The sequence below is a fragment of the Aquimarina spongiae genome (assembly GCF_900141785.1).
In the GTDB taxonomy this organism is placed as follows: domain Bacteria; phylum Bacteroidota; class Bacteroidia; order Flavobacteriales; family Flavobacteriaceae; genus Aquimarina; species Aquimarina spongiae.
In genome coordinates this window covers 1-56,606 of sequence record NZ_FQYP01000009.1, presented here as the reverse complement: position 1 = coordinate 56,606, position 56,606 = coordinate 1, and the positions used below count along the sequence as shown (strand labels likewise).

At 35.6% G+C, this 56,606-nt stretch carries 65 protein-coding genes; 9 read left to right on the top strand and 56 right to left on the bottom strand.

Annotated features, from left to right (window positions below; all coding sequences use genetic code 11):
- Nucleotides 1–439: 439 nt before the first annotated feature.
- Both BUE24_RS19200 and BUE24_RS19195 read left to right on the top strand, forming a co-directional pair.
- Nucleotides 440–1,390 (top strand): hypothetical protein, encoded by a 951-nt coding sequence (locus BUE24_RS19200; protein WP_073319791.1) that lies wholly within the window; start codon nucleotides 440–442, stop codon nucleotides 1,388–1,390.
- Nucleotides 1,391–1,398: 8 nt separating this feature from the next.
- Nucleotides 1,399–1,809, top strand: a complete 411-nt coding sequence (locus tag BUE24_RS19195; protein WP_073319788.1) for a hypothetical protein — start codon at nucleotides 1,399–1,401, stop codon at nucleotides 1,807–1,809.
- A gap of 14 nt (nucleotides 1,810–1,823) precedes the next feature.
- On the opposite strand, the gene BUE24_RS19190 is transcribed toward BUE24_RS19195, so the two are convergent.
- From BUE24_RS19190 to hemB, 11 genes are all read right to left on the bottom strand, one after another.
- A complete protein-coding gene (locus BUE24_RS19190; protein WP_073319785.1) occupies nucleotides 1,824–2,537 on the bottom strand; it encodes a 3'-5' exonuclease in 714 nt (237 codons plus the stop codon).
- Nucleotides 2,527–3,687 carry a serine hydrolase domain-containing protein gene (locus tag BUE24_RS19185; protein WP_073319782.1) on the bottom strand — a complete coding sequence of 387 codons (1,161 nt, stop codon included), beginning with the start codon at nucleotides 3,685–3,687 and terminating at the stop codon, nucleotides 2,527–2,529. Before BUE24_RS19185 ends, BUE24_RS19190 begins: the two co-directional genes overlap by 11 nt.
- A gap of 268 nt (nucleotides 3,688–3,955) precedes the next feature.
- Nucleotides 3,956–4,891, bottom strand: a complete 936-nt coding sequence (locus BUE24_RS19180) for a M57 family metalloprotease (RefSeq protein WP_073319778.1) — start codon at nucleotides 4,889–4,891, stop codon at nucleotides 3,956–3,958.
- 172 nt (nucleotides 4,892–5,063) lie between these two features.
- Nucleotides 5,064–5,822 carry a LytR/AlgR family response regulator transcription factor gene (locus BUE24_RS19175; protein ID WP_073319775.1) on the bottom strand — a complete coding sequence of 253 codons (759 nt, stop codon included), beginning with the start codon at nucleotides 5,820–5,822 and terminating at the stop codon, nucleotides 5,064–5,066.
- Nucleotides 5,819–7,765, bottom strand: a complete 1,947-nt coding sequence (locus BUE24_RS19170; protein WP_139242057.1) for a tetratricopeptide repeat protein — start codon at nucleotides 7,763–7,765, stop codon at nucleotides 5,819–5,821. The genes BUE24_RS19175 and BUE24_RS19170 overlap by 4 nt, the downstream gene beginning before the upstream one ends.
- Before the next feature lie 446 nt (nucleotides 7,766–8,211).
- Entirely contained in the window at nucleotides 8,212–8,688 is a 477-nt protein-coding gene (locus tag BUE24_RS19165) for a methylated-DNA--[protein]-cysteine S-methyltransferase (RefSeq protein WP_073319769.1), read from the bottom strand.
- On the bottom strand, nucleotides 8,688–9,776 hold the full coding sequence (locus tag BUE24_RS19160; RefSeq protein ID WP_073319766.1) for a CNNM domain-containing protein: 1,089 nt from the start codon (nucleotides 9,774–9,776) through the stop codon (nucleotides 8,688–8,690). The genes BUE24_RS19165 and BUE24_RS19160 overlap by 1 nt, the downstream gene beginning before the upstream one ends.
- Nucleotides 9,777–9,836: 60 nt before the next feature.
- Nucleotides 9,837–10,361 (bottom strand): DinB family protein, encoded by a 525-nt coding sequence (locus BUE24_RS19155; RefSeq protein ID WP_073319763.1) that lies wholly within the window; start codon nucleotides 10,359–10,361, stop codon nucleotides 9,837–9,839.
- Nucleotides 10,361–10,753: a c-type cytochrome gene (locus tag BUE24_RS19150; RefSeq protein WP_073319761.1), complete on the bottom strand. Its 393-nt coding sequence runs from the start codon at nucleotides 10,751–10,753 to the stop codon at nucleotides 10,361–10,363. Before BUE24_RS19150 ends, BUE24_RS19155 begins: the two co-directional genes overlap by 1 nt.
- 14 nt (nucleotides 10,754–10,767) lie before the next feature.
- Nucleotides 10,768–11,154, bottom strand: coding sequence for a tellurite resistance TerB family protein (locus BUE24_RS19145; protein WP_073319757.1), 387 nt, complete (start codon nucleotides 11,152–11,154; stop codon nucleotides 10,768–10,770).
- Nucleotides 11,155–11,175: 21 nt separating this feature from the next.
- Nucleotides 11,176–12,150 (bottom strand): porphobilinogen synthase, encoded by a 975-nt coding sequence (gene hemB / locus BUE24_RS19140; RefSeq protein WP_073319752.1) that lies wholly within the window; start codon nucleotides 12,148–12,150, stop codon nucleotides 11,176–11,178.
- 204 nt (nucleotides 12,151–12,354) lie between these two features.
- Between hemB and BUE24_RS19135 the strand changes: the two genes are divergently transcribed.
- The 4 genes from BUE24_RS19135 to BUE24_RS19120 all read left to right on the top strand — a co-directional run bounded on the left by BUE24_RS19135 (nucleotide 12,355) and on the right by BUE24_RS19120 (nucleotide 18,815).
- Entirely contained in the window at nucleotides 12,355–12,720 is a 366-nt protein-coding gene (locus BUE24_RS19135) for an endonuclease domain-containing protein (protein ID WP_073319749.1), read from the top strand.
- Between the two features lie 147 nt (nucleotides 12,721–12,867).
- Entirely contained in the window at nucleotides 12,868–13,755 is an 888-nt protein-coding gene (locus tag BUE24_RS19130; RefSeq protein WP_073320276.1) for an ABC transporter ATP-binding protein, read from the top strand.
- A complete protein-coding gene (locus BUE24_RS19125; RefSeq protein WP_073319746.1) occupies nucleotides 13,752–17,351 on the top strand; it encodes an ABC transporter permease/M1 family aminopeptidase in 3,600 nt (1,199 codons plus the stop codon). The genes BUE24_RS19130 and BUE24_RS19125 overlap by 4 nt, the downstream gene beginning before the upstream one ends.
- 228 nt (nucleotides 17,352–17,579) lie before the next feature.
- Nucleotides 17,580–18,815, top strand: a complete 1,236-nt coding sequence (locus BUE24_RS19120) for a phage integrase SAM-like domain-containing protein (RefSeq protein WP_073319742.1) — start codon at nucleotides 17,580–17,582, stop codon at nucleotides 18,813–18,815.
- A 458-nt stretch (nucleotides 18,816–19,273) separates the two neighbouring features.
- Here BUE24_RS19120 and BUE24_RS19115 read toward each other — a convergent pair whose 3' ends face one another.
- The 21 genes from BUE24_RS19115 to BUE24_RS19015 form a co-directional block, all read right to left on the bottom strand.
- Nucleotides 19,274–19,477 carry a hypothetical protein gene (locus BUE24_RS19115; RefSeq protein WP_073319739.1) on the bottom strand — a complete coding sequence of 68 codons (204 nt, stop codon included), beginning with the start codon at nucleotides 19,475–19,477 and terminating at the stop codon, nucleotides 19,274–19,276.
- Between the two features lie 2 nt (nucleotides 19,478–19,479).
- Nucleotides 19,480–20,349, bottom strand: a complete 870-nt coding sequence (locus tag BUE24_RS19110; RefSeq protein ID WP_073319736.1) for an SDH family Clp fold serine proteinase — start codon at nucleotides 20,347–20,349, stop codon at nucleotides 19,480–19,482.
- A gap of 257 nt (nucleotides 20,350–20,606) precedes the next feature.
- Nucleotides 20,607–21,191: a superinfection exclusion B family protein gene (locus BUE24_RS19105; protein WP_073319733.1), complete on the bottom strand. Its 585-nt coding sequence runs from the start codon at nucleotides 21,189–21,191 to the stop codon at nucleotides 20,607–20,609.
- A 130-nt stretch (nucleotides 21,192–21,321) separates the two neighbouring features.
- Nucleotides 21,322–22,530 (bottom strand): P-loop NTPase family protein, encoded by a 1,209-nt coding sequence (locus tag BUE24_RS19100; protein ID WP_073319730.1) that lies wholly within the window; start codon nucleotides 22,528–22,530, stop codon nucleotides 21,322–21,324.
- A 2-nt stretch (nucleotides 22,531–22,532) separates the two neighbouring features.
- A complete protein-coding gene (locus BUE24_RS19095; protein ID WP_073319727.1) occupies nucleotides 22,533–22,997 on the bottom strand; it encodes a hypothetical protein in 465 nt (154 codons plus the stop codon).
- A complete protein-coding gene (locus tag BUE24_RS19090) occupies nucleotides 22,994–23,386 on the bottom strand; it encodes a hypothetical protein (protein ID WP_073319723.1) in 393 nt (130 codons plus the stop codon). The genes BUE24_RS19095 and BUE24_RS19090 overlap by 4 nt, the downstream gene beginning before the upstream one ends.
- Before the next feature lie 5 nt (nucleotides 23,387–23,391).
- Complete coding sequence (locus BUE24_RS19085; protein ID WP_073319718.1) at nucleotides 23,392–23,679, bottom strand: hypothetical protein; 288 nt, start codon at nucleotides 23,677–23,679, stop codon at nucleotides 23,392–23,394.
- Nucleotides 23,680–23,700: 21 nt separating this feature from the next.
- A complete protein-coding gene (locus BUE24_RS19080) occupies nucleotides 23,701–29,019 on the bottom strand; it encodes an autotransporter outer membrane beta-barrel domain-containing protein (RefSeq protein ID WP_073319715.1) in 5,319 nt (1,772 codons plus the stop codon).
- A 2-nt stretch (nucleotides 29,020–29,021) separates the two neighbouring features.
- Nucleotides 29,022–29,504 (bottom strand): hypothetical protein, encoded by a 483-nt coding sequence (locus tag BUE24_RS19075; protein WP_073319712.1) that lies wholly within the window; start codon nucleotides 29,502–29,504, stop codon nucleotides 29,022–29,024.
- The gene (locus BUE24_RS19070) at nucleotides 29,504–29,731 is read right to left on the bottom strand and encodes a hypothetical protein (protein WP_073319709.1); all 228 of its coding nucleotides are present in this window, start codon (nucleotides 29,729–29,731) and stop codon (nucleotides 29,504–29,506) included. Before BUE24_RS19070 ends, BUE24_RS19075 begins: the two co-directional genes overlap by 1 nt.
- A gap of 9 nt (nucleotides 29,732–29,740) precedes the next feature.
- Nucleotides 29,741–30,271: a M15 family metallopeptidase gene (locus BUE24_RS19065; protein WP_211483327.1), complete on the bottom strand. Its 531-nt coding sequence runs from the start codon at nucleotides 30,269–30,271 to the stop codon at nucleotides 29,741–29,743.
- 3 nt (nucleotides 30,272–30,274) lie between these two features.
- On the bottom strand, nucleotides 30,275–30,685 hold the full coding sequence (locus BUE24_RS19060) for a hypothetical protein (RefSeq protein WP_073319706.1): 411 nt from the start codon (nucleotides 30,683–30,685) through the stop codon (nucleotides 30,275–30,277).
- A gap of 11 nt (nucleotides 30,686–30,696) precedes the next feature.
- Nucleotides 30,697–31,290, bottom strand: coding sequence for a hypothetical protein (locus tag BUE24_RS19055; RefSeq protein ID WP_073319703.1), 594 nt, complete (start codon nucleotides 31,288–31,290; stop codon nucleotides 30,697–30,699).
- A 6-nt stretch (nucleotides 31,291–31,296) separates the two neighbouring features.
- The gene (locus tag BUE24_RS19050; protein ID WP_073319700.1) at nucleotides 31,297–31,482 is read right to left on the bottom strand and encodes a hypothetical protein; all 186 of its coding nucleotides are present in this window, start codon (nucleotides 31,480–31,482) and stop codon (nucleotides 31,297–31,299) included.
- Nucleotides 31,463–32,272 (bottom strand): hypothetical protein, encoded by an 810-nt coding sequence (locus BUE24_RS19045; protein ID WP_073319697.1) that lies wholly within the window; start codon nucleotides 32,270–32,272, stop codon nucleotides 31,463–31,465. Before BUE24_RS19045 ends, BUE24_RS19050 begins: the two co-directional genes overlap by 20 nt.
- Before the next feature lies 1 nt (nucleotide 32,273).
- The gene (locus BUE24_RS19040; RefSeq protein WP_073319694.1) at nucleotides 32,274–32,570 is read right to left on the bottom strand and encodes a hypothetical protein; all 297 of its coding nucleotides are present in this window, start codon (nucleotides 32,568–32,570) and stop codon (nucleotides 32,274–32,276) included.
- On the bottom strand, nucleotides 32,564–32,938 hold the full coding sequence (locus tag BUE24_RS19035) for a hypothetical protein (protein WP_073319691.1): 375 nt from the start codon (nucleotides 32,936–32,938) through the stop codon (nucleotides 32,564–32,566). Before BUE24_RS19035 ends, BUE24_RS19040 begins: the two co-directional genes overlap by 7 nt.
- Before the next feature lie 87 nt (nucleotides 32,939–33,025).
- On the bottom strand, nucleotides 33,026–33,628 hold the full coding sequence (locus BUE24_RS19030; protein WP_073319688.1) for a hypothetical protein: 603 nt from the start codon (nucleotides 33,626–33,628) through the stop codon (nucleotides 33,026–33,028).
- 56 nt (nucleotides 33,629–33,684) lie between these two features.
- Complete coding sequence (locus BUE24_RS19025; protein ID WP_073319685.1) at nucleotides 33,685–34,143, bottom strand: hypothetical protein; 459 nt, start codon at nucleotides 34,141–34,143, stop codon at nucleotides 33,685–33,687.
- Between the two features lie 65 nt (nucleotides 34,144–34,208).
- Nucleotides 34,209–34,958 (bottom strand): hypothetical protein, encoded by a 750-nt coding sequence (locus BUE24_RS19020; protein WP_073319682.1) that lies wholly within the window; start codon nucleotides 34,956–34,958, stop codon nucleotides 34,209–34,211.
- Nucleotides 34,958–36,568 carry a hypothetical protein gene (locus tag BUE24_RS19015; RefSeq protein ID WP_139242056.1) on the bottom strand — a complete coding sequence of 537 codons (1,611 nt, stop codon included), beginning with the start codon at nucleotides 36,566–36,568 and terminating at the stop codon, nucleotides 34,958–34,960. The genes BUE24_RS19020 and BUE24_RS19015 overlap by 1 nt, the downstream gene beginning before the upstream one ends.
- A gap of 276 nt (nucleotides 36,569–36,844) precedes the next feature.
- Here BUE24_RS19015 and BUE24_RS19010 point away from each other — a divergent pair, with 276 nt between their 5' ends.
- Nucleotides 36,845–37,168 carry a hypothetical protein gene (locus tag BUE24_RS19010; RefSeq protein ID WP_073319676.1) on the top strand — a complete coding sequence of 108 codons (324 nt, stop codon included), beginning with the start codon at nucleotides 36,845–36,847 and terminating at the stop codon, nucleotides 37,166–37,168.
- On the opposite strand, the gene BUE24_RS24050 is transcribed toward BUE24_RS19010, so the two are convergent.
- The 15 genes from BUE24_RS24050 to BUE24_RS18940 all read right to left on the bottom strand — a co-directional run bounded on the left by BUE24_RS24050 (nucleotide 37,155) and on the right by BUE24_RS18940 (nucleotide 47,193).
- Nucleotides 37,155–37,316, bottom strand: coding sequence for a hypothetical protein (locus tag BUE24_RS24050; protein ID WP_170864636.1), 162 nt, complete (start codon nucleotides 37,314–37,316; stop codon nucleotides 37,155–37,157). The genes BUE24_RS19010 and BUE24_RS24050 overlap by 14 nt on opposite strands.
- Nucleotides 37,309–38,085, bottom strand: a complete 777-nt coding sequence (locus BUE24_RS19005; RefSeq protein ID WP_073319673.1) for an SOS response-associated peptidase — start codon at nucleotides 38,083–38,085, stop codon at nucleotides 37,309–37,311. Before BUE24_RS19005 ends, BUE24_RS24050 begins: the two co-directional genes overlap by 8 nt.
- Before the next feature lie 4 nt (nucleotides 38,086–38,089).
- Nucleotides 38,090–38,314 (bottom strand): hypothetical protein, encoded by a 225-nt coding sequence (locus BUE24_RS19000; protein ID WP_073319670.1) that lies wholly within the window; start codon nucleotides 38,312–38,314, stop codon nucleotides 38,090–38,092.
- Nucleotides 38,315–39,084: 770 nt separating this feature from the next.
- On the bottom strand, nucleotides 39,085–40,179 hold the full coding sequence (locus BUE24_RS18990; RefSeq protein WP_170864635.1) for a DNA cytosine methyltransferase: 1,095 nt from the start codon (nucleotides 40,177–40,179) through the stop codon (nucleotides 39,085–39,087).
- A 1-nt stretch (nucleotide 40,180) separates the two neighbouring features.
- Entirely contained in the window at nucleotides 40,181–40,510 is a 330-nt protein-coding gene (locus BUE24_RS18985; protein WP_139242055.1) for a hypothetical protein, read from the bottom strand.
- Nucleotides 40,511–40,520: 10 nt separating this feature from the next.
- Complete coding sequence (locus BUE24_RS18980; RefSeq protein ID WP_073319658.1) at nucleotides 40,521–41,387, bottom strand: DNA adenine methylase; 867 nt, start codon at nucleotides 41,385–41,387, stop codon at nucleotides 40,521–40,523.
- The gene (locus BUE24_RS24045) at nucleotides 41,384–41,539 is read right to left on the bottom strand and encodes a hypothetical protein (RefSeq protein WP_170864634.1); all 156 of its coding nucleotides are present in this window, start codon (nucleotides 41,537–41,539) and stop codon (nucleotides 41,384–41,386) included. Before BUE24_RS24045 ends, BUE24_RS18980 begins: the two co-directional genes overlap by 4 nt.
- A 28-nt stretch (nucleotides 41,540–41,567) precedes the next feature.
- The gene (locus BUE24_RS18975) at nucleotides 41,568–42,245 is read right to left on the bottom strand and encodes a PspA/IM30 family protein (protein ID WP_170864633.1); all 678 of its coding nucleotides are present in this window, start codon (nucleotides 42,243–42,245) and stop codon (nucleotides 41,568–41,570) included.
- Nucleotides 42,246–42,390: 145 nt separating this feature from the next.
- The gene (locus BUE24_RS18970; RefSeq protein ID WP_073319652.1) at nucleotides 42,391–42,645 is read right to left on the bottom strand and encodes a hypothetical protein; all 255 of its coding nucleotides are present in this window, start codon (nucleotides 42,643–42,645) and stop codon (nucleotides 42,391–42,393) included.
- Nucleotides 42,632–42,925 (bottom strand): hypothetical protein, encoded by a 294-nt coding sequence (locus tag BUE24_RS18965; RefSeq protein ID WP_073319649.1) that lies wholly within the window; start codon nucleotides 42,923–42,925, stop codon nucleotides 42,632–42,634. The genes BUE24_RS18970 and BUE24_RS18965 overlap by 14 nt, the downstream gene beginning before the upstream one ends.
- Before the next feature lie 11 nt (nucleotides 42,926–42,936).
- Nucleotides 42,937–45,828, bottom strand: coding sequence for a primase-helicase family protein (locus tag BUE24_RS18960; protein WP_073319646.1), 2,892 nt, complete (start codon nucleotides 45,826–45,828; stop codon nucleotides 42,937–42,939).
- A gap of 247 nt (nucleotides 45,829–46,075) precedes the next feature.
- The gene (locus tag BUE24_RS18950) at nucleotides 46,076–46,273 is read right to left on the bottom strand and encodes a hypothetical protein (protein ID WP_073319640.1); all 198 of its coding nucleotides are present in this window, start codon (nucleotides 46,271–46,273) and stop codon (nucleotides 46,076–46,078) included.
- 154 nt (nucleotides 46,274–46,427) lie between these two features.
- Nucleotides 46,428–46,667, bottom strand: coding sequence for a hypothetical protein (locus BUE24_RS23755; RefSeq protein ID WP_139242054.1), 240 nt, complete (start codon nucleotides 46,665–46,667; stop codon nucleotides 46,428–46,430).
- 10 nt (nucleotides 46,668–46,677) lie between these two features.
- Nucleotides 46,678–46,956 carry a hypothetical protein gene (locus BUE24_RS18945; protein WP_073319637.1) on the bottom strand — a complete coding sequence of 93 codons (279 nt, stop codon included), beginning with the start codon at nucleotides 46,954–46,956 and terminating at the stop codon, nucleotides 46,678–46,680.
- Between the two features lie 3 nt (nucleotides 46,957–46,959).
- Nucleotides 46,960–47,193, bottom strand: a complete 234-nt coding sequence (locus BUE24_RS18940; protein ID WP_073319634.1) for a hypothetical protein — start codon at nucleotides 47,191–47,193, stop codon at nucleotides 46,960–46,962.
- A 228-nt stretch (nucleotides 47,194–47,421) separates the two neighbouring features.
- On the opposite strand from BUE24_RS18940, the gene BUE24_RS18935 reads away from it, so the two are divergent.
- A complete protein-coding gene (locus BUE24_RS18935) occupies nucleotides 47,422–47,775 on the top strand; it encodes a helix-turn-helix domain-containing protein (RefSeq protein ID WP_073319631.1) in 354 nt (117 codons plus the stop codon).
- On the opposite strand, the gene BUE24_RS18930 is transcribed toward BUE24_RS18935, so the two are convergent.
- From BUE24_RS18930 to BUE24_RS24035, 5 genes are all read right to left on the bottom strand, one after another.
- Complete coding sequence (locus BUE24_RS18930) at nucleotides 47,772–48,011, bottom strand: hypothetical protein (protein ID WP_073319628.1); 240 nt, start codon at nucleotides 48,009–48,011, stop codon at nucleotides 47,772–47,774. The two genes, BUE24_RS18935 and BUE24_RS18930, sit on opposite strands and share 4 nt — an antisense overlap.
- Before the next feature lie 8 nt (nucleotides 48,012–48,019).
- Complete coding sequence (locus BUE24_RS18925; protein ID WP_073319625.1) at nucleotides 48,020–48,706, bottom strand: hypothetical protein; 687 nt, start codon at nucleotides 48,704–48,706, stop codon at nucleotides 48,020–48,022.
- Between the two features lie 22 nt (nucleotides 48,707–48,728).
- The gene (locus BUE24_RS24040) at nucleotides 48,729–48,905 is read right to left on the bottom strand and encodes a hypothetical protein (RefSeq protein ID WP_170864632.1); all 177 of its coding nucleotides are present in this window, start codon (nucleotides 48,903–48,905) and stop codon (nucleotides 48,729–48,731) included.
- A gap of 383 nt (nucleotides 48,906–49,288) precedes the next feature.
- Nucleotides 49,289–50,101, bottom strand: a complete 813-nt coding sequence (locus BUE24_RS18920) for a hypothetical protein (protein WP_073319622.1) — start codon at nucleotides 50,099–50,101, stop codon at nucleotides 49,289–49,291.
- A gap of 53 nt (nucleotides 50,102–50,154) precedes the next feature.
- Nucleotides 50,155–50,322 carry a hypothetical protein gene (locus BUE24_RS24035; RefSeq protein WP_170864631.1) on the bottom strand — a complete coding sequence of 56 codons (168 nt, stop codon included), beginning with the start codon at nucleotides 50,320–50,322 and terminating at the stop codon, nucleotides 50,155–50,157.
- Between the two features lie 607 nt (nucleotides 50,323–50,929).
- On the opposite strand from BUE24_RS24035, the gene BUE24_RS18915 reads away from it, so the two are divergent.
- On the top strand, nucleotides 50,930–51,586 hold the full coding sequence (locus BUE24_RS18915; RefSeq protein WP_073319619.1) for a DUF6090 family protein: 657 nt from the start codon (nucleotides 50,930–50,932) through the stop codon (nucleotides 51,584–51,586).
- On the opposite strand, the gene BUE24_RS23750 is transcribed toward BUE24_RS18915, so the two are convergent.
- From BUE24_RS23750 to BUE24_RS24030, 4 genes are all read right to left on the bottom strand, one after another.
- On the bottom strand, nucleotides 51,555–52,058 hold the full coding sequence (locus tag BUE24_RS23750) for a hypothetical protein (RefSeq protein ID WP_139242053.1): 504 nt from the start codon (nucleotides 52,056–52,058) through the stop codon (nucleotides 51,555–51,557). The two genes, BUE24_RS18915 and BUE24_RS23750, sit on opposite strands and share 32 nt — an antisense overlap.
- Nucleotides 52,059–52,123: 65 nt before the next feature.
- A complete protein-coding gene (locus tag BUE24_RS23745; RefSeq protein WP_139242052.1) occupies nucleotides 52,124–52,408 on the bottom strand; it encodes a hypothetical protein in 285 nt (94 codons plus the stop codon).
- A 1,122-nt stretch (nucleotides 52,409–53,530) separates the two neighbouring features.
- Nucleotides 53,531–53,950 (bottom strand): hypothetical protein, encoded by a 420-nt coding sequence (locus BUE24_RS18895; RefSeq protein ID WP_073319610.1) that lies wholly within the window; start codon nucleotides 53,948–53,950, stop codon nucleotides 53,531–53,533.
- A gap of 5 nt (nucleotides 53,951–53,955) precedes the next feature.
- Nucleotides 53,956–56,606 (bottom strand): RHS repeat domain-containing protein (locus BUE24_RS24030; protein ID WP_425290170.1); only part of this gene is annotated, 2,651 nt, incomplete at its 5' end.

Here is a 56,606-nt window from a genome sequence, read left to right as displayed (position 1 = left end):
AAGAAACGTTAACAAAAATACCCATATGTTAAAATAAATCTTTATATTCGCAATCGAAATATCTTCACACTCAATAACATAATTATATTTCGGGCTAACTTCAGAATGAAACTTCATTGTTGAACTATGTATTTGTAGGGCAACGAAACAGATTTCATGTTCTGACTCTTTATGTTAACGTACAATACCAACCATATTTGAAGGCGCAGAACCATGTTCTGCCCTGCTTGCTGGTAATTATATCGAAGGACTTACTCGAATCTACCTGTTTACGAACAAAAGAAACAATAATTCGAGTCTGTTGGGGGGACACAACGGACATATAATTACCGAATTCCCCCTCCTGCTGGAGGGGGTTATTTATCTTAATTCGTTAAAGCACTGTTTGATAACGAAATAAAACGTTATTTTTGATAAGATAGCGCCCTAAAAAAAATTTATGAAATATCTCTTAATTGCCATCCTTTTGTTTACTGTGCTCCCAACAACTGGTCAGACTTCATCAAAGGATAACCTAATTATTTCTAATCAAAAAACAGCAAAACACGTTAATATACCTGGCACAAAACTTTTTATGATCCCTCCAGAAGATTTTTCAGTTGCTACGGCATTTACGGGACTAGAAAAAGGGCAAAATGCCTTGATTCAGGTATATGATCTGGTAGGCGGTAATTTCTATTCAAATGCTGGTAAATTTTCTAAAGAGCGTTTTCAACAAAGCGGAGCTACCGTTTTTGATTATCAGGAAATGACAATTAATGGATTCCCGGCCAAATATATTCATATGCAAGCAGATCCAGACAAAAAAGCATACAGTCTGGTTTTTGGAGATGAATCATTTTCGGTGATGATCATGGCCTTATATACGCAAAAAGATGACCGTACCGAAGAACAGATTAAAAAATCACTGCTATCTGCTACCTATCAAAAAGATTTACCTATAGACCCTTTTGCTGCAGCTGCTTTTGAACTTGATGATTCGAATACCAAGTTTAAGTTTGCCAAATCGGCCGCCAATATGTTTATCTATTCTGTAAATGGAATCGACAACCCAGATACCAATCGGGATTCTATTATGTTGGTGCTTCCGGTGCCTACAGATTCGTCCATGACCGCCAAAAGTATTTCTGAACAAATGGTAGGATCACTAAAAAGCAATGGGTTGAGTGATGCCAAAATCATAAGCACTTCAGACGATACGCTAAACAATTACTCTGCCTATCAAATTAAAATTGAAGGTGTTATGAATGGAAACCCAAGTAAGTTATTGGTTCAAACGGTGACACATGGAAACAATGCTGTGGTATTTGAAGGGTTTTTAAAGGAAAAATCAAGCGCTGTGATCGAGGATTTTGAAGCATTAATTGCTACCTTGAAGATGAAACAATAGTGTAGCTTATGGACAACCAAAAATTAGACAAAATTCTCAAGTTATTTGCAGATAAAATTGAAGGTTCTTTAGGAAACTGGCATTTTGTAATTAAGGATGTTCAATTTGTTTGTTTGTCTGATGCACTTCATAATCGCATGCGCATCATCTCCCCTATCAAAGAACATGCTGGGATGACCAAAGAAGAGTATCATCAATGTCTAGAAGCTAATTTTCATTCTGCACTGGATATCAAATATGCGATTTCTGGCGATGTAATTTGGGCCGCTTTTATTCACCCCTTACAAGAATTGTCTGTAAGTCAGGTAGAAGATGCGATACAACAGGTATATTCTGCTGTAAAAACTTTTGGTACAACCTACAGCAGTTCTAATTTGTATTTTCCTACCGATCAGGATCGAAAAAACAGAATGAATTAAATTCTACGGCTATTTTATACGGAAATCACTTCATTATCATGCAAAAGCTCTTCTTGTCGTAAACGAAGTAATATTTGAGCCACAGCTACTGTGTCTTTTTCACAGTAATCGATGATGCGATCGATATCATCTTCTTCGTAATATACATTTCTCACTTGACTTCCATCGATATCATCTTTTGGAGAAGGAATTCCCAGGATGTGTGTAAGTAATTTGAGCGAAGTGTAGTGCTTGTAATCTCCAAATTTCCATAGATCCAAAGTGTCCAGATGTGGTACCTCCCAGGGTTTTTTTCCGAATAAATTTAGCTTATACGGTAATGCAATTTGATGCACTATCATTCTTCGTGCGATATAGGGAAAATCAAACTCTTTGCCATTATGTGCGCACAACAAATGTCGAGAACTATTGTAATGGGTCTCTAGTAAATTCTTGAAGTCGATTAAAAGCTGTTTCTCTTCACCATGAAATGAGGTTGTTCTAAACATTCGTTGTTCTCCCTGAAATCGAAAATACCCTACAGATATGCAAATGATTTTACCAAACTCTGCCCAAATGCCTGCACGTTCGTAGAATTCTTCGGGAGAATATTCTTCTTTACGCTGGTACTTAGTTTTATCAGCCCATAATCCTTTCATCTCTTCATCCAATTCCTCAAAACTTTGATGTTCAGGAACGGTTTCAATATCTAGAAATAGAATATGTTCCAGATTCAGTTTATGAAGCATTCTCTAACATTTTATAAGCTTCTTCAATATAGACAAAGAAATCATGGGTAAAAGACTCTCCTGGCATAAAAGTCCCTCTCTGATGTCCTAATCTCACAATCATAATATTATCTTCAGGAATACAGATAACATACTGCCCAAGTATCCCTCTCATAGCAAAAATATGCTTATCCATATGATCTGAGATCCAAAAACCATATCCATACATATCGTCATTAGGAAATCTTGGTTTTGTGGCTAATTCGGTAAAGCTTTCTGGAAGTAATTGTTTGTTGGCGTACACTCCTTTATTTTTAAACATCATTCCAAAACGAGCAAAATCCCTTGCATTACTCGCTATACAGCAATAGGCTTTTTCCATACCACTATCTTCACTATCTAATTGCCAGATTGCTTCGTTGGCCATACCCATAGGTTTCCAAAAACTCTCACTCAGGTACGTCGATAAACTTTTTCCTGTCGCTTTTTCGATAACCATCCCTAACAATTGCGTATTTCCACTTAAATATCGAAACTCTTGCCCAGGTTCATCCACCACATCCAGGCCAAGCATCACCTCTCTTATATCCGGATCATAATATGCCCTTGCTGTGATCGAAAACGGGCTGGTATAGTGCTCTGTCCAGTTCAATCCCGAAGACATGGATGATAAATCTCCGACCGTTGTTTTTGCCGCCAGTCCTTCAGAAAACTTTGGTAAAAAATCTCCCACAGGTTGATCGAGGTTTTTTATGTATCCATCCATAATGGCTTTACCCAATAATGCGGTTACAATACTTTTGGCCATAGAGAACGAATTGGTTTTAGAGTCTTTGCCAAATCCTTCAGCATAATTTTCATACCAAATACTATCATTCTTGATAATCATATATGCCACAGTTCCTAACTCGGCATTGGTTTTATCCAAACGTTCTGTGCTTTTTGCTTTGTTATAATCATCATGAATTGCCCAGGGAGTAGTTCCATTTCCTTTTTCAATAGTTCGATTATCGAAATATTCATAATCATCAAGATATGCTGTAGTATGACCCGTCATATAAACTACCCTAACTCCTTTTAGGATGTAATCATAATCAAAAATGTATAGTAAGACTACACATAGCAAGATTAAAAACAAAAGACCTTTGAGAAATTTCTTAATGATTTTCATAGTAATATCGAATTGGTAAAAACAATGTTATTTAGTTGCTCAACATTAGCTCTACTAATGTAAGAAAATAAATGTCATCGTATGCCACATATGCATAAGTAGGAAGAATAGATTTGGAAAAGGGGGTCAACACAAATTTTATAAAAGAACAACTTTATTCTACCAATACTCATGCAATAGTAACCCAAAGGAGTTTCAAAAAATGAAACTCATAAAAAAAGGTGCCTACAAGAGACACCTTTTTACACCTAAACAAATACTAACGTATTTAAAAACCACGATACAGCGATCTTAATCCATTCTCGTCAAAAAAATTAAGTTCTCCAGTGGTGGTATCTGCGTTAAAACATGCATTCATAATAGAGTCTTCCTGTTCGATAATTCCAGGAATACTAGGTAAAGTTCCAAAAATTCTTGCAGGAGGGTTTTCTTCTACAGATGGTTCCGGCTCCAGGCCAAGATCTACACAACTTTGTCTGCTATTCCAATCAGTATGTCGAAAACCGATAGCATGCCCCAACTCGTGAGTGATCAAATGCTCGATAGCATCAGGGACACGATCTGCAAAAGTGCTAGAGTTTGGACTAATTTGCACAAAGTTCCCTGGGTTCCCATTTTCGTCTGGAAAATCGGCAAAACCTCCAAATCCTTCTAAGGATGAATTCACCACGATAAATGTTTCAAAGAAATCAGGATCAAAAGTTGTAGCTGTTGTAAACTCTGCTCTGAGAACTAAACGTGACCCCCAAACCGAATTCCAGTTCTCTACTGCATCCCTTACACCTTGCTGTGCAGCTTCAGATAATCCAGTAACAATTGGAGTATCACCATCAAAAATAGTCGGACCGGTATACACTATGATATTTACCTCTTCATGAACATCTGTGTCAATCAAAAACTCTGTTTGATACTGTTTTGCAAGACCATTATTATCGCTTGGTATTTTCAAAAATCTACTTTTTTCCATAGCGATATCGTCTGTTAATACAACCGGTATTTTGGTACCATCAGGATATACGGCATGCTTTACCTCAAAAGCTTCTGGGTTGAGATCTAGTTCTCTTACCTTGTTTAAAACATCCCTTGGAAGTGAGCTCACCTCCTGTGCAGCTTCATTGTCCACATCATCTTTGGAACAAGAAGTAGCCAATACCATTAGTGTAGTTAACACTAGCGCACTGACTTTCAAATAATTCAATTTCATAGTAAATTAATTTTGTGAGTTTATAGAGAGTTTAAAGGTAAATACTTGAGTCAGTATATCTCTCTTTGATGTTTTAACGGTGCTTTTTACTGTATAAATGACTGTTCTTCATACAATAAAGCGTAACCCAAACACCCTCATTCAAAATCAACTAGCTGTAAAATGCCTGTTTTTACAAGACATTCATTTTATCGTATAGGTCCTTTTTGCTTTTTCTGGAAATGGGCAATGATTTTCCGTTCTTCATGATTACGGAACCTCCTTGTTCTTTGATTAAAAAATCGATATGATCCAAATTCACCAAATACGATTTATGAATCCGCAAGAAATTATAGTTCTGTAGTTTGGTTTCGAAATGCTTCAGGTTTTTTGAAATCACAATTTCGGTTTCGTCTGTCATGACAAAGGTGGTGTAATTTCCATCGCTAACACAGTACAAAACATCGATCGCTTTTACTACATGCACTCCTTTTGCATCGGTAATCGAAATTTTAGGTGTTTCAGTTATTTTGGAGTACAACTCTTTAAAATCGTTGACAATACTTTCTTTGGATTTGAACTGATCCTTTAATCTAGAGGTTTTATCTACCACCTGAATCAATCGTTTTGGATCTACCGGTTTTAGCAAATAGTCGATAGCGTCATACTGATATCCTTGGATCGCATACTTATCAAATGCGGTTACAAAAACGATCTTAAAATCGAAACCACTCAATTCATTAAGCACATCAAAAACCGATATCGCTCCCAATTGAATATCCATAAACACCAAATCAGGTTTCATTTCGGTAAGTACACTTAAAACAGAAGATCTATCATTGGCCTCTCCTATGATCTCAACTTGTGGACAATACGAATCCAGGAGCATTCTAATATTCTCTCTGTCCTTTTGCTCATCATCTATTATGATGCATTTCACAGTTTCTATCATTTCCTTTGTTTTATTATGGGTAATGTGATGATGACCTCGGTACCTTTAGCTTTGCCGGCATCATCAAAAAGATCATTGATTACTACCTTGGCCTTATCATTACCAATTCGACTTAATATTCGTAATCGCTCGTTTGTATTCCTGGTTGCAATTGACAAATGTATAGTATCGTTCCCTTCTTTTTGTAATCTTTCGGCTTCGTCCCTTCCTATGCCGTTATCTCGTACTTTACATATCACCGCATTGTCTTCCTTTTTGAAAGACACCACTAATTTCCCCTTTTGATCGGCGTGCGAAAATCCATGAATCACTGCATTTTCGATATAAGGTTGTATGACCATTGAAGGAATTACCGGATTGGTGTATATCAAAGTTTCATCAATATCGTACACTACGTTAAAACTTTCACTAAAGCGTTCTTGCTCGATATTGACATAAGATTTTAAAATCTGTAGTTCTTCATTGAATGTAATATAAATACTGTCTGAACTAGACAGTACATTTCTGATCAGTCCAGAAAGCTCTGTCATATACTCGTTCGCTTTTAAGTTGTCCTTTTTCAAAATAAAATTCTGAAGCGTACTAAAAGAATTGAACAGAAAATGAGGATTCATCATCGAACGTAACGATTTTAATCGGCTTAAACTCAGCTCTTCGTTAAGTTGGTGAAAACGTACCTTATTGGTATGACCTCTATATAACAGAAAGAATAAAGACACTAGCAAAAACAACCCCAAAAAGTAGCTAAACAGTCTACTTTTGCTCATTGCTTTCCCTATTTCCAGATTTTCCTGTTCCAAATCCGAAATTTGAGCCTCTCTTAGCTTTAGTAACTTCCTGCTCTCTACTTTGGCAATCTCTTTACTGATTCTTATGTTATCCAACATAGCCATTAAGGGTTTTACCTCTCGTAAAAGCTGTAAACTTTTAGACAACTCACCTGTTTGTTCATAAGATTTAGACAGATCTTCTTTGGTGATTATCGTATTGGCGATATCATTCTTTTTAATAAAAAACTCCTCGGCTATTTTGAAATAGTTGATCGCCTTTATGTAATCACCCAATTCGTGATAAATAGAACCAAGGGTGTGCATTAACGCTGGATACAAACTATCTCGATCATTGTATTCGACATGGTCAAAGTCGATATTTTCGTTGATTATTTTTAAGGCCTCTTCTGGCATACCTTTCTTAAAATAGGACCATGCCATATTGTTATAAGCGAGATTACACGTTCTCGACGTATTGTCACTCATACAGGTCTTCAATGCACGTTGAGAATAGTAAATAGTAGAATCCGGTTGGTTATCCCAAAACGATGCCGAAATATTAATATTGGAAAGGCTTCTTCTATAAGCCGCATCTTCATCGAGATGAGCAATAGCTTTTTTAAAATCAATTTTACTTTGATCCAGATCCCCGATATCCATAAAGAATAACCCTCTGGCGGTAAGTGCTTCCCATTGGTTCGTTGGATTTTCTGCTTTTTCTGCTTGCTGCAGGGCCTCATTAAAGTACTGGAGGGCCTTCATAAATTGCGATTGCCTGTTGTGCAACTCTCCATAGCGAATCGTAGTAATCGTCACACAATCCTGATCATCTATTTTGATACAAAAATCTTTAACAAAATCAATGATGTCTTTGGACTGATTGTGTTTTCCTTCAATAGCAGATAAGAATCGTTCTAACCTTAATCCAGAAGAGATAATGAGTTTTTTATCTCCTATTTTTCTAGCTAATCGAAAGGCTTTCTTATAACTTGTCTCGGCAAGAGCAACCTCTTTGGTCCTTTGTAAACTATCCCCTCTTCTGATTAAGAGTTTTATGGAATCATTTTGAAGGGTAATCGATTTCTTTAATTCTCGATCAATAATATTTTGACTTATCACAAGATTGCATACCAATAGCATGCAACTAACCACTATGATGCGAATTTTTTTCATAGCAATTAGAACACCTCGTTTATTATCACCAAGTGCACTCCCTGTAATCAAAAGATCAATTTATGTTAATTAACTCATTTTCAGATTAAAACAAAGTTGTTTTCATCCAAAAATAGACGTTGGCCATACCTAAAACACACTGAATCGGTTTTACCCTACTTTTTTTTTCATTTTTTTTGGAAAGACACAAAAAAACTGGCTACTGCAAAAAAGCAATAACCAGCCACATATATTGAAATGATTTGTGAGAGTCTAATTCTTACTAATTCTTTAACCCATTTTTATAATTCAAAAACAAGCAAATTTTAGATCTTCACTAAAGGGGATTATGAAAACTAAAGTACCGCTAATCTCAGGAATTGCATCATTTCATTACATTAAAAGCATAAATCACTGTATAAAATGCACAAAACTATGTATAAAATGAATCTAGAAGGATAATGGGATCAAAATAGAGATTGTTGTTTTACCGGACTCTCATGTTCTAGCAACCACTTTTTGCGCCATAAGCCCCCGGCATATCCCGTAAGAGAACCATCACTACCAATCACTCTATGACAGGGTACCACAATCCACAAAGGGTTTTTGCCATTGGCACTTGCTGCCGCTCGTATGGTTTTTGGATCTCCCAACTTTTTGGCGATATCGAGATAAGACACTGTTTTCCCAAAGGGAATTCTAAGTAATTCTTTCCAAACTCTTTTTTGAAATTCGGTACCGGATGGATTTAAGTTGAGATCAAAGGTAGTACGTTTCCCCTCAAAATATTCCTGGAGTTGCTGTACGGCGTCCTTTAAGTGCAAAGGAACCTCTTCACTAAGTAAATCTTGATTTTCTTGAGTTACTGAAATGCTGGCAATACCATCTTCATCTCCTGATATAGAAGCCACTCCTAATGGGGTTTCTATATACGCGATATCCATTATTGATCCTCGGGTTTGTCTTCTAAAATACCAAGTCTTCTGGCACGCATTTCCCAATTCTTGCGAGCAAGCTCTTGCATATTGGCATCGGTATCGCTCTCGTCCATAATTTCAAGACCAAGAAGCGTTTCTATCACGTCTTCCATACTTACCAGACCACTCACCGAACCATATTCATCAACTACCAAGGCTAAGTGTTCCTTTTCTTCAACCAACTTTTCAAACAAGGTAGGAACAGGGATATTACGATCCACTACAAAAATCTTGCGATTAAGGTCTGCAAGTGTTTGATGATCTTTACCTTCGGCTACAGATTTGAATACATCATCCTTAAGTACATATCCGGTAATATTATCTGCATTAGCTTTAAAAATGGGTACTCTGGAGAAACGTAAGTTTTTATTCGCTTCAAAAAACTCTCGAATATTGGTGTCCTCTGACGCTGTTTTCATAACCGTACGGGGCGTCATGATGCTTTTGGCTGGAATAGATTTAAAATTAAGCAAGTTTCGGATCACTTTGGATTCTGACTCTTCAAAAACACCTTCTTCTTCTGCAATATCAGCCATAGCAGAAAAATCTTCTCTGCTCAGCACTGATCCATGATGTCCTTTACCCCCAATTACCTTGGTGGTTAACTGTAATAGCCATAAAATCCCTGTATACTTCAGCGGAGCTATCAATATCAACAAAGCCTTTGAAGTAAAGTTGGCTAGTTGTTTCCAAAAGGTTGCTCCAATCGTTTTTGGTATAATTTCAGAAACTACCAAAATCAATATGGTCATGATCGCAGATACAATACCTACCACATTTATACCCCATATTTCAAATTTATATGGTAACTGCTCTGCCTGCACCCCTACCAAAATAGCACCAACCGTATGCGCAATTGTATTTAAAGTAAGAATTGCAATAAGCGGTTGATCTACATCTTTCTTCAGGTTTTCTAAAGTAGTAGCATATGGCTTCCCCTCTTTCTTTTTTACATTAATGAAGGTTGGTGTTACACTTAGTAGTACCGCTTCTAGTATCGAACATAAAAACGAAAAGAAAATAGATAATACGGCGTAAATAAGTAATAAGGTCATGGTTGTTGTATAGTTATGTAGCTAAAGTACGGATTTTAGGTATTTATCGCGAATAAAAGATTACCAGCCTACGTATCTAGGCGGTTCTATCTGGTTCAGATTAAGATAAACAATTAATTGTCCTCTATGATGAGTTACATGATCCTGAAGCAGATTCAGAATTTGTAATTTCGATTTTCTTCCTGCAAAAAAATCGACTTCTCGCGTAAAATCATCTTCGTCTGTAGCTTTGATACGTTCTAAAACATAGTCAAAAGCTTCGCTTAATACTTTGATGGTTGCTGCTTTGGTTTGCGGTATATTCTCCTGAAGTGCTTTGCGATCAAATTTCTCTTCAGAAAAATGTGTGGTTCCTAACCATAGCATATTACCACGAATGTGTAGCAACTGACTTTTAAAATCCATCTCCCGCTCTGTAGGTTGAAATCCATATTGTTCTTCGGGCATGGATTCTGCAATTTCTAAAAGGTAGTTCTTGGAGTTTTCCCACTTTTCTAAAAAAGCAGTTTTGGGTGAAAATTGTTGAGCCATAGCAGCACTTGATATTAGGAGAAACATCCCCAAAAATGTAAACTGTTTGATCATTACTTCTTACTTATTTCTTGCATATACACCTTCAAAGCTTCTAACTCCTGGTCAGAGAAGTTTTTGATAATCGCAAAATTGGTTTTCATCACTGTATAGGTTTCCGGATCCACAATAGGCCCTGCCTCTTGTTTCAAAAAGGCGATCAAATCCCCATCTTGTTCTTCGTATATCTTCATGATTTCTACTACCCCAGGGCCAATAGATTTTTTATCAATCTTATGACAGGTATAGCATTTTCCTTTCCCATTAAAAATGGCTTTGCCGGTATCAAAAGGAGTTTCTTTGACAGGTTTTTTTCCGATTACAATGGTGTTTTCTTTTTCTTTTTTTTCAGATTGACAGCTTGCCAACAGCAGTAATGTGGCAAGTAGTAGCGCAATTTTTTGCATGAATTTGTGTGTGTTTATCTATATTTTTCTTTGATGTTTTCGATATCCTTAATAAATCTTTCCAGCAGATCTTTTGAAAAATTATTGATGACCTTTTCTTCCTGATGAGTTACCCCTTGACTGGCTTCAGCAATTTTGGTTAAGGCATAAATCATAAAGTCGTATTCTTGATCTGGTCCATTGTCTGAAAACACTTCGATCACCTTTTTGTACAAGGTATCGATATCACTTTGTTGTTCACTTTCGTAATCAAAAGACCATTTGATATCTTTTCCTTTGGGATGCCCTTTTAGGATATCTTCAAGGGTTTCTACTTCTTCTTTCTGAATCACCCCATCACTCATCGCAATGACATACAATAACTCACCAAAAGTTTGATACAAACGTTCTCTGCTTACCATAACTACTAATTTTAGGTTATACTAACCCAGCAGCTTTACCACATCTTTGGCAAAGTAGCTGGCAATGATATGCGCTCCTGCTCTTTTAAACGCCATGATCTGCTCGAGCATTACAGCATCGTGATCCAACCATCCCTTTTCGGCCGCAGCTTTTAACATGGCATATTCACCGCTTACCTGATATACTGCCACAGGTACGTCTACAACATCTCGTACATCTCGGACCAGATCCAAATAGGCCAATCCTGGTTTTACCATCACGATATCTGCTCCCTCTTCGATATCCATCAGGGTCTCTTTGATCGCTTCGTCCCGATTGGCAAAATCCATTTGATAGGTTTTCTTATCTCCAAATCCAGGTGCAGAATCCAAGGCATCTCTAAACGGACCGTAAAATGCCGAAGCATACTTGGCACTATAACTCATGATTCCGGTATTTTTAAAATTCTCCTGCTCCAACAACTCCCGAATTGCCAAAATACGACCGTCCATCATATCACTAGGTGCTACAAAGTCTGCTCCTGCCTGTGCATGTGACAAGGCCATATCGGCTAGTACCTTGCAGGTCTCATCATTAACGATATACCCATCTTCTACAATACCGTCATGCCCATATGAAGAATAGGGATCCAAGGCTACATCGGTCATCACCAACATCTCTGGAGTAGCCTCTTTTACGGTTTTGATTGCACGTTGCATTAGACCATCAGGGTTTACAGCTTCGGTTCCTTTATTGTCTTTGAGTGCATCGGGCACCTTTACAAACAATAGTACCGATTTCAGTCCCATAGCCCAAAGTCCTTTTACCTCGTCTACCAAGAGATCCAAACTATATCGGTAATATCCCGGCATCGAAGCTATTTCTTCTTTCACACCTTTTCCTTCTACTACAAAAAGGGGAACCAAAAAATCATGAGGAGTAATTGTATGTTCTCTAACCAACGAACGAATGGCATCATTGGTTCTTAGTCTTCTGTTTCTGCGAAGTTGTTGCATTATATGTTATCAAATTTAACGCCGTAAAGATACTCATATATCTTGGTATGGAATATAATTTTAATATATGATTAAGTCATAGAAGTTCTTACATCATATGATAAGTTATATATTGTTACTCGTTTAGTTTCTAAAAACAGTTCCTTTCCCTTGAAGGGAAAGGTGTCTACCTAAGGTAGACGGAAAGGGTAACACCACTCAAACATGAAAAGAAAAATACATAACAAGCCTGAACTAAAAGCCAATAGAAAAAACTTGCGCAAAAACCTCACTTCGGCAGAGGCATTTTTATGGAGTCATTTACAACAAAAAAAGTTAGAGGGGAGAAAATTTAGAAGACAACATAGTATTGAAAATTACATTGTTGATTTCTACTGTGCCAAAGAAAAACTGATCATCGAACTAGACGGTGAAGTACATATGAGTTTAAATGCACAAGAGAATGACCAAATTAGAAGTAAAAAACTTGAATCTTTGGGTTTTACTGTACTTCGATTTGAAAATTATATGGTTTTTGACCACCTGCCCTCGGTTCTTAAAGAAATAAAAGATCATTTTAAGCAAGAGTAAGCACCCCTTCCGCCCTGCAGAATGCAGGCCACCTTCCCCTCGCTAGGGGAAGTAGCTTTTAACAAACCCCAATGTATTTTTAAATCCCCAATCTGTAACAAAACCCCAATACTTTATACTAATCCACAAAGAATAAATTTTAATCACATGCTCAACATAAAAAATCTGAATAAAACCTATCCCAATGGTACCCAAGCATTAAATGATGTAACGCTTACACTTGATAAAGGAATGTTTGGTTTGCTAGGACCCAACGGAGCCGGAAAATCTACCCTGATGAGAACCATTGCTACCTTGCAATTGGCAGACACAGGAAGTATCGAATTTGATGGTATTGATGTTTTCAAAAATCCTGAAGAACTTCGTAAAGTGTTGGGGTATTTACCACAGGATTTTGGGGTATACCCCAAAGTATCTGCCGAGATGATGCTGAATCATATCGCAAAAGTAAAAGGCATTACCAACAAGACTGAACGCAAGGGATATGTAGCAGATCTGTTGAACAAGGTGAATTTATACAAATTTAGAAGTCGTAACCTCGGGGATTTCTCTGGAGGGATGCGCCAACGTTTTGGTATCGCACAGGCCCTGATCGGAAATCCAAAGTTGATCATAGTGGATGAGCCTACAGCCGGATTAGATCCTTTGGAACGTAACCGTTTTCATAACTTATTGAGTGAACTGGGAGAAGATGCTGTAGTGATTTTGAGTACGCATATCGTAGATGACGTGACCAACCTTTGCCAGAATATGGCGGTGTTTAACGAAGGGAAAATACTTGAGCAAGGAAATCCACAAGAGTTGTCCAGCAGATTAGACGGAAAAGTATTTAGAAAACGTATCGAAAAATCAGAACTCGAAGCCATCGAGAATGAATTTACAGTATTGTCTAATTATTTACGAGGAGGGCAATTCTATGTAAATGTTTATAATGAAACCAATCCTGGTGACGGTTTTGAGACCGTAAATAATGATCTGGAGGACTTCTATTTCTACTGTATCAACAAAAAACAAGAACAGGAGGTTGCCCTATGATGGAAATATTTTCGTTCGAACTTAAATACCGTTTAAAGCGACCTGCTACCTGGATCTATATGGCCCTAGGTATGGCAATCGCGCTTTTGGTTTCGATTTTGCAACGATCTGCTACTGCAGAGTTGGTTAACAGTCCAAGTAGTATTGCGGGTATCACTAGTGGACTATCGGTGATTTCTATTTTCTTTTATGCCGCCATTATGGGAGTGCCTATTTTTAGAGATCAAGATCATAAAACGGCACAAACCTATTTTACCTTTCCAATACCAGAGAAATCTTATGTATTAGGTCGATTTTTGGGGAGTTATACGATTGTAACTCTTGTGAATTTATCCATATTATTTGGAATCATCCTGGGGTTTGGTATTGGTGCTTTTTTGGACCGACCAGATTATGGGACTTATGACGGATTTAATTTTACTTCGTATCTCTTACCTTTTATCTTCTTACTACAAATCAACTCCCTATTAATTGGGTCCTTGTTTTTTTGTTTGATGGCGTTTTTTAAGAAAATGCCGATCGTATACCTGGGCGGGATTTGTTTGTTTATCCTTAGCGCTTTATCAGAAAATTTATTGGGTGACATTGATAATCAATGGTTGAGTATTTATCTGGATCCTTTTGGAGGTGAAGCCTTTAGCTATATCAAAAAATATTGGTCAATCAATGAGTTGAACACCTTGCAACTTCCTATATCAGGTAAATTCTTATTGAATCGTATGTTATGGTTAACCGTAGGATTGATCTTGTTTTTCGTGACACTCTTCCGATTTGATTATAAGAAATTTTTACTTTCTGGAAAAAAGGCTAAGAAAACTGATAATAGTGCATATCAACCTTCATTGGTTGGTTCGATTACACAGGTATTTACCAAAAAGACGGAAAGACAAAATTTATGGTCGTTAAGCAAGATCGAATTTTTATCCATTGTAAAAGATCCTGTATTTGCTATCCTATTGATCATAGGGATCGTGATTGCTGTATTTATCGTGTACTTGGCTAACGAGACTTATGGCACACCTAATTTACCATTAACTCGGTATATTTCATTACTAGTAGCAGGTGGTATTTCTTTATTATCTGCTGTAATCCTTGTTTTATTTTCTGGAGAAGCAGTACATCGTACCCGTAAAAACAAAACTTTTGTTTTTTATGATGCCTTACCTATTAGTAATACTAGTTTATATTTTTCTAAGATTATTGCCTTATTAGGAGTGGCTGTTATTTTGACACTTGCCAATGTAGTAGTAGGAGTAATTTACCAAACCATTAATGGGTATTTTGCTTACGAGTTGGATATGTATTTGATTTACAATTTTGGATTGGTATTTCCTGGTCTTATTACAACCATATTACTTGCATTTTTTATTCATGTGATGGTCAACAATAAGTTTTTGGGGCATTTTATTGTTATCGTACTTTATATAGGATTGCCATTATTGATTACACTAGGTTTTAAATCTACCAACCCCATGCTTATCTATGGAGGTGTCACTCCATTTTTCTTAAGTGACTTAAATGGGTTTGGGCACTACCTAACTGGGACCAGTTGGCTAAATCTGTATTGGATTTTATTTACGGCCATCCTAATGCTTGTTGGTTTGGTGTTTTGGACACGAGGATTCTTTTCTTCCGCCAAAGAAAGATTATCATTGGCCAAGCAACGATTTACCGCCAAAAACATCATGGCCTTAGTAGGTGTAGTAATTGCGTTTATCTCTGTAGGCGGGTATAGCTATTATAATCTTAATGTACTAAACAGCATGTCTACTGGTAATGAATCCGAAAAGATTCAAGCAGATGCCGAAAAGCAATATGCCAAATATATTAATGCGGCACATCCGCAGGTTACCGATCTTAAAACCTATATTGATGTATTTCCAAAAGAAAGAAGAGTTAATGCTAAAGGAGATTTTAAAATCATCAACAACTTTGATGTAACCATTGATACCTTGATGTTAGAAATGCAGTTCCCCGGTAAATATGCAAAGCTGAATAAGGTGATCTATAATGGAAGTGAATTGACTCCCGTGGTATCTGATACGGTATATCGTATGTACTTTTATAAGTTACCACAATCCATGCAACCACAGGAAACAGCAGAACTCACATTAAATGTGTCTTCAGAAACCAAAGGGTTTGCTAATGCGATGGAAACACAAGTATTGCATAATGGTACGTTTTTTAATAGTGACATTTTCCCAAGGTTTCATTACCAACAAAGTCTTTTAGATAATGGTGTACGTAAAAAGTACGACTTAGAAAAAATGGATTATTTGTTTGCCGCAAGAACTGATTCTACCGGATTAAAAAAGAGTTTATTTAATGAAGATGGTCATTATATCAACTTTGAAACCGTTATAAGTACCACCAAAGATCAAACGGCACTGGCACCTGGTAAATTGGTAAAAGAATGGGAAGAAAATGATCGAGCTTATTATCATTATACACTAGAATCAAAGACATTACTATTTTTTAATATAGTATCAGCAGAATATGATGTAGAACGATCCAGTTGGACGGCGCCTAGCGGTAAAAAGGTGGATATTGAAGTGTATCATTCACCGAAACATAAACATAATCTAGAACATTTTATTCGTGGAGCTAAAGTAGCCTTAGACTATTGTTCAAAAAACTTTATCGAATACCCTAACTCGGTATTACGTATTGTTGAATTCCCCGGACATACATCATTTGCACAATCCTTTGTTACTACAATTCCATATTCCGAAGATGTTGGTTTTGTTGCCGATTTTGACAAGGCAGAAAATTACAATTATGCCTTTACAGTTACAGCCCACGAAGTAGCTCACCAATGGTGGGGGCATATGGTTGCTCCAAGTAAAACCAGAGGCGCCAATATCATTTCTGAAACCTTGGCGGAATACACTTCGCTAATGGCAATGAAAAAACAATATGGTGAAAATGGAATCAAAAATTTCTTAAAATATTCTCTTGATCAATATCTAAGAAGCAGAGCCTTTAGTTTTAAACCAGAGCGATCTCTTATGAATGTTGAATTTGGACAGCACATTTGGTATCAGAAAGGTTCGATGATTATGTATAATTTACAAGATCTTATTGGAGAAACTAAACTTAACAATGCGTTAAAAGGGTTCTTGGAAGAGTACAAAAACTTTGAAAAAGGGGTATATCCTACTTCAGAAAATTTCTATCAGGCGATTTATGATGTAGCTCCAGATTCTTTGAAATATGCTGTAGATGATGGGTTTAAAGAAATTGTATTGTATGAGAATCGCGTTTCTGATGCTAAAACTAAAAAACTAGACAATGGATCTTATGAAACTACGTTTACTGTAGATAGTAAAAAGACCTATTATGATGATGAAGGTAAAGAGAAAAAAGTGGGAGAAAAATCCAATTATATCGAGATTGGATTATTTGGGGAGGACATTGTAGACGAACAGGAAGTTCCTTTAAAGAATCCATACTATCTGGAACGCAAGTGGTTGCAGCCGGGCGAAAATACTTTTACCATCACCACCAAAGAAAAACCTGTAAAAGCAGGAATAGACCCTTATAACAAACTTATCGACAGAAACTCTGACGATAATTTGAAAGTAGTATCTGAGTAATCTTATATTACCCAAGGGAACCAAAACACGATCAAAGAGCGCTGCTTTGATCGTGTTTTTTGTTGTATAGATTTTTGGTAGAAAAATCAACAGATATAACGGATAAGCTTTGAATTTAATACACTTAAGCACACTTAACGGATTTAGCTGATAGTATCATTTTTTATCGTTTTTTATCGCATTTTATTAAATTTGTTATCGAAAAGTTATCGAAAAACTGCTTAACTGATGATTAATGGAAATTTAGAGGTTTACACACACTACAAAAGTAAAAAAGGATACCTGGTCCGTATTAAGCTATACAGCAGCAGAAAATACCTATACATCAAGACAAACCTATATCAAAATCAGAAAAAACTTAAACTAACCGGATATGTAAGGGATAGAATAGAAAAATTAAATAAGCAACTTGAGTATTGTAATGATATAGGTATGGATCTACAACAAGCCTATGATTTTGTAAAAAGTAATTCCAGTCCTGTAAGTGATAAAGATTTAGAGATTTTTCTACTTAAAAAACGATTAGCCGAGCTAGAGAAAGAAAACACTATTGGTCTTATTGAGTTTTTTGAAATCAGAATCCAGGAATTAAAAGATCAAGGCGCATCAACACAAGCCTATACGGACACGAAAAAACAGATAAAGAACTTTCTATTAGGAAAGGATATTTCGATAAATCATGTTAATTACGAATGGTTAAATAGCTTTATCATTTATAAAAGAAAATATGGAAAGGGGAAAGGAAATGTTTCATTCCTACTTAGAACCTTAAGAGCTCTCTATAAAGAAGCGCAGCGTAGAGATTCATTAAATGTAAAAAAAGATAATCCTTTTCTTGGTTTAGTTAAAAATGAAAAAAGTAAAGAGACTCCAGATTTCTCAATTATTGAATTAAAGAAACTATTTAAGTACACTCCTAAAAAATACACGAATAATAAAAGTATATTAACTACCCAGCGACATATAGATATCTTTCTTTTGCAATTTGCTATCGGAGGACATGACTATGCAGATATTGCTAATCTAAAGTGGGAAAGTATAAAGAATGGTAGGATTGTATTTAGACGTTTTAAAAACAGAAATAAACCTAATGGAGGTGAAAAAATAGATAACTTTCTCAATCAGTTTGCCATAGCTACTATAAACAAATATGGCGACAGAAATAGTAAAAAAGTATTCTCTTACATACCTTATCCAAGTACTGATAATTACAAATATGCAAGAAACAGCGCAAACGCCTCCTTAATTCGGGTTTCGAAAATATTAGGTTTTGAAAAGGCATTGAGTTCAAAAACCTCGAGGTATCTTTTCAGATCAATTGGAGGAGAGCTATTAATTAATGACTTGGTATTAATGCAGCTTCAAGGACATAAAAAACATGGAGTAACATTTAACTATCAAAAAAAGATACCTAATGAAGTTCAAGACAGAGAACACCAAAGAATACTAGATCAATTGTTTTAGAACGTATTGCGTTGTTTTTTTATATTATCTGATTTCAAAGATTAATAGAAAATATTTTAATATAAAGTTTCATCCAATTTCTGTATTTCTGTAGTTTTTAGGCAAAACCTACTTTAACCACCTGAAAAACTAACAGTTAAACAAATACAGAAAAAACTACAGAAATTACAGATAACTAAATAAATACAGAAATTTTCTTTTTTTTTCAGTAGTTGTTACCTTTCTTTAGAGCTATCTCCAATTTTAACCAATGGGCTCTATTTGAATTAATTCAGAACCCATTGCGTTATTTTTAAGTTTAATGCATTCACTAAAAAGAACATGATAAGATCAAAAAAAAGATTCAATGTAAGAACTTGTTTTTAAACTTTCGACTTTAGTTGCTTATAATTCGTAATACGAGTAACAAAAAAAACCCATTTATTAATGGGTTTTTATGAATATTTTATTGAAATAACCTATCGATTAAACATAACAACATTAGTCCCTTTATCGATCGAAGAATAAATATTATTACCTCTTCTTTTAGCTAATCCTTTTTTGATCATTAAGTCGAACTCATTCGAAGACTCTTGGAATCGCTTAATTATTTCATCATTATCAAACTTATCACCCAAATTTTTAAGAGTTTCTTTTAACTCAATAGTCGTACTTGTTTTCATGGCTAAATAAATTTTCTTGTATGTACAAAGGTAGGATACTTGCCTTTATTTACAAAATCTGAAAGTAACTCGTAGTAAGATCTAATTAAATTTCTCATTTCAGTTTCTTCACTATAATCATCAATTTCTAATCCAAGATATCTTAATGCTTCAATATTAATAGGCCTCCCATGAGATTTCCATAAATTATTGTTACTTAGTTTATCTGCAATATCTTTTGCTCTAGCTATCTTCTCATCCTCAGTTACTTCTTGTCCCAATAAATTAGGATTTGTCCTATGAGTATTCCAATTCTTAAACTTATACTTCACAAGCCATTTTTCAAGTAAATCTATGGTTAAATTTTTGGCTTGCTCATATTCTCGTAATTCCGCAAGATCAAAATCTTTAAGAATAAGAAATTCCGCTTGTGTCATTTCGTCATTCTTTGCCTTATCAATTAATTCGTTTATCTTATCTAGGTATCCAAGTGCAGCAACCCACTTATTATCTTTGTTTTCTACTTGAGGATCTATAGGTCCTAAAACGGAAAAATAATCCATGTAAATGTTATCACCACTCATACAAAATATTGTACCCGCACTATAAGCATAATCGGGTACAATGAAGCTAATATCATCATAGTGCTTTCTTAAAATATTCACGTACCTTTCTACGACAATTGCACTGCCACCAGTAGTAGTTAACATAACACATAATTTCTCTTTTTTGTCCTTGTCATAAGCTAAATCTTCTACTACTGTCAAAAAGGAGTTTTCCCCCCCTACAAAAGGTCCATAATAGATTAAAAAATCAGCTTCAAAAAAAGTTTCCAATTCTTCTAATCTCTGATTCAACATTTTAACAATCGTACTATCTACTGATGGTTTCATTGATGTCAATTTTAAATTTTTAGAGTTTCATAGTTGCTCAACTGCAATTTGAATAAAAAAAAAATAAAAACATTACGGTTTTCCACAACAGGATCTACGAATTAAAAAAACTGGCGATTAACGGGGTTTTTGACTAACAACTCAATTGCTAAATACAACTAACAATCAAGCTAGTGGGAGAATCAACGGAATATTTTGGCTGTTGAATTTTTACGTATTACTTTATCAAGTATTTTGCATTTCGTTCATATATCTCCTTATTTATTTGCACTTGTATAAATAAAATCGTCTGCCCAATCTGGTCTATTGCTTAAGACTTCGATAATTTTTTCCTCATTCATTCCTTCCGAAATTCCTACGTGAATTTCTTCCAGATGCTTTTCTGCTAGTCTTGAAATCGCCATAGGAAAGTACATTCCGGTTCCTATGTTTGATTTTCTTATCAAAATAGATTTGTTCAAAAGCCCTGAAACCACAGGATGATCCATCGGCATGGAAACGGTTGTTCGATTAAGCACTATAAATTCACGTAAAACGGATTGTTCTGATGGGTCTAAATTTTTAATTTTTTCGTTCAGTTGTTTAATAAGTCTCTTTCTAAAAAAATAACTTTTAACTTCTTTAATCATATAATAAATGAGTGACAAAATAATGAATGAGACACACACTATAAGAACTATGCCGAAATACATCCCGTAATTCTGTTCAAACTCTTTTAGTTTAAGTTCTTCAAGAAATGATTCAGGTGCAAAAAGAAGAGTTCCACTAACTATCGTAAATAGCCAGAATATTTTTATTGGCACTTTACTGAGGTCTATTAAATCACTAAATGAAAAATTCATAAATTAATTAGGTTATACTTTCGTTATCGAGATATTCTAAATATAGAAATTTTAATTCCTTATCCCAATCAAAAATACAATCAGAATAAAACCCGGCGATTAACCGGGTTTTTGACTAACAACACAATTGCTAAATAGAACTAACAATCAAGCTAGTGGGAGAATCAACGGAATCTTTAGGCTCTTGTATTCTTTCAGTACCATTTTCATCATCTATAATTGATCGATGATACACACTGTATTTTATATTAGGTTCTTCATTGTAGCGGTTCTTTCGAGCACGAACATAGTTTTCTCGATAATCATCTGAAGGTTTCACAACTTCCAGGATTACATCACCATCGAATTCGCTATCAGAACCGCCTCGCATTGTTTTACCAGTAGTTCTTTGGAATATGAAGAAGAACAATTTACTATCAAAAGCTTTGCGAACATGTTCATCCAGCTCTATTTTTAATCCTTTGATTAATCGTTGTAGCTTCCCAAAACTGTCAGTTAAAATGACTTCGTGATTCTCTACAATTCTTTTGAACTCTTCGTAGTCTTTGATTTCATCTACTACGGTGATATTATTATAGTTCTTAGGATCTATATACTGGTCACGTTTATTCTTAAATAACTTGCTAGAGGAATGTTCCTCAAAAGTGAAGAATACGCAAGATTTACCATGATTAGCATAATCATTCATTAATTGAAAAAATAATCGGGTCTTACCAGATCCGGCTGGAGCATCCAAAGTAACGACTATAGAATGTACTGGTTTTTTCTCAAGATCCCCCAAGAACCTCCCTAAATCTGAATCTAATGTGAACGTTTCTGTGATTTGATTATTATTATCTATGTCAGCCATGGTTGTACCTCCTTTTACAGTTCTCTTAATCACTGGTTGCTTTTTTAGAATTGGAGACGATTTTTTCTGAAGTTCAAAATGTAGACAATTATCATTTGAAACTTGTTCTTTCGGTATATGATTGTGTAGTGATCTTGAATTTACATTTGTCTTAGGAACTTCCTTTCTCATATCACCATAGTTCTTGACGCAAATACTAGGAATTCCTAATCCAATAACATTAAGTTTTATTTTCTTCTTTGCCGCTACCCTCTTTTTAGGCTTAGAGATTGACTTGATAGTTACTCTTCTTTTGGTTTTTCTAGGTAACTTTTTGGTAAGAGTAATTGCAAAGGATTTGTCCTCGTTATCAGACAATAATTTCTCAATCTTGGAAACCACCTCTTTTTGTTTGGTTCTTTTGGCCCTGGACAATAGTTTCTCTAGGTATCTCCTGGATACGGTTTTGTTATGCATTCCGTTGTATTGCTCGATCACCGTTTTTTTCATGCTTAAATTGTGTATGTTCTTCCTAGTGCTGTTAGATCTGTTTTGATTTTCAATTTGTTAGGATCGAGAAACAATCCAATAGCATTGTTAAGCAATGCTCCAAAGTTCGATACTCTTACAAAGGTTGGTATATCGCGAACCGTAATTGTACTTAGTGGTCCTATTTGAATTCCGGTGATATTAGGGTTAGACTCTCCCAAGAATTGCCCTGTATCTGTGAAAAATCGAATCTTGCTTATCGTTACAACTTCTTGGGCATTTAAATTTAATGCCTGGTTAGTTGGATTGGTAACCGTAAGATTTGTATTAAATCGTACACCACCATCTGCTAATCCCAAATTACTAATCGAGCCTACCCTTATTTGCAATGATTGAATCGTTTGCCTAACAGAATCAATTTTGTTATTTCCAAAACGATAGGCGCCATAAGCTAGAGCTGCAATACCTAAAATGATAAAGTTTCTCATGATTGCTCCGGTGTTTGTTGTTTATGGGGCGTTACCAACATTTGGATAGGTATAGACACTTTCTTTCTAAAAGCAAAAAAAGTAACTGCAGCGACTATAATAGGTGTCAGCACAAAATAGAATCCTTTATTTTCTATATGAGGGATTCTCCATTTCGTTTCAAAGGTCTCCAGTACATAGTTTATTGTATTAAATGCGTCATGATCATACAAATACACAATTAATCCTAATCCTAAATTAATGACATAATCCATCCAATTATCCCTTGCGAAGTATACCCAGTCAAATTTGCCCGTAATTTTACCGATTCTTTTATTGTATTGGTATATAATCAGTTTGATTATTGTAACCAATAAAAATGCGATTGCTAATCCTTTAATTATTTCCATGATTCCTAATTTGCTAGTTCTAATACTCTAATTTTTTCCTTAATGTTAGAAACCTCGATTTTAAGTTTATCCTGGTCTCTTGTAATTTGTTGCATCAACACCACATACTCCTTTTTGGAGGTTTTAAGTTCCTTTAGGCTACTATTGATCATTGACATTTCGGTTTGCATCACAGCAATATTTTTGCTGGCATTCATTTGAAATCCCATAGTGCTAATGATAGCAGCTCCAATAAGCACCTGAATGATACTACTAATAGAACCTCTCAAACTTTTGTTGTTATCGCTTTGCATGGTTGTTTTTATCTTGGGTTATTAATTCAGTTTTATTACTAACCATTCATCTGTGGTCATGTGTACCAATATTGCAGCCTGATCATTGTTTAATACACCATCGGATGCTCCAACTAATGTTACACCAGTATCAGGTGTTAAGGTTACTGAAGTTGCATTTTCATTATTTACAAGAATCTTTGCTCCTAAAGGAAAGCTTACGCTTGAACTTGCAGGAATAGTATAAGTTAAAGTCGCTCCATTGTTGAAGTTTACCGTTCCATTGGCTTCATTAATAGTGGCTGTTCTGTTTATACCGTACTGTGCTATAGTCGGAGTACGTAAGTACGAATTGGTATCTACGGTACCATTATCTTTTAAAAATCCCGTACCACTACCACCAGCGTTTAAACCAGTTGCGAAAACTGTTCCCGATAATCTTAAATTTCTCCATCGTGTAGTTATAGAACCTCCTAAATCCACTGTAGCATCTGATACTGGATCTAGTGCACTGGCAACTATTCGCATTGATGAATTTGTGCTTGTGGTTGCATTTCTTGATCGTAAATACACGATCCCATTCAGTACATAAAAGTCACCTTGAAAACTGTTTGCTCCTACTGTATTTGAGACTCCTAATAATGGAGATAAGTTATCACCATCACTCAAGATTTTATCCGTAGTTGGATCAAAAGCACCACCACCAGCCAATGAGGTTTCGGTACCAGTATCATCCAACTGAGTCAACACCCCATTTTTATTGTATACTTTAATTACTCCGGTTCCGGGGTTTGATGGTGTCGTTGGAGTGTTCACGTAGTTCGCGGTTATTCCACTTTCTAATTGGAATCCATCAGCAAAAGTAGTCCACTTATTACTACCTCCTAAAGCTAGAGATAACTGATTTGCACCTCGACGAATTAATTCTACATCGTTAGCTGTGGTACCACCTGGCCCCATACGTAAACGAACACTTTGGGTTACCCCTACACCTGGATCTAAGTCAATACTTTCCATTCTAAAAAACGGCTCTGATTGACCATCGATAAATCCTTCGAAGTGAGACCCTACTTTTCGTCGTACACTGGCTGTCGTTCCCGAAGGTTCCACTGCAAAAATTAAGGATTCTCCTGAATTATATTCATTAGTATCACTTCCACTATCACTATAAAGTATTCTCCATGTCGGCTCGCCTATTCCGGTACCAACAATTCTACCTGTTTCAAAAACAGGATCAACATGATTTCCGGTTCCTATGGTACCTGTTCTTTTGTAAACAATGGCATTTTCATTTACCCCATCGATCAAAAGCTTACCATTATTAACTGATACAAGATCCTGGTTAGTAAAGGTTGTAGTTCCTGTTTGTTCCCAACCGCTTGCACCACTTCCGGAAGCAGTAGAGTTGATTACATAGGGATCACCTGTAGTTCCCGTTCCGTTAACCGTTACATTAGTACCAGCATTAATGATCGTTTCTGATCCATCAGGTGCATCGGTAAAGATGATCTGATCCTGTGGCCTTGGTATAAAGGTGATATTTTCAAGTTGAGGATTTCTTAAGGTGATTGGTCCTGTGGAAGCTGGAAACTGTAATGTGTTATTGAAATCAATTGTCTTAGGGCTTGCACTTTTGAATGTACAATCGTTACACTCTAAAAACCCAAGTTGTGCAAATCGCACGAATCTATTCGATGAACCGATAACGCCACTAGTTTGCTGTAGATCAAACAATCCTTTATTGATGACTACGTTTACATTCTTTGCTCTGGTTTCAAATACATAAGCGCCAGTATTTGTCCAATCAAATTCGCTTGCTGGAATAGTTATTCTTAAATTCTCAAAAGTAAGTGTTGGTGTTGCAGAAATAGCACTGTTTTCGAACTGGGTAAGCCCTAGATCCAACCAACCATCGATAGTAAGGTTTTCAATAGTTCTATCTTTTGGAAACCCGTAGGATAAGGTAATTGATGATTCACTATAGTTTTTACCGTAGTAATCTGTTACTGGCCAATCATTATTGGACACAAAATCCCTAGAACTTCTAACAGGTCGCGCTCCACTGAATTTAAGGTTTTCTATTATACCCCCAAAGTCTAAAGTCGGTGCTGGTGTTTGATTGAACAAATAATTATTACCGTCCAATACTATTTCTTCGTATGCATCTGGTGTAACCTCATTGTTTAGTCTACTAACTTCATTTGCGATTACTTCAACATTTTCAATGTTATAATACATATTAGTATTGGTAAAAACAACACCCATACTTCTATCGTATGTCATTCTAGTGTCTTGTAAGTAAGACAATGTTCTATGGTTTACGCTTTGCCCTCCAACATTTGTTACCACTGTTTGATGTAATTGTCCATCCCTAAATACAGCTCCGTTGGCTTCAAATGCAAGGCTACCATAATGCACAATATTATCGGAATACACCCCAGATCTTCCTACACTAAATGTCCCTCGGTTTATATAGTTACCAATCGCTTTAAAGTTTCTACCTCTCCATCCACCGATGGCACCCATATAATCAGGATGCAATAATCTTCCAGGATCTGTTGTACCCTCAAACTTACATGCAATAACATCTACATTTACGGTACCTACTAGATTCAACCCACCACTGTAACAATCTCTAAATGTCAAGTTTTGGAATAAGTAATTTGTTGCAGATCTTCTTTGATCTTCAATGTTAATACCAAAAGCAGGAAGTGTATTACCTATATTTTCAATAACTGAGTTTGTCCAGGTGGTATACGAACTTAAATTGGCCGCTCCATGTCTGCCACAATCGGAAACATTAACGTTATCCATAACCGTACCTCTTGGATCTACATTCGCGCGTAATTGTGCATCAATAACCGTTAAATCATCTGGCGAATCAATCACCAATAGCATCGATTCTACACCATCAGGAAAAGTATATGTTTTATAAAACTCTCTTTCTTCACTTACGCCTATAAAATCCGCTTGGCCACCTGATCCATAATAGTATGCTTTATATATCGGATTTTTAAGACCTGACCATCCAGCAAAAGAAGATCCGGAAAACTGGTAATGTCTAGCACCATCCCTACTTGGATTTATAGCTCTTGTATTTTCAAACTGAAAACCGGTAACATCAATCAGAACATTAGTTCTTGCTTTAGTGGCATCCACTACAAACTGTCCTGTTGTTTCATCTATTGAGCCAGTTACAAATTCAGATACTCCAGGGTATCCAGTGGCACCACTACCTTTGATAGCATTGGTGAATTGTAAATCACCACTCATATAAATACCATCCCCAGTGTAATTAACTATATCTACATCCTTAACCGTGCAATTGTAAGCTGCGGTTTGGATTACTAATCCGTGTTGTGCTTCATCTGCAAAATTTCCTACGTGATTATGATATTGAAATTCACCATCAAAAATTAAATTCTTAACGCTTGATCTATGGGTATCTTTTAAAGTAAATGAATGAACCCCATCTAAGTTATTCGGTAAACTCATTATTGTAGCTGCTTCTCCCCTAACGTGGATATCATCTGTACCTACGCCAATGTGCCAGTTATTAGGAATACTACCGAATCGAGTTACTGGAGGATTTAAGCTATTGTAATCCACTTCGGTTTTCATATACTTTCCTTGCGAAAAGATAAATGTACCTGGCTTCTGATTTCTTACGTACAAAGCATTCATCCCTGCCGTAAAATTATCAGATCCATATCTAAACAATGTTCCTGATTCTGTTCGAGTAGCGGCAACAGATAATGTACATGAAGTAGCACTTTCTACACTTACAATTGTTGCTATAGTAGTCCCTCTTGAATTAGAAGGTTGCACAGGGTTAAATTCATTTTGAGTAGCTCTTACCCCTATAACTTTTCCTATATCAGCAGCCGTAAAATTAGCAGTAGCAGAAGTTAAAACAGCACTACCGCTTGTCATTGCTCCGTCTTTTAGTTCTTTGGCATCACCGATCAATCCAAAGTTTGTAGAATAAATTAAAGAAGGAGTGTTCCAGGTACCATCAATAGTTCCGGTAAAAGCATCGATTAATACTTTTTTCCCGTCTGGTATTAATCCATTGTCTTGACCTGTTAATCTAAAACCGTTTACCAATAATACCCCACCGCAGTCTTTTAATATCAAACTATTAGCAAGGGTAATATCTTCGGTTTGTGTCAAACTACTTTGTATACACGCAATTTTACCAGCATTGGCCGGATTGGTTAAATCTGATATATTGGATACTACAAATTCATTAGGATTGGTAGACCCACCAGAACCACCACTTACGACAATATTCCCTGAACCTAGCAAGTTTTCTCCGTTAACCGTTTTTAGACTCGTACCGCTTACTAGATTATCCTGCTTGTCTGAAATATCTACACTTCCTCCATTTTGCAGAGAAATCACATCCCCTGCTCTGGAAAGTTGTTGGTTTGCCCCTCCGGTACCAGAACTACTAACTGCGGCAACTACAGAATACAGAACTGTATACTGAGCGGTTACATCTGAAGTAGCAAAGAGTACATTACCTACTCCATCATCTGCACCGTTATAGCTATAGGCCGTATATTCTGGACTAATATTAGTAAAGCTTACAGGAGTAGTATTGATATTAAATATCCCGTATCGATTAGAAAAGATATTACGATCACTATAAAACCGATAAAATGAAAAGTTTACAATGTTTCCTTCTGTGTTAAGAACTCTATTTAACTCAACACCTACCGTATTTTTTATCAATAAATAAGTAATTCCTGTTGATTGGATCGCAATAAAATCCGTCTCATAATTGATCGTTGCTAGTAGATTTTCTAGTGATCCTGCGGTGAAAATATCACTTGAACCAAAAGTTCTATAGGTAACTGGGAATCTTTGTAATTGCCCAGTTAAAGAAACATTGTTTAATGTATTGTTTATAGCACTATTTCGAACAGGGGCAAAATCAGCAGAATTTACAAATTGAGATGTTACTACATTGATTATTGGATCTGTACTTGTTCCTTGTATATCGATATAATTTCCTGCCGTAAGGTTTTCAAGACCTGCATAAGTCTTAACATAGTTTGTATTGGTGGCATCCCAGGTATATAAGGATCTGTTATCCTGAGCATAATACAATACTAAGGTGTTTCCTGTAGCTGGAAAGGCATTTACTTCTGCATATTGTTCTAAACTAGAAGTACCAGTAGCTGCCTGAATTTCAGTTAACTTTAATCTCCTAGTTATTGGATCTATGGTTAAGGCATGGTCACTTGTAATGGTATCCAAACCTACAACTCTGGTATTTGGTCCAAGGACTCTAGTGTTTTGAGCCTGACCAAAACTTACTATGAATAATATTATAAGTACAATTAATCTCTTCATTACTAAAATGCTGGTGAGCTATTATGTGTATATTGTAAATGAAATAAGTATTCCTTGGTAACATCGATGATAGCATCATCGACACTTACTCCAAACACTAAATCATTGGCTAAAAATCCTATTTCCCTTGCTCCGAAAATGCTTTCTAAAGAATGGAATCCACCTCCAAAAATGTCACCTTCATCTGCATTGATTATTTTTACCTCTGTCTTTACGTAATCCTCTATATTTAGATTATGTCTAAATCCTGAATTGTATCCGGTAGGTACACTGTTTTGAAATAATTGAAGTCCTGTTAGTAAATAACAAATACTAAATACGTCCTTATCCAAATACTTGGTGTATGTATTGTTTACCCCTCTGGAAAGGTCATGATTAGGGACTGGTCTAAAATCATCAATCTTGATTACGTTAGCTCTGGTAACTTGCGTTTGACCAGCTCCAAAAGTTCCCGACTCAATATTTAGTAAGAATTTTACTTTCATTAGTTCACAATTTCTTTTTGGTATTCAAAACTGAAAATCACTAATCGATCTGAAGTAACGTTTATAGGTGTAGGGTGCTGGTTAATAGCATTAGCAATGTCATCATCGGTGGGAAAATCTCCGGCAATGGTGATTAACCCTAAATCAATTTCTAGAGGTGTTTTTGTACCACCCCCTCCTGATCCTCCAGCGGTGAATCGATATGCTGTTTTCCCTAGTAATAACATATTCCCGTTTTATACGTTTACAAATCCGTTTGTGAGTTCGTTTTTTGATACCTTGTTCTGTAACTCTGCAATCCTAAAACCAAATGACAAGTGAAAATGTGGTTTATCGGTTCTTCTAAAATGACCACCCCATGTAAACCCAAGTGATTTACCGATTTGTGATATTCTGATATAATCATCATCATAATTAGGTTGACCATTAACCATTGGTACAACATCTATTGCCAAACCATAATTATGATAGGACTGACCACCTCTGGCATCCGTCACAATCTCTCCTGGTTTAGTTCTTCCTTGAGCGTATATAGCTTCTTGCTCTGCAAAAGTTCGTATCCCATCAGTTACACGTAGATAAATTCCTTCTTTTGCCGCCAGGTTCAGGAATTTCCTTGCTTTAGCTTGAACAGCTGGATGCAGCTTCTTTATCCTTTCTTCAGAAACTGGATCCCATACTGGACCTTGGAATTGATTTCTTAGTAACAATGCGAGACCTGCTATTGTAATACCACCCATTATGATATGATCTTTTGTTATTTTCAATGTTTACAGATTTACTTTTTTAGGTTGGTTTTGACTATTTCTCATTACAAGTATTCCACCTACTACCAGAAGACCCCAAAGCCACATGCTTGAAGTTTTCGGTTTTGGCTTTGAGATAATAATGACATCATCCAAGGCCTCGATACTATCTTCCAAAATGATATCTGAAGTGATTTGATTTACTGGTACCACTTTGGTTTCTTTTCCTAGATGTGAAAACATGATATTCTCACCTCCTTGATATTGCACCATTGCAGTACCAAGAGCATTTGTTATAGTAGCGAAGTTGGAAACTTCACTGATCACATGAACTCCCTCTAAAGGATTTCCCTGTATATCGATAACTTTGACTTTTTTACTACTCGTTTTCATAGGTACTTGAATTGCATTTGTTGGACATGAAAATTGTTTCATAACTGAATATTTTAAAACGCAAATCCTGCGTCATTCACTATCTTTTTTACTACACGGTAAACCTCACCATCTGTAAAGCTTAATTCCGAATTCAACCAGAAGACTAAGTCCCTTGGACTAGAAATTTGTATACTTCCAATTACATTATCAGGCGGTGATCCTACCCCGTTGTAATCTTTTTGACCAAATACATTATAAATCAATCTGAAATCAGCAGGAGTGATTCTTTTGAATACTTCAAGGATAGTATCTTCATCAGTACCATGCCATCCAAAGAATGGGTTTTGGTAATTCATTGCCCCAAGTAGTTGATTTGCAAAAATCCTCGCTTGTTCAATTGAAATCGTAGCTCCTGAATTATTAATTGGGCCAACATCAACACTATTGTCAAAATCAGGATTAAAAAACTCTCCTACTGCCTCTCCAGCGGAGTTAATTCCCTTAAAAGTTTTATACAATAGATACACTGCTATAGCACCCCCAATAACATAAACCGTTGTCATAGGATTACGCACTATAGATCCTCCGGCCGTAGCTAAACCCTTTTTTACCGTGCTTACCGCCTTTTTACTTTTCGTGTTTTTTGATTTCGTTGCTGTGGCCATATCGATTTACATAAATAGTTTTTGGATCATTCCCCAATTGGATTTAAGCGCATTACGGCTTTTTTCACTTTTAGCCAATTGATGAAGTTTGCTTAATTCATCATCGGTTAACCGATCTTGCATAAACTGTAATGCCTCTGTTCTTTGTTTCGTTGATAATGGATTATTCCCCTTAACCGTTATTGTTGCCATTGTTGATTCCGTGTTTTGTAAATAATTCGTTTAATTCCTCAATGAGATCTTTGTTTTCTAATGCATAAGCATTTAGGACGTTGTAAGCCGCCATACCTTGATCATCAGAAATAGAAGGTGCTTCCTGAATTACTTTGATTAAATTCCCCTTCATCCCTTCATACTCTGGTACCACTTGCGGACCATTTAAACCTGGTTTCATTGCTGTAGCAAGTCCGGTTAAGGCTGGTGCCACTTGTTTAATTAATCCTCCCCAAAATTCCTTGTTATCGTTTTGACGTTCAGCAGTTCGAAGCTTCTCTTTTAGATCTTCATTTTCTTTTTCAAGACGTTTACGCTCTGTTTTTTCAACCTCTAGATCTTGTTTTGTATAACCAAGCATGTGCCGATCAACATTGAGATTAATTAACTCTTGACCTGATAAACCACCAGGACCATTTAAGCCGTAGTTTGGAAAACTCATTGTTGGTTGTTGTACTGAAGGGTTATGCGTTGGTGCTTCTTCTTGTGTTTCCTCTTTTTCCGTAAGCTGGAAATTCTTGGCAACACCTTTGCGTACATTTGCATTCCCTCTCCTTTCAAATAGTTGTATTTGAATTTTAGAAAATCCATCTTTTTTGATTTGTTCCAAAAGACCACCAACCGATTGGTTCTTATCGATAATTTGTTGATACCCTAGTCTATCTTTTACCTTGACAATTTCGGTACCTGTATTTACGTCCTTTACCTCAATGATCAAATTATCATTGGTCTTTAGCTTTGTAATTATGTTGTCAAAATCCGCATTCATATTAGCATTCTTTTTGCTTTATAAGCGTGTTATAAACCACGACTAACTTTCCGCCAGTAGGCATGATTATAGAAATGGTACCATCCATTGGAATTGCAGTAGCTGATAGGTTAAACATCTCCCCAGGTTTAATCTTTATATCGAATATGGTGACATCAGTAGTACCCTCATTATGAAACCTAGGAGCAATTTTCCCTTTTAAGGAATAATTCTCCTCGGTTTGCTTAATGGTATCACTTGCCGCATACGTACGATACAGTAATGCATCCGCAATATTTTGATTGATACTATCTAGCATGATTCTTGAAGAATGATAAATACTACTTGTACTTGAGTATCAGAACCTACATTGCCAAAAGGTGAATTCAATTTTACTTCTAGCTCAGAAGATCCCGTAGTATTAAGTACTACAAATCCATCTGTGAAATTCTTTCCTATCTCTCGATCTCTCCAAAAGGATAAATCCATAGGTGTATTGATCTCCTGACCTTGTTCGTAGATTCCTAAGTTTATAATTTGATTTAAGTCTTGATTGGCCTTTGCTGCGGCCAATACCTTATATCCTTTTGGAATTTCAATAGTCTTACTAGCTTGCGAACTCCCGTTAGGAATAGTTACCGTAAGTGTTTTGATATAAGGTTTTAGATGTAATACATTTTGATCCATTGGATTTCCGTTTTGGTGTAAAAAAAGCCTTGCCTAGAATAGACAAGGCTTTTTAAACTAATTCAAACTCAATTATGAAAGGCTTACTTAGATTAGATTTTTGATAGTCTTAAACCCTTTCCACATCACTTCTAGATAGTGATTAGCAGATCCCACAACAGCTGGCATTGCCACTCCATTAGGGAAAATCACTTGCATCTCGAAATCCTCATCATCAACTAAGTATGCAAATGCTGACAACTTGTAATATTGATCAGAGGAATTCATATCATCACCATTTGGACGAATAAGATCCGCCAATGGAAGGTTTAATACTTCTCTATTGTTTTGTGAAATCACAAGATTTGCATTCCTTAAGGCTGCAATATTTGTGTGTCCATATTGGGCAGCTCCTTCGTTTCCTGCATTATCAATTGAACCATATCCAACTGCTAATTGGGTAATGATGTGAGCTTCATTTTTACGAAGTCTTTGTCCTTTGATAGTAGAAACCCCTTTGATTGCTTCTGTTTCACTATCGATAATATCGAAATTTGAAGAAGCTCCAGTAATATTCTTACGAACATATCCAGTGTGATCTACTAATCTTACTCTTTCACCCTGAATCAAAGAATACAATTCTGAGCTTAATATTTTGGATACATCTTTTAAAAATCCAAACGCTGCTACTACTAATGGTAAATTTCTCATTGTTATATTTATTTATATTTGTTTCTAATTGATATTCTTAATTTTTCTAGATGGATTTAGGCAAAAGAATTTTCCGATCCTGCCCCTATCTCTGGAATTGCTTCATATACAGTATCGTACATATCTGGACTATTTAAAGCTGGAAGCCCTCCTTGCCAAGATCCTTGGCAACCGCCTGGACAATTTAATCCCAGTGCTCCTGCAATAGCCTTATCCGATGATGTACTATTGTCCGTTAAAGCAAATCTGCTCTGTAACGTTTCTTGCAATAATTCTTGCCCTTGACGAAGTGCTACTCCAAGTAGTGCACTAGTTGTTGGCTTTAATTTTGAATTACCTGTCTGACTTGCAGCGGCAACGATTGTCGCTCCTACTAGCATGGCAATTTTTGAGATTCTTTTGTGTTTGGCCGGAACAAAAGCATTAACTGCTCCTGAGCCTGCCGCCCCAATTAACCCTGCACTTACGTGCTTTACGCTATTGCTAAGGGTTTTAGAATTTACTTTGTCTAACATGTTCTTAATTTTTACGTTTAACTATATGACAATGTGCTCATGCGGCAAATACCAAAAAGCACAGATTATCCGATCATTTTATATATTCGATATGCCCCATATCCACCTAATATCCACCATAGGATATTTGTACCATTATTTGGCTTTTCCGGTGTGGTACCAGAATCCAAATCGTTTACTGGAATCGCTGGATTAACCGTTGTTACTGGCGGCTTTCCTGTGGTTACTACTGGTGAAAAAGTGGTGTAAGTCGCTTTTACTATACCACCTGACCAATTCAGGGAAATACCAGATACGTTTTTCGTATCTGAGGCTAAGAAAGTGGTTGCATTAGTACGAACTGAGCCTCCTAATGATTTCACCATTTTCTCGTAAGCTGTTGATATATTTTTGATCAATCCATCAATGGCTTTTACCTTATATATCTGAATGTTTTTATTTATTGTTGATGTTTCTTTCTTTGCCTGAATGTCAAAGTAGACCTTTAGTGTAGCCAGCTCTTTAAGCACCTTATTTACTAAACCTATATTGTTGGCTTGTGTCAGTAAATTGGGGTTTGAAGCTTGATTTATAAGCCCCATTATATTAGCAACCAATGGAGTTAAAATGCTAGCTACCCATCCATCCACAATGTTTTGTGGTGAAACCTGACTTGTAGGTTTTGGAAGAATTACCGGATTTACAGGTTTTTGTTGTGGTGGCAATTGTACTGGATTAAAGCCTATAACAACAGGCACAGGCTGCGGCGGTAATTCATGATGAATTGGCCTATTTGTGATCACTTCTTCTAAATCAAATGCTGTATCCTGAAACATTACTTACTGGTTTTAGTTGATTTCTTGCTCATTGCTTTTTTAATCTGTGGATAGAAGATCGTCCCTAATGCAGCCGTAGCAATTACAATTCCACCAACACCTATCCCAGCTCTCTGAACTTGTGGTTGATTTACGGGGACAGTTGGATTAAGAGGGGTTGTAATTACACCACCTCCAGTATTGAATCCATCTCCTGGGATTGGGTTTCCTGTGGTAATCCCTCCTCCAGTATTAGATCCTCCAGTGGTGATTCCTCCACCTGTTGAATTTGGTTTGCGTTGAACTGTGTATGATTGATAACTATAGTTTCTACCATTTCCGCCACCCCATCGATAAGAAAGTCCTCTTCGATAACCTGGGAAAGCATTTCCGGCTGGTAAGTTGATCACACCGTTTTTCTGACCAGAAGGCGTAAGAATGAAATTTGCTTTAACTTCATTCATCACACGGTTAATCAATTCGGTTACGGCCTGTTCTCTCAAACGGTGACCGTCTCGTGTACATTTAGCGAATCGGGAAGCTGTCCCATTGTTAGCTTCATCTCGATACCCTTGTGCAAGGTTTAGAAATTTGTTAAGTGTTGTATTGTTTACCACTGACTCCAAACCACTTTGTCTTACGATGTAGGGCATATCTACCTGTACATCGTTTTTGGCTCTTGCTGGTGTGTATGAAGATCCAATACATGAAAAATCGAAACCGTTAGCAAAAACAGCTCCTAATGTTTTCTTGAAGAAGTTACTTTCTAATACTAACTTACTAGCACTAGCAATAGCTCCAGTGGTTAGTGGCTCTCTTAATCCTCTGTTTAACTTGAATGGAAATAGTTTTCTTTGAACGATTACACCTTGATCGGTAATTGCGAAATCTGGGTGGATTCCTAAATCAAGGTAAAATTGTGCTTCTTTACGAATCGCATTTACTATGCTTGGCGAAACACCTTCGATAGATAGAAACTTCAAAAAGTTCTCAAAACCTCGATTTGCGGTTTCCGGTAATCGTAAACCTCTTCTATATCGACGTTTTGTTTTGCCTGGCCCGTTTAATCCAACATGTGGTAATGCACTCATAAATGTATCTTTTGCCTCTAGGAATGGTACTTCTGTATTTTCGTGCTTGGTAGCATCGATCACATAGTAATTGCCTGGAGCGTTACTTTTTCCTTTTTTGGGTACCGTGATGTAGACATGAGTAAAAAGTTGTGGTGCTGTACCTGGTTGCCGAACTTCTCGTATGTAATGATCAATTCCCAAATTCATCAAAAGACAACTGGTAAAAATGCTATACGATTTACAGTCAATTCCTTCTTTACGTTGATACCAACTACAACCTGGTGATCGTAATTGCTGTAACTCTCCATCGGCCTTATACTGGAAATGGTTGTAAAGGAATTCGTAAATACTGTCTACCGTTTGTTTAACTGTTCTTCGTTTTAGCTTTGGCGCTAACCGTTCGGTTTGCTTATAGTGTTTTTTGACCCAATCTGCCATGTGATTAACCGTAACATGTGTATCACCGCTGGCTAATGTTGTTGAAGTACAATTTGTTTTTGGTAGTAGCACATCAAACCGTTTACCATCCATTAATGGACGGTAAAGCGGATTTTGCATGAAAACTTTATTACTACTCAAACTCATCATGTTTATGAACTCGTAGCTAAAGTATATCGGATTTTAAAGCGGTTGGAACGCTAGGGTACAGTAGGTTAGGATAAATAACGGCAGATTACATAAGATAAAGTTAGGTTAGGTTAACGTACGTTAACGCATGATAGGTCACGGTAGGTAACAGTAGGGTAAGTTAGGAACGATTAATCGTTAAAGTTATTAACAAATCACATAATAAATTGGAATATTTCCTAGTTTTATGGAATATTTCCAATTTGCATGAAGTCTTACGATGCCAGTTTTATAAATGAAGAGTTTAAAATTCATAAAATTAAAAGAGCTTATGAAGGGTTATCCTATATCAGAGTATCCAATTCCGGGAAAGCTTTTGCTTATTTATGGAATAAGAAATACTTTTTTGAGACTGCAAAAGGTAGATATTCAGGTAAACGAAGTTTAGAAGCAGCTACCAACATTTTTATGGGACTAATTAGCGTACACCAAAATTTTGAATGCGATGGAGCTTATTATTATGTCAATGTGAATGAAGGTAAATGGAAATGGATAGAAAAATCATCGGAGAATCCTTTTAAGAAGAAATGATCTCCAAAAGATGAATAGGGAAGCTCCCTTTCATTTCGGCCCCTAATTGGTTATTCCATTCGCAGACTGCATAATCATCATCTAGCTTAACAACCTCCATAGAGGCTTGGGAATCTTTTAATTTAACCTTATCTCCTTCCCTAATCATTGAAGTCGTATTCTAATTCTTCATACTCAAACTTATGAGTAATTTCTTCTTTATTCCCTATATAAGCTTTACCTCTTAGACGATCTACCGTGTAGTAGTCCAACTCACTGTCTGGATAAGGTCTGATTAATTCTTGAATTGCCTTTTGATCTAATTCATCATTAATAGGGTTTAACCAATTATCCGCGATCTCATCCGGTAAAATAACAGGCATCCTCGGACCCTTTAATCTGGGGTTGTTATGTATACCAGATAATAAAGAATTCCCTTCGGTGGTAACAATAGAAAATGTATTGAGAATTTCTCCTGTTTGCTTATCCGTCCATTCGTTCCATAGTCCCGCAAGGATTAAAGGCTCACCATCTTTCCTATGAATATGAAAAGGATACGTCTTTTTATTGAAATGATGGTGTTCGTAAAAACCATCTATATAAATCAAACATCTCCTATTTTTCGCGGAATACCTAAAAGAAGGTTTTTCGAAGATCGTTTCTCCCCTGGCATTTAAAGTATTATTCCAAAACTTTTTAAGTTGCTCGGTATCCTTCACCCAACTTGGAACTAAACCCCATGTTGAAACCGTAGGATACTCTGGTTGTTTATCTGTATAAATTAGTAGCTTCTTATGTGCCTGGCCTTGAGCATGAAACAAGGGTAATTCAGTTTGAGGAACTATCTTTTCTTCAATCTCTTTGATTGCTTCTTTATTTCCGTAGTGTTTTGCTCTCTTAAGCTGAGACTTTAAACTGGCATGAACATCGTAGCACATAGTATTAGTCTTCTATTATTCCACCTAGTAAGTTTCGCTTGTACATTTTAGATCTAGAATACTTTATCCTAGACTTTATTGCCGTCCTTGGGAGGTTAGTTATTATCTTAAAATCTGGCACTTTACTATGAATGATCCTTAAATCACCATCATCAATTATGCCTGCAATTTGATCTAATGCAATTGTTTGGACCTCTCCCTCAGTATCCAATATATCTATGAATTCCATTACTGTTGTTTTATTTTCCAACTACAATATACTACAGAAATACAAAATAATAAATGGCATTTTCAAATTACTTAAAGGAAATATTAGTTTTTTTGTTAAAATTATACTGAAAAATGGGTTACGCTTATCCCGTATTTTGGTGATCAATAGCGCTAATGATGATACAGAGCAAAAACGTTGTGAATAACGGTGAAATCAGCACTTCACAAGGTTACTAACAGAGCAGTTGATATCTTTCCAAAAGCTTATTAAACAACTGAATACCAAGTACTTAATTTTAATTTTAATTTTGTTTAACAAGATGGGGTAATCTGGCTCGTGTTGAAAACTTTGTTGAAAGCGTTTATTAACTTTTAGTAGAATCTCTCAAGAATTGATTTACCTTTGTTTACATCGGCTAGAGCTGCATGTCGAGTGACTTTATGACACAAAAAAAGAGCCAAGTACCAGTTAGCTCTTTTTGCAGATGTTTAACTAAAAAAAGCAAATTAAATGTTTAAAACGTATTTGCTATTCTTAATTATTTCAGTAGTAATCAACTTTCTGGCGCTTTCAATTAGCATATATCGCCTATATCGAGAGTTGAAAACTACCCGTTAATCTATTATTAATCAGCCGCTCAATTTTTGTGCGGCTTAATTTTTATCATTAAAATCTTTCTTAAATCGGGGTAGCCTTGTGTTGACAAATATAAATATATATATGCTAATATAAATAAAAATTAGCATTTTTTTATTTCTCAGAAACAAAAATACGTTCTTTTATGTTTGTCAAGAAATCATCTTAACTAATAGATTATCAAAGGCATAAGCCGCTTGCTGACTTACTACTCCATTGCCATATTGGCGAAGAAGCTCTGTTCTAAAGTTGTACCCATTAATTGTGCAACCCATGCCGGGTTTAATCGTTCTCGGCTCTTCCCACTCGTGTTGTTGTTTCCCTTGTCTAGCTGGCCATTTATTGCCATTTGTGATAAACTTTCCTGTTTGGTACTCTTTGCAGCTTTCTCCGTTTCCAGAGTTTGAGGTGTAGGAAAATTTCTTACCTGACTTGGTAGGCCTGGTGATTTCCTTTTTCGATCGGCTGGGCTGTCCGTTCCTTTTCCGTCCCTTGCCATTGGTGTTTGCCAATTCTTTACCTGACTTGAAAGATTTGGTATTTTCGTATTGTTGTTGTATTTCTTCATTCGCTCTTGAAACTTCACAAGATCCTCCTCTGTTTCCGTTGCTCTGGGTGTTAACCAATTGCTTTCTGCTTGCATGGCAAGACATATTTGCACTTTGTGTCCGCTTGGTCGAATCCGGTAATTGGGCTGTTGCCCACCGGAAGGCAAATTCGGTGTTCTCCAACGCGAGTATGAACAATCTCTTTCTTTCATGTGGCGCGCCGACTTCTGACGCTGTAAACAATCCCGGTTCAACGATGTAACCAAGATCTCGTAAGCTACTAAGAACATAGGGGAAAGATCCTGATAAATGTCCGGAGACGTTTTCGAAGAAACACCAAACAGGTCTAATTGAACTGATGCATTTTTCAATATGCGGCCAAAGGAATCTTGGATCATTCCATAACTGTCTTTTTCCAGCGTGGCTTTCCCCCTGGCAGGGATAACCTCCAATGAATCCGTGTATTCGGTTACGAAATGGTTCTGGATCGAAGGTTTTAATATCCGTCCAAATAGGTGCTGAATCCACCACACCCTTTTCCATCGCAGCCACCAGGTTGAAGTCTTGAAATGATTCGATCTCCAAGTAAGCGACTGGCTGAATTGGAATAACTTGCTGAACTCCTCTTTCGAGACCTCCGTATCCGTAGCAAAAAGATAATACTCTTTGTTCTTCAATAAGTTGTTTGGTACTATCCACATTATACAAGTTTTATATCTTCCTTAAACAACATGTGTATGTATTCCCCGTGCATCTCTGCGTGTTGCGTATTCTCTAAACAATGAAATAGTAAATGAATGATTCCGTAATCACCCAAAGTATCCCTATAATCATGTTTTTCTTTATTCTTTACCCATAGAATGAATGAGCATAAATGCCCTATCTCGCCTATCTTTCTGCTATCCTTTAGACATTTAATGAACTTGTCTAGTTCCATGTTAGCGTACTCGTTGTACTTTCGCTTACAAAAGTTGTAATCGAACGTATGTTTGTACGATTGTAACTTTCGGTTCTGTATTTCGTAATTCATTCCACTCATATTAAATCTCTTTTATTTCTTCAAACAAATTAAGTTGTGCTTTTTCTGTCATTTTCAATGGATAATTGAACCAGATAACTTCCTGTACTTCTCCTGATCGTATATTGTTTTTTTTCTTTGGTAATTTTATACGGTTCCAATCTCCATACAGGTCGTTCATCAGTTTGCAGTCATATCCGCTTATCATTCCATACCCCTTTGTATTGTGAGCTGCTTCAGCAAGCTCCCGATGGTTGTCGTCTGTAAATTCAAATCTATAATCATTAAATGATGCTCTGCACTCTTTGGGATATGGAGGATCATAATAGAAAAAAGTGTTTTTGGTGTCCGTTTTGACTATTGCTTCTTTATAGTCTAGATTTAAAATTTGAAATTCACTTCGGAGTACTTCAGCAACTTCATATAATTTAGGTATTGCATTATTCCATCGGCTAACGGTTTCACCTCCAGCTGCATTCAACTGACTCTTGGCCATGTGCCAACCTTTGTTTTTTCTTTGTGCACCAAGACCAAAAAAGGATTGTCGAACTCGAACAAAATATCTCCTAGCATTTTCAATATTATCCGTTGGATGGTTATACCAGGCATTGTTATATTCTTCTAAAGAACAGGGAGTATGGAGTAACCGAACAATTAATTCGTCTGTATGATCACGTAAGACAGTAAAAAAATTGGTTACTTCACCGTTGATTTCATTTGCGGTTTTAATTACATTTTTCCTGTAGTTCAAACTCATTGCAAAACTACCTGCGAACAAATCAACAAAATGGTTAAATTGATTAGGAAAGTACGGGTAGATTTGATCACAATGAGAGAACTTACCCCCAAAGTAGTTAAATGCGATTAGTTTAGATTTGTTTCCACTCATTCTATTGATCTTATTATGTTTGGTAATAGCCCCAAAGAGCAAAGTATCATTTGAGAATCTAATGCTATTGAAATCAAGCTTATGGTTAATATTCCTATTGATGCTACGGTTACTTTGGACCAAAGTGTATCCTTTTCAATGTGCTTTTTCATGGTTATATAGGTTTTAAGAGTTTGCTTTTTAATTCGATTTAGCCTTGAAGGCTTCTATATCTTCAGGTTTACATTTGTGGGCATTCAAAGCATTTTTTGTATTGAAATATCTACCGCATTTAGAGCAAGTGGTTTCCTTGATCTTTCGCTCCATTTCGCTCTTCTTTTGCTCCATTTTGCTAACATCTTGCTTCAATTTGTTCTGTTCTGCACTTGTATTGCTTACCTTTTGCTTTAATCCGTTCAATTCTTGCTTTAATCGGTCGGCAAGTTGCTCACGATCACGAAATGATTTGCTTTCTTGATATTTTCGAACAAAGGTTTGTATCAAATGGAATCCAACAAAGGCCATAAAGCCACTGATAAAAAAACATTTACTATACTGCTCAATACTATCAGCCTTAAATATTTTGAATATCAGCAGCAATGCCATAAAATCACTTATCCCTATGATGCAGGAGACTATTTTATGTTTCTCGTTAACCGATACGATTAATAGGCCCATTGCCAATGCAATCCCAGTACTACCTGAGGCTATCATTCTTAGATACTCATGAGGTATTATTTCGTTTAATAGATCATTGAAAAGAACTGATAGCTTTACCGCATAACCTGATATATACAATAAAACCGATACGGTTATAGCGCTTAAGGAGCTTATCCTGTCCTCAATTGTTTTTGATGGAATCTTGTACGTTTTATCCATATAATTATCGTTTGCATTCATTTAACAATCCACTTTTTGTTCTCCTATAAACCTTTTGCAATAATGACAATATTCCTGTGTCACTTCAACATTTACAATTGCATGAATCACTACTGTAGTTATATTCTTATGCTTATGCTTGCACTTATTCTGGCATGTCAAAAAATCCATCTGGAGCATAATAACCGTTTGGGATACCTAAAAACTTCACAATCTTTACCCATTCTGGGTGAAGTAGTTTTTTTATATTCTTGATTTGATCAAAACTCTTCTTTCGATGTTCCTGCATAGCGGCAAATATTTCATCTCTTAGAGTTTTGGTGCTCACTTGTACATAGATTGTATGCACTTGTTCCTTTGTAGGACACCAAGGCAACGGTTTTTTATTATTCTCTCTCATTATTCCTAGGCTTATGGATTAAAGTTGTTTTTTTGTTTCTGATTTTATCAGCCATAGACCGATACATGTTTTGTATTTTCTTGTGAACTGCGGGTATTTGCTTTTTTGTAGTCTTGTCCACATATGCTTTGTCCTCATAAATATCATCGCCAATTTTGGTTTTATGTCCATTTCTTGCGACTGCGATTTTATATCGACCTCTGGCATAAAACACCTGATAAATAGTGATCCCGTATTTTAAACAAAGACTCATATCTTCAGAATACTCTCTAGCGTTCATATCATTGTCTATTAAAATTCTAGTTCATCAGTTGGGTCCAAATCGTCTGGTAACGATTCTTCATGTTTAATTTCAACTTCATTTTCTTCGTTAGTTTTTATATAAATGAATTCTGTACTTGCGCCTTGTCGAGTATGCTTATTAAAACCATTAGTATTGAGAACTTCTTCGGGATTTAGCTCATACCCATAAAACTTGCACCATTCTTTTAATGATTTTTTGAACTTTTGCGAAGACCAAGGTTTTACTTTGCTCTTCACCTCAAAATCGGTCTGCGCTTGTGTTTTCACAATCTGTTGATCCAATCTGTGTTCGAAATAAGAATCCGCCCATTCTTTAAAAGCATCTCCCATGGTCTGAAGACTATTTCGCTTTTCTACATTGGCTAATGGGGGAATAATTTTTTCATCAGTACACAAGAAAAACTGTATACATTCAGCAGATAGATTATAGAAATCGTTCCATTCACTTTCATCAAACTGACTAAACAACATTTTGCATATATCATCAGTGATCTTATGTTCGGTTTCATCCAGATCACTTTTATAGTGGTAGTAATCACTGAATACATTATACAACACTCTTCTTTTGGTACTGCTGTCAGGCTTAAACATCCCAAAATTTGATGTCATAGCTATTTTTGGAGAGTCCTCGAATGGGATCGTATAAGCATCTTTATACTTGGCATTTACATTGAATCCTCCTGTAGTTTCTGTAAAAAACCGTGTAAATGGGAAATAAGAATCTAAATCATCAAAAAGTACATAATCGGTCGATTTAGTAACTCCAGAGAACATGTGTTTGTCCTTAACAGCTTCTCGATCCCTACCATTGATGTATTTATTGCTCAGAAGAACATTTCTAACGGCTTGATCATACATTAAAGATTTACCAGAACCTCCGTTGCTATCTGATATATCACTGATCCGATTATCCATTGCATAAACTACCCAAGGTTTATTTCTTACTTTTTTTCGGTGTAGTAGATATCCAAATGAAAATATCTTATTAATTAAGTGATCTTTCTGTTCTTGTATTTGTTCTGGAGATAATCCTTCTTCCTCTAACTCAAAGCGATTTTGGGTCTGATAGGCTTCCTTTTCGGCAAGTATATTTTGAAGTTTTTCTTTACGCTTAATCGGGTCGGTTTCCCTTATAGCCTTGATTCTTTTTTTAAAGGGTTCATCACCACAAACACGCCAATGTACTCGACTGGTGTTAATTAGATAGTTTAAAAAGTGATTGTCCTTTCGAAGTATTTTGATGTCATAAATTGTTGAATTATCCTCTCGTGTTCCTATCGGTGTTATTTCAAAGGCTTTATCTCTATTAATACGAACCCGATGCTGAATAATCTTATGATCCCATACGTAGACATCATCCATTTTACCATATCCATACTCCTTAATCTCATCTTTGGTAATTTCCCAAATCTTGTTTTGAAAGAATAGTAATTGGTAATCAAAATCACTATCCTTAAAATCGATCGGTTTTTCTGGGATCTTGGCTAGGGAACTTTCCTTTAATTGGGCGCTTCGGTGTATGAAATCGACTAATGAGGTAGGCTTATATTTTGATTTAAGATAGTTAGCTGGAAAATTATTAAGATCTCTGTAAAATACTTTCTTAACAATTCCATTCTCAATTCGTACATAATCAAATTCCGGCTGATCTGGCAATTCTTTGTAGATGTAATATCCATTATAAGTCAAGAATTTATACAATCGCTCATTACTTAACGTATAGCCCTTAAAATCTCCCTGTTTGTTTCGTTTAATATCCCAAAATCGAGCAGGTTCCGCATTGTTAAGGATCTTATTAAAAGAGGTTTTAAGTTTATCCGGTTTTTGTGGATCATGTACCAACTTAATCCAGTCAGTAAAATCTTTTCTGGGCTTACCACGATAGGTCCTATCTTTTATCCAATCTGGCAACCACGCTATTTTGATATCGATATGAGAAAGGGCCATTTTAACCGTTTGCTTAACCCCTGTATCATCAAGGTCACCAATGTAAATTACCTCTTTGGCATATTTGAGTAGTTTGTTATAATAGTCATCATGGGATAGAATTGCCGTTTCACTATTTTGCCATACTACCGGTTCGTTAAGTGATGCTATATTTAAAGAGTCTCGATCCCCTGCCCCAATAAATACCCTTGGCAATCTGTCATCGTCATCGTCGTCATCGTCATAATCTGGGTTATAACTATTGTATTCTCTGATTAAATTTTCTACTCCAAAAAGAAAGTCTTGTGGTTTGTTACCTGCATAACTAAAACGATACTGTTTATCTGGGTTAAGCGGTTGATATATCTTTTGCCATTTTCCCATGTCTATAACGAATATGGGGTACTTATCGGTTGCAGTAGTGATAACTCGTAATAGCTTATGTTCTTTGGGGGTTTTGGGCTCTACTACTCTTATGAATTTCTTACAGCTCTTGATATGGTACTTTTTACAAACTTCTTCAGTTACCAAAGGCCCAAGAACTTTTAAATGTACTTCGCTAATCATTTGATTATACTCAAAATGACAATCTCCTTTTTTATCATCTTTCAAAGGGGCTTTGAATTCGATTTCGCCTTTGTTAAAAGTGGTCTCTAATCCTGGAATATTGAGTTCTGAAGCAATCCACTTACAGGCTTCCCCAAAATACTTTAATCCCTCCTTTTGCATAACAGCATCAAAACAACTGATTGCTTTACCATCATCTCCAAAATTGGTCATCATATAACCATTTTTGAACTCCTTGATCATGGTACTTGGTGTAGCTTCTTCATGTGTTTTGAAGGGTACCAAACGACCATTTTTTTCACAATCTGGATAAATGTGTTTAAATACGTCTAAACCATTATTGGTTTTTTCGAGAATAGTTTTTTTATCGTATTTGTATTCGCTCATTAAACCGTTTCTGAATGGTGAACCTTTATTGTACTAGCCTTAATAGTATCTATTTTCGATTGGTAGTATTCGATTTTACCTTCTAGATATTTTCGGTTTAAAGTGTATTTCTTAACATTAAAGTGTCCCAGTTGCTCCACATTCAGATCTAATAATTTTTCAAGTTGAGCTTTATAGCTACTTAACCGTAACTCGCATTGTTGTTTTGATAGTTGATTCATGATGAAAGTCTTAATTCGATTAGTTACTATTTAGGCACACCGTATCCTGCTAAAACCTTATTGTTCTTCTGATAGGTGAATACTTCATATACATAGCTTTTTTGTTGTTTGGCATAGAACTTTGCCTCTTCTTTTTGAGAGGTAGTAAAGAATAAAGTTCTTCCTTCCTCAATTCTATGAGTGATATCGACATTGGATTGAGTAAAATATTTATCGGTTTGCATGATTTCTGGACTTTTAAATGATTAATAATGTTCTTATGATTCCTACACAGATACCTAGAGCAATTTTCTAGGTATCCTTTAGGCTACAATTGCAATCTGACGAATGGTCCCCCTTACTTTATGAGGGAATATGTTTTTGTAATTCTTTATTTAACTAATGGAAATGTTCAATTTCTAAATTGGCTATGTGGTAACAGGTATATCCTAACCAGACAATAAAAGCGAATAAGACTAGTATCTTCAATACCGTTGGTTCTTTAGCTAATTCTGCTTTACCAGATCGGTTAACGGTATAGGTTTTTAGATGTAAAAAAACACTAATGGATAGCCCAATAACTATGAGTAAAAACAGTAGCAAAAGATCTGGAGTTATATAGTTTAATATCGTAATCATATCGATTGATTTAAGAGTTACTTATTCGTTTAAGTTCTTCATGCACACTTGCCAGGATATACTTTCCTTTTACTGTAGACTTCCTCAACTTGCATTTAGGGTCTTTCTGAATTTGATAGAATTTGGTGGTTCTACATCCCAGAATTTCTTTAGCCTTTTTTGCCGTACAAACCGATTGATTAGTAGTTGTTTTTTCCTTGATGTATGCCTCATGCACTAAGTCTTTCATGACTGCTTTATCAACCACATAATATTCCCTACCATCCATCTTAATCGTTTTACTTGGCATGATCTATATTTTTTGAGATGGATTAACCAATTCGGTTAATTCAACAATTTGGTTCTGTATGGTTTCTTCGAGAAGTAATAACACCTGTTCCACATATCTTTTAGGAATGCTAAATACTTTCCCAAACCAATGATTTTGAATAGATCGAGGGTTAAGATCAAATATCTCGGCTAACCGATTAATAAACTTCTGTTTATCTTCAATTTTTGCGTACAACGCTCTTATTCTGTGTTTCATACCACTATAGTTTTAAGAGGTTATCTCTCTGATAATAAGACAAATGAATGGAAGGGAAATCGTTCGCTTTTCGTTCGCACATTGTGCGTATTTTAGCAATAGTTTTCATATATTTGGCGTATTGTTGTTGAATTACACCACAAATATATATCACAATGTGTTACATTTCCAAATTATTGTAACACTTTGTGTTATTTTAACATATTTTACCTACCCAAAATATTGATTATGAACGCTTTAGAAATTAAAGAATTTAGAGAAAAACACGGATTAACTCAACAAAATCTTGCAGAAATAGTAGGTGTTTCTAAAAGAGCGGTACAAAGCTGGGAACAGGGTAACAGAAATGTATCACAAAGTGTCATTAAAATTCTTAACGATTTTGACAATCAACCTGACTTAGATCAGATGGATAGTAAAATCCGGAAGGCAGCTTTAGATTGTGTAGAAAATTGGGACCAAGCTATGAAAGTAGAAGGGTTCCGAACCAAAGTCTATGAACAACTTGGACATATTCTTAATGTTGACTTTGATGAAATAATTAAAAGTGGGGTAATAAGCCTCTTAAAGAAAGAAGATTAACTAATATCGTTTAGCTTTATTTTTGAATTATACTTAGTCAGGATGGTGTTTTTCAATATTGATAAATCAATTTTGTTATCCCTAATTTTCTCTATCATTTCAGAGCGCCTTTTATCATCTTGCTTAATATTCTCTTCAAGATCCTTTATTAAATGCCCCTCCAATTCCTGTAGGATGTCATCATCATAAAACTCTGAACGTTTATGAAGTTCATCTACCAAATTCTTAAATTTCATATCTAATTTTATTCTAGGGGTTCTAACGAATTATTAAATTCAGCTATCTGTTTTGTATATTCAATATTTTTTTCTTCCGGCACCCAGTCTTTTCTTGTATCTCTAACAATGAACCTAGTCGCTCTTTTAATATTCCTTAACAGTCTTTCATTGTTTCTTCTGAGACTAGATATATATTGATTCTTATAGCGTACTAAATAATACGTAGCGGTGACAATAAAGCATGACATTAAAAATGCAGAAACTATGTATTGATAAGCTTCAAAGTCTTTCATCTTGAAGCAATATGCTATAAAATAAAATGATATGAAAATTAAAGTTCCATGGAGCGCGATTTCACCGGGCCACTTTTTCTCTTTTCGTAAAAAAGTAACAAAAACATTAAACAATGAATAGATGAAAAGTCCTAAAGCCCAACCAAACTCCCCTAGAAACTGTTTAAGATTATCGAATGCCAAGAAGTGTTCTTTTTGTTCAGCTATTCTATAGGCTTCAAACGCACGGTCAGTTTTTACCTTTTGTTTATAGTATTCATTATATAAAGGAGTTCCTTCCTGGCTCTTTTTTAATGCATTTAATGCTTTTGTGCGTTCAGCTTTTGCAGATTTATGAGCTGCTAACGCATCTTTAAATTCTTGAGAGTTCTGAGGAATAAACTCATAAGTAAAAAAGGCGATAGAACAGACTACCGCCAAAAAGTAGTATATGAAATTTGTGCTATTCTTCTCCGTTGTCCGATTCTTCGTTTCCTGAACCGCTTGTGTTGATATTATCTCCTTGTTCTGTTGAATAAAGTTCAATTTGTGAAATCTCTTCATTGCTTTCTGGTGTTTCGCAACTTACCATGAATAAGGCTCCAACTATGATCAATAGACTAAAAAATAATTTTCTCATTTTGCTCAATTTTTAAGATTCCCTCAAAGATAAAGCATCGAGAATCAAGAAAATCAGGAAATTTCTATTCTTTAGTGCATCGGCAATTAACCATAGTACATAAATAATAATTCATGGTACTTGTACCGTTTTTAGAATTCAAATTTAGGGATTATTCCCCATTAACCGAATACGGAAAAACCACAAAACTTTTTAAAAATGTGTCACACCAAATCCTTGTTAAGTCCTAATTTTATTACGGTTTTCCGTAATTTGTTACTTTGGATCTTTGTGAGATAAGGAAACATGAAAACCGTATTTTATCATTTATTAAATGATAAACTTTAAGGTGGGATTAATTTGTATCAAGTATAAAGAATTTTATCTTTTTACGATAGAATAAATTAATCCAGATCAGCATTATCTTCGATCACTCTATCCCATAATTGTCTTCCTTTACTTGAAAAGACATATGCTATATTATTGCCCTTCGCAATTCGATTGACAAGATCATAATCAATATATGCCTGAATTGTACCATCATCTACATCTGGGGGAAAAGAATTAGATCGAACGATGCTGGTACCATTATCTAAAAAGTCTCTGAACAATGAATCCTTTTTAAACCATTCGTATTCCTTTTCAAAAGCAAATTCTTTAAGTTCTTTTTCCGAATAACCTTTATTTGCTATATCAAAAACGTGAGATCTAAATTCTGCGTGACTGTTTTCCCGATTCTCTAATTTCCTACTTAAATCATCTATAGAGTTTTCTCTTTCATCTAATTGATTTCTTAGACGTTCTATCTCATCATTCAAATCCGACACATCTCTTCTTCCTGCTTTGATATTCTCTAATTCACTTTCTAACTTTGCAATCTGTAATTTACCATCATATTCGGAAAGGACATTATTCAGTGCATTTCTTTTCCGTGCTAGAGTAGAAAATTTTGTCAATTCATCTATTAACAGCATGAAGTAGGGAAGAATAATTACATAAGCGATTGCTAAAAAAGATGGATACAAGACTAAAGACCAATATGAAGAGTAGGAAGATATAATATGTTCAATCCTATTTTCTATTGTGTGTTCAGAAAACAAAAACACGGCTATAGGTCTCCAGTTAATTGCTATCCAAGAAATGATAAATGTGCCAATTAATGGATTTTTTATCCTTTCTTTTGAAGTTTCAAAAAACGTCTTTATTAAATCAAGCATCTGGTTAAAAGAGTATTAAGTCATATTCGTTCAGCGATTATTGTTTAATCTAACTAAGCTCCTCCCTCTTCATCATCATCGTCAGAAGGATCACCAACTTCACCTTGTCCTGTAGAATAGGGATCCAGAATTTCGAGACCAATTTCCTCATTAGTATTAGAAGTTTCGCAACTAGATATGGATAAGCCAATAAAAAACAATAGTAGCAATGTCTTTTTCATTTTAAAATATTTAAGGGTTTGAATATTCTAGGGGTAAGTAATAATAACAAATATAGGATATTACAAAATTCTGTATTTCTGTATTTTTTGTATTTTTTTCTGTATTTTATATACACACCTGTTTTTCAGTTGATTACATCTACTTTTCTATTAAAAATACAGAAATACAAAAATTATTGAAAAGTTAGTGTAAAAATAAAATTATAAATAAATAAGGAAATTTCTTGCTTTCTGTAATTCGCTTAATCGATAAATACCCAAATTTTGCGTGTCTCTATACTGGTTATAAACTATTCATATTTTTGTCAAAACAATAACAACTCAAAAAGGCGGAATTTTTGAATAAAAATTGTGCGTTTTTGTGACCTAATTACAGTTTTTCCTGTTAAGATTATTAGGGGGTGTGGGGGATTAAGATTTAAAGTTAAATAAGTACTTTTTTGAAAATTGTTATCGAAAAGTTATCGAATTTTCTAGAAACTCATTATAACTATCTGATTTTTAATTATAAGATAAACGATCAAAGAGCGCTGCTTTGATCGTGTTTTTTGTTATATGCATGTCATGATAAATTACTACCTTAAAGCAGTAAATCATCTTTGGGAATATGAAAAAAATCAATTGGAGATACGCGTTGGGGGAAACCCTAATCGTGATCATAGGGATTACTATTGCTTTTAGTCTTAATAAATATTCTGAACGGTTAAAAGATCGAGACCTAAGAGCCGCTTACCTCACCAACCTAAAAAACGATATCCAAACCGATAAAAAGACACTAGAGAACAACCTGCAAACCCTAACCGATTTTCAAAAAAGTACCAACGAGATTATACCACATCTCAATACCGATTCGCCACAAAAAATGAGCATCATCAGGAAGGTGTTTCAGATCTCTAATTTGGTGGAGTTTGTACCCCAGGATGTTACCTACAATACCTTGATCAATTCTGGAGATCTTACCCTTTTTGAGGATCTGAAACTCAAATCGGCCATCCAAAAATACTATTCTGCCGATTTGCATACTATCCTAAAAGCGTATGAACGGCAAGAAATTATCCATAAAGAATATCTGGGTAAGTACTATATCTACCATGCCGATTTTGACAAAATGAGAAGTAATGAATTTCCCTTTGAAGATGAAAAACTCCTAAAAAGAATCGTACAAAGCCTGGCGGGCAGTTATAAGATACAGATGGATGCCACCGAAAAAGGAATTACACAATGCGATAGTATTATTGCGATTTTTGATCGGGAGTTGCATTAGCCATTTTTTTTAAAGATAGTATCTTCCCAGTTTGGATTCCTGTAAATGCTAAGAATACACATAACAGAGCTTGCAATATTCGTACGACATTAAAAACTATAGTCATAAAATCCTTTACAGGATCATGAGTTACTAATCCATCATGCGTATTATCATGTCGAATGATTTCTTGCCCTATTCCTATAACAAAAGTAAGCATCACGATAAAAGATATCGTTGTGATCATGAAAACCACATTCCCAAACATATTCCTGAACCGTTTTGCTAGTACCCTAACCAGGTATACCAGAAAAAGAAATAATACAAAATAGAGAATAAAGAAGAATGACTTAGGAAGTACAAAATAAGTATCGTAGATATTAATATCGGTATGTGCTGTATTCTTTAAGCTATCCCATCCCAATAAGATAAAATTGAAAATGCCTATTGCAATAATTGACCCTAGTAGCCAAAGAAGTTCTTTTCTGTTCAAAAGGATGTGAATTTATATCATGTTCTCCCACAAGATACAAGATTTCTGTTTTTTTACCTTCTATCTCACGTTTTAGATGATAAAAGCGTGTTTGATGAGGTAAAGTCATAGATTTTACCATCAAACTCGCACCATTTGGATTGATTGATCACTTTTGTGAAGGTATTTTTTAAGGCAGTCAGGGATTGAGATTGCAATTGGCCATTTACCAGATATATGCCATTACACAAAAAGAAGACATTGTCGTCAAGGTCTTTTGCGATCAACGCATTGCTATCCTTATAGCTCATTTCTATCATGGTATCCAAACGTGACCTATAGTGCAAAGGCCGCAGCATTTTCTTTTTCATAGCCATTATTTTTGGGCGCGTAAAATTACATCATTACTGGGCTTATCGACTTTACCAAATCGTTAACTGTTTGTGATATAATCGTTTATTACTTTTTTTGATGTTTGGGGGTAGGTGCAACAAGCAATCAAGCGTTATATATAAAAAAGCAATGATGATTTTAAAAAATGTATTTAGAGTACACCTTCCTTCGATTATTAAATTTATAAAAGAACTGCCCGCTGCTTGTTCGCATTCGATTCATCGATAAGGTGGCGAGTTTTGTTTTTAAATAGAGTTGGTGAAATAAATAGCGTGGATGCATACTCCACGCTATTTTTTGTTTTATCGACAGCAATCCTACCATTCGTCTACAGCAAATCGGGTTTGACCCTAAATCAACCATTTATAGACAATGGATCACCTACTTTTATACTATAGAAACGAAAAAACGGTTTGGTTTTGTGAAACATAAAGTAAGTAACCCAATGTTGCCTCTAAAAAGAAACATAAGTCCAGCCTCAACATATTGATCCCCAAGATCGCATATCGTCATAAAAAACAGCCGCTGGATAGTGGCTGTTTGTTTTTTACCCTTCTATAAAACTGTATAAATCAAAAAAGCCAGTAAAATTAGTGTTACCGGCTTTTATATTTCTTTATCGCACGAATTACAAGTTTGTGTTATTGGAGCAATAGAGATTCATTCTTTTTGCTTTTTAATTTGTGGTAGTACAAAATACTTAACGATATAAAAAATATCGAAAATAGCTAAAGCTATCAAAAATATAGCTTGTTCTGTTCCGACAGCGTGGATTTGCGATCCGTGCCACATAAGGTACTGTCTTCTTCAAAACAAAGGTAAAACGACAATGTCTAACTCATGATCTAAATCTGCATAATTTCTTGCAGAACTAAATACATAATCCTTCGGTGCTACAACAATTTTCTTAACAACAGGGTTACGATGAATATATTCTATTTTTGTTTAATAAAAAAACAGCTACATTATAGTAGCTGTTTCTATATTTACCAATAGTTCTTACTCATACTGGGCACGGATTGCAAATCCGCGCTATCGGGTTTTGTATCTTACTCATACCCAGCACTAGTAAAAGATTAGCGCTAGCAGAGGAAATGTTTTTATTGATATGATTTATAAAACTTTCTATATTCCACTTGAATTTTTTCTTTTTTCTTATCTATATTAATAAAAGAATACTCTTTTTTTACATCTAAACTTATATCTATATTATCATTGATCTTAATCCTAATTTTTTTAATAGAATTAAGTAATTTATAATCTTTTGCAACACCTAAAGTGTTATCCGTGGATATTATGTCTTCAAAAACTTGAGTGCCATCTGCAAAAAGTTGGATTTTATCATTTACATAACCCCCATCAAAAAAAAGCAATATTTCGTTGTCTTTTTTTATTTCATTTATGACTGATTCCTGCTTATCACTAGGTTCAGAGTTATTATAATCAATAGAATAATTTTGGCTTACACCACAATTATAAATAAAAATCACAAAAAATAGGGCTGTAATAATTTTCTTCATTTTTTCTAATTAACTATTCCTAAAGGTTTTATTGTCGAAACTGTTCTTGCACGAGGTATAAACTGCCTCATATGAGATCTTTGCTGTGGGGTTATTTTATCAGAACTTTGAGGGCTGCGCATTAAGTTATCTCTACCCATTGACTCTATGACAGGATTTGGATTTCTCGTATTTGATTCATCATTTTGATGACTTAAGCCTACTGTGTGCCCCAGTTCATGAGCTCCTGTCGTAGCAAAATCTTCTTCACTGGTATTCATAAAACTAGATATTTGTATCCTATTTGATTCACTATTACCTATCTCATCAACCTTACCTTCCGCTAATCTAAAGGCTATCGGAGTATTTTCGGAAGGAATTCCTTTTATCCCAACTTTATCTACAAAATCAACATAAAAATCACCATCTTCTACACTATCAACTATTTCATAAGTCGCGCTTACAGTAACATTATTTCCATCAGCATCTTTTCCAGAAAAAGAGCTTTCTGTTTGGCTTTTAATTAATTCAGCATTTTGTTTAACTTCTTTACTACTCATTTCATACTTGGAGTCTTGTGTTGTACTGTTCAAAACTTTATAATGAACTGAGTAATGTGTGCTGCCATCTGGATTCTCAAATCTTGTCCATTCTAAACCCTCTAATTCATTTCCATCAATAACTCTATTTTCAGCAAAATTATAAGTCCCATTATAAACATAATCTTCAGCTAAAGGATCTATTTGCCAGAATCTCCCAATAGCGGGATCACTAACTCGATATTTCCATTCATGAGTATTCAAACCAAGATCTTCCGTAAATTCTTGACTCTGATATTGTTTATAATTATACTTCTGACCAACAATAGTATTATTGTATCCTTTATGTTCTAGTCCAAAAGGATAATAATTCTTTTCTTGTACAATCTCATCCTGGGTAATTGCACCATCTTTGTTAGCATCCTTATAGGATAACCTGATATTATCCAGATGATCCTTAAATTGATACACATACTTATACCCATCAGCTTCTTTTTCTATATATCCTTCTGGGTGGTTAAAGAACTCCAGATTTCCGTTTTTGTATACATAGTTACCAGCATACTCCGTTGTTATAGAACTTCCCTCTGTTACGATCTTCTTTTGTTTCGCTCCAGTGGCGTCGTAAATATAAGCAATTGTTCCTGTACCCTCACTATTGCTTATCGAAACTGTTTCGGGTAAATTCAAATAATTATAAGTGATGGATGAGATTCCTTTGTTGCGGTCTATGATCATGTTGCCATTAGCATCATACTCAAAATCATCGTTGGTATTGGTGCCATCTTTAAAGCCGTAATCTTTGTTTCCAGCATCTGTTACTTTTATGAGTTTGTTACCGCTATCATAGTCATAGGCTAATACATCCATATTGCCATAACTAGCACTGTTCTGCCAACCGTTTCTAGCTAAGGATTCTATATTCCCCATCTTATCGTAGGTAATACTAGATACTACATATTTGTTATCATTATCAGTAGCTGCTACAAAGCGGTTTAATGCATCATAACGGTATCCATAGGCTCTTTTGGTATTATCATTGGCCGTTCTCCAAATCGTCTCACTAATATTTCCATTGTATAACTTACTTGCATACAAGTTCTCTGTAGTGGTATTGTAATTGATCCCAAAGGCAAATAGATCATCTCCTAGATTATTGGGATCATTGATTGTCTTTAACCATCCTCTGATGTTGTAGGTGTAGTCTACTTGCTGTAACCCTTCAGCTCCGCTCAGGGTTCCTTGGGTGCTGAGCGTAGTCGAAGTACCGCCCACTTTCTTGCTGACCAGTTGTCCTAATTCATCATAGGTGTTGTTTACAATCAACTCTACATCCTGATCATTGATCTTTTGGGTTTGGGTAAGCAGTCTCCCTGTATGATCATAGGTAAAGGTATCTACTGTGATCAAAGGTGTACTTCCATTTTTAACATGGGAGGTAGTCGTCTCTTCTACTCTACCGGTAAAGTCCAGTTTCATCGAAGTCTTATCGATGGTACTTAGGTAATGGTTTCTATTTCCTATCCAAATCGCTCTTCCTTTATTGTCATAAGCCGTTACTGTGGTAATCCAGTTATTGGTATCCAATACTCTTACCTTGGTCCCTGTAGGTAAACTTCTTACTTGATCTGTAGTCGTTACCCCGTATACAGTTGCTGGCTTGTCCATACCATGACGATCAAAATTGTAATCATCATAATAATTGATCGTATGGATTTCTGCAATCCCTTGTGGGATGGCATTGTTACTATAATATATCGTGGTACCCGCTATAGTTTGTGCACTGCTTTGTTTGCTTTCATGTTGGGTGTACACAACCGTGTTATCTGCAGATTCTTGCATAGGGATACGGCCACTACTATTACCAATCAATCCCGTATACGCAACACGACCATGTCTGTCATATTTGGTAAACAACCATTGGTTTTTACTCCTTAGATTCGCATCCTGAGTCATGACCGGTTGATCCAGTTTGTTGTACACAATATACTCCCATCCTTTGCCAGGGATCTTCTTTTCAACCAATCGGTTTCTGTAATCGTATTTGTATTGGTAACAGAGTTCGGCGAGCTCACTCTGACTTACGCCATTGGCTACAGTCACCTTGGGTGGTAGTACATATGAGAGATTCCCAAAAT

What these genes read in the sequence shown, in the direction of transcription:
- BUE24_RS19200 (WP_073319791.1), top strand. Translation starts at nt 440, where the DNA reads ATGAAATATCTCTTAATTGCCATCCTTTTGTTTACTGTGCTCCCAACA.
- BUE24_RS19195 (WP_073319788.1), top strand. Translation starts at nt 1,399, where the DNA reads ATGGACAACCAAAAATTAGACAAAATTCTCAAGTTATTTGCAGATAAA.
- BUE24_RS19190 (WP_073319785.1), bottom strand. Translation starts at nt 2,537, where the DNA reads ATGCTTCATAAACTGAATCTGGAACATATTCTATTTCTAGATATTGAA.
- BUE24_RS19185 (WP_073319782.1), bottom strand. Translation starts at nt 3,687, where the DNA reads ATGAAAATCATTAAGAAATTTCTCAAAGGTCTTTTGTTTTTAATCTTG.
- BUE24_RS19180 (WP_073319778.1), bottom strand. Translation starts at nt 4,891, where the DNA reads ATGAAATTGAATTATTTGAAAGTCAGTGCGCTAGTGTTAACTACACTA.
- BUE24_RS19175 (WP_073319775.1), bottom strand. Translation starts at nt 5,822, where the DNA reads ATGATAGAAACTGTGAAATGCATCATAATAGATGATGAGCAAAAGGAC.
- BUE24_RS19170 (WP_139242057.1), bottom strand. Translation starts at nt 7,765, where the DNA reads ATGAAAAAAATTCGCATCATAGTGGTTAGTTGCATGCTATTGGTATGC.
- BUE24_RS19165 (WP_073319769.1), bottom strand. Translation starts at nt 8,688, where the DNA reads ATGGATATCGCGTATATAGAAACCCCATTAGGAGTGGCTTCTATATCA.
- BUE24_RS19160 (WP_073319766.1), bottom strand. Translation starts at nt 9,776, where the DNA reads ATGACCTTATTACTTATTTACGCCGTATTATCTATTTTCTTTTCGTTT.
- BUE24_RS19155 (WP_073319763.1), bottom strand. Translation starts at nt 10,361, where the DNA reads ATGATCAAACAGTTTACATTTTTGGGGATGTTTCTCCTAATATCAAGT.
- BUE24_RS19150 (WP_073319761.1), bottom strand. Translation starts at nt 10,753, where the DNA reads ATGCAAAAAATTGCGCTACTACTTGCCACATTACTGCTGTTGGCAAGC.
- BUE24_RS19145 (WP_073319757.1), bottom strand. Translation starts at nt 11,154, where the DNA reads ATGGTAAGCAGAGAACGTTTGTATCAAACTTTTGGTGAGTTATTGTAT.
- hemB (WP_073319752.1), bottom strand. Translation starts at nt 12,150, where the DNA reads ATGCAACAACTTCGCAGAAACAGAAGACTAAGAACCAATGATGCCATT.
- BUE24_RS19135 (WP_073319749.1), top strand. Translation starts at nt 12,355, where the DNA reads ATGAAAAGAAAAATACATAACAAGCCTGAACTAAAAGCCAATAGAAAA.
- BUE24_RS19130 (WP_073320276.1), top strand. Translation starts at nt 12,868, where the DNA reads ATGCTCAACATAAAAAATCTGAATAAAACCTATCCCAATGGTACCCAA.
- BUE24_RS19125 (WP_073319746.1), top strand. Translation starts at nt 13,752, where the DNA reads ATGATGGAAATATTTTCGTTCGAACTTAAATACCGTTTAAAGCGACCT.
- BUE24_RS19120 (WP_073319742.1), top strand. Translation starts at nt 17,580, where the DNA reads ATGATTAATGGAAATTTAGAGGTTTACACACACTACAAAAGTAAAAAA.
- BUE24_RS19115 (WP_073319739.1), bottom strand. Translation starts at nt 19,477, where the DNA reads ATGAAAACAAGTACGACTATTGAGTTAAAAGAAACTCTTAAAAATTTG.
- BUE24_RS19110 (WP_073319736.1), bottom strand. Translation starts at nt 20,349, where the DNA reads ATGAAACCATCAGTAGATAGTACGATTGTTAAAATGTTGAATCAGAGA.
- BUE24_RS19105 (WP_073319733.1), bottom strand. Translation starts at nt 21,191, where the DNA reads ATGAATTTTTCATTTAGTGATTTAATAGACCTCAGTAAAGTGCCAATA.
- BUE24_RS19100 (WP_073319730.1), bottom strand. Translation starts at nt 22,530, where the DNA reads ATGAAAAAAACGGTGATCGAGCAATACAACGGAATGCATAACAAAACC.
- BUE24_RS19095 (WP_073319727.1), bottom strand. Translation starts at nt 22,997, where the DNA reads ATGAGAAACTTTATCATTTTAGGTATTGCAGCTCTAGCTTATGGCGCC.
- BUE24_RS19090 (WP_073319723.1), bottom strand. Translation starts at nt 23,386, where the DNA reads ATGGAAATAATTAAAGGATTAGCAATCGCATTTTTATTGGTTACAATA.
- BUE24_RS19085 (WP_073319718.1), bottom strand. Translation starts at nt 23,679, where the DNA reads ATGCAAAGCGATAACAACAAAAGTTTGAGAGGTTCTATTAGTAGTATC.
- BUE24_RS19080 (WP_073319715.1), bottom strand. Translation starts at nt 29,019, where the DNA reads ATGAAGAGATTAATTGTACTTATAATATTATTCATAGTAAGTTTTGGT.
- BUE24_RS19075 (WP_073319712.1), bottom strand. Translation starts at nt 29,504, where the DNA reads ATGAAAGTAAAATTCTTACTAAATATTGAGTCGGGAACTTTTGGAGCT.
- BUE24_RS19070 (WP_073319709.1), bottom strand. Translation starts at nt 29,731, where the DNA reads ATGTTATTACTAGGGAAAACAGCATATCGATTCACCGCTGGAGGATCA.
- BUE24_RS19060 (WP_073319706.1), bottom strand. Translation starts at nt 30,685, where the DNA reads ATGAAACAATTTTCATGTCCAACAAATGCAATTCAAGTACCTATGAAA.
- BUE24_RS19055 (WP_073319703.1), bottom strand. Translation starts at nt 31,290, where the DNA reads ATGGCCACAGCAACGAAATCAAAAAACACGAAAAGTAAAAAGGCGGTA.
- BUE24_RS19050 (WP_073319700.1), bottom strand. Translation starts at nt 31,482, where the DNA reads ATGGCAACAATAACGGTTAAGGGGAATAATCCATTATCAACGAAACAA.
- BUE24_RS19045 (WP_073319697.1), bottom strand. Translation starts at nt 32,272, where the DNA reads ATGAATGCGGATTTTGACAACATAATTACAAAGCTAAAGACCAATGAT.
- BUE24_RS19040 (WP_073319694.1), bottom strand. Translation starts at nt 32,570, where the DNA reads ATGCTAGATAGTATCAATCAAAATATTGCGGATGCATTACTGTATCGT.
- BUE24_RS19035 (WP_073319691.1), bottom strand. Translation starts at nt 32,938, where the DNA reads ATGGATCAAAATGTATTACATCTAAAACCTTATATCAAAACACTTACG.
- BUE24_RS19030 (WP_073319688.1), bottom strand. Translation starts at nt 33,628, where the DNA reads ATGAGAAATTTACCATTAGTAGTAGCAGCGTTTGGATTTTTAAAAGAT.
- BUE24_RS19025 (WP_073319685.1), bottom strand. Translation starts at nt 34,143, where the DNA reads ATGTTAGACAAAGTAAATTCTAAAACCCTTAGCAATAGCGTAAAGCAC.
- BUE24_RS19020 (WP_073319682.1), bottom strand. Translation starts at nt 34,958, where the DNA reads ATGTTTCAGGATACAGCATTTGATTTAGAAGAAGTGATCACAAATAGG.
- BUE24_RS19015 (WP_139242056.1), bottom strand. Translation starts at nt 36,568, where the DNA reads ATGCAAAATCCGCTTTACCGTCCATTAATGGATGGTAAACGGTTTGAT.
- BUE24_RS19010 (WP_073319676.1), top strand. Translation starts at nt 36,845, where the DNA reads ATGAAGTCTTACGATGCCAGTTTTATAAATGAAGAGTTTAAAATTCAT.
- BUE24_RS24050 (WP_170864636.1), bottom strand. Translation starts at nt 37,316, where the DNA reads ATGATTAGGGAAGGAGATAAGGTTAAATTAAAAGATTCCCAAGCCTCT.
- BUE24_RS19005 (WP_073319673.1), bottom strand. Translation starts at nt 38,085, where the DNA reads ATGTGCTACGATGTTCATGCCAGTTTAAAGTCTCAGCTTAAGAGAGCA.
- BUE24_RS19000 (WP_073319670.1), bottom strand. Translation starts at nt 38,314, where the DNA reads ATGGAATTCATAGATATATTGGATACTGAGGGAGAGGTCCAAACAATT.
- BUE24_RS18985 (WP_139242055.1), bottom strand. Translation starts at nt 40,510, where the DNA reads ATGAATTACGAAATACAGAACCGAAAGTTACAATCGTACAAACATACG.
- BUE24_RS18980 (WP_073319658.1), bottom strand. Translation starts at nt 41,387, where the DNA reads ATGAGTGGAAACAAATCTAAACTAATCGCATTTAACTACTTTGGGGGT.
- BUE24_RS24045 (WP_170864634.1), bottom strand. Translation starts at nt 41,539, where the DNA reads ATGAAAAAGCACATTGAAAAGGATACACTTTGGTCCAAAGTAACCGTA.
- BUE24_RS18975 (WP_170864633.1), bottom strand. Translation starts at nt 42,245, where the DNA reads ATGGATAAAACGTACAAGATTCCATCAAAAACAATTGAGGACAGGATA.
- BUE24_RS18970 (WP_073319652.1), bottom strand. Translation starts at nt 42,645, where the DNA reads ATGAGAGAGAATAATAAAAAACCGTTGCCTTGGTGTCCTACAAAGGAA.
- BUE24_RS18965 (WP_073319649.1), bottom strand. Translation starts at nt 42,925, where the DNA reads ATGAACGCTAGAGAGTATTCTGAAGATATGAGTCTTTGTTTAAAATAC.
- BUE24_RS18960 (WP_073319646.1), bottom strand. Translation starts at nt 45,828, where the DNA reads ATGAGCGAATACAAATACGATAAAAAAACTATTCTCGAAAAAACCAAT.
- BUE24_RS18950 (WP_073319640.1), bottom strand. Translation starts at nt 46,273, where the DNA reads ATGCAAACCGATAAATATTTTACTCAATCCAATGTCGATATCACTCAT.
- BUE24_RS23755 (WP_139242054.1), bottom strand. Translation starts at nt 46,667, where the DNA reads ATGATTACGATATTAAACTATATAACTCCAGATCTTTTGCTACTGTTT.
- BUE24_RS18945 (WP_073319637.1), bottom strand. Translation starts at nt 46,956, where the DNA reads ATGCCAAGTAAAACGATTAAGATGGATGGTAGGGAATATTATGTGGTT.
- BUE24_RS18940 (WP_073319634.1), bottom strand. Translation starts at nt 47,193, where the DNA reads ATGAAACACAGAATAAGAGCGTTGTACGCAAAAATTGAAGATAAACAG.
- BUE24_RS18935 (WP_073319631.1), top strand. Translation starts at nt 47,422, where the DNA reads ATGAACGCTTTAGAAATTAAAGAATTTAGAGAAAAACACGGATTAACT.
- BUE24_RS18930 (WP_073319628.1), bottom strand. Translation starts at nt 48,011, where the DNA reads ATGAAATTTAAGAATTTGGTAGATGAACTTCATAAACGTTCAGAGTTT.
- BUE24_RS24040 (WP_170864632.1), bottom strand. Translation starts at nt 48,905, where the DNA reads ATGAGAAAATTATTTTTTAGTCTATTGATCATAGTTGGAGCCTTATTC.
- BUE24_RS18920 (WP_073319622.1), bottom strand. Translation starts at nt 50,101, where the DNA reads ATGCTTGATTTAATAAAGACGTTTTTTGAAACTTCAAAAGAAAGGATA.
- BUE24_RS24035 (WP_170864631.1), bottom strand. Translation starts at nt 50,322, where the DNA reads ATGAAAAAGACATTGCTACTATTGTTTTTTATTGGCTTATCCATATCT.
- BUE24_RS18915 (WP_073319619.1), top strand. Translation starts at nt 50,930, where the DNA reads ATGAAAAAAATCAATTGGAGATACGCGTTGGGGGAAACCCTAATCGTG.
- BUE24_RS23745 (WP_139242052.1), bottom strand. Translation starts at nt 52,408, where the DNA reads ATGAAAAAGAAAATGCTGCGGCCTTTGCACTATAGGTCACGTTTGGAT.
- BUE24_RS18895 (WP_073319610.1), bottom strand. Translation starts at nt 53,950, where the DNA reads ATGAAGAAAATTATTACAGCCCTATTTTTTGTGATTTTTATTTATAAT.